At 46.2% G+C, this 56262-nt stretch carries 59 protein-coding genes and 1 tRNA gene (2 of these 60 only partly in view); 27 read left to right on the top strand and 33 right to left on the bottom strand.

Annotated features, from left to right (window positions below; all coding sequences use genetic code 11):
- The 3 genes in view from CR164_RS02165 to CR164_RS02155 are tightly spaced (at most 7 nt apart) and all read left to right on the top strand, a layout consistent with a single transcriptional unit that may run on beyond the window.
- Positions 1-1561, top strand: the 3' portion of a protein-coding gene (locus CR164_RS02165) for a PAS domain S-box protein (RefSeq protein ID WP_110022261.1). 656 nt of this gene lie to the left of the window's left edge; 1561 of the gene's 2217 nt are visible here — the last part of the coding sequence; its start codon lies beyond the left edge, outside the window; its stop codon occupies positions 1559-1561.
- 7 nt (positions 1562-1568) lie between these two features.
- Complete coding sequence (locus CR164_RS02160) at positions 1569-1943, top strand: response regulator (protein ID WP_110022260.1); 375 nt, start codon at positions 1569-1571, stop codon at positions 1941-1943.
- Positions 1940-2308, top strand: coding sequence for a response regulator transcription factor (locus CR164_RS02155; protein ID WP_110022259.1), 369 nt, complete (start codon positions 1940-1942; stop codon positions 2306-2308). The genes CR164_RS02160 and CR164_RS02155 overlap by 4 nt, the downstream gene beginning before the upstream one ends.
- Positions 2309-2329: 21 nt before the next feature.
- On the opposite strand, the gene CR164_RS02150 is transcribed toward CR164_RS02155, so the two are convergent.
- From CR164_RS02150 to chlG, 4 genes are all read right to left on the bottom strand, one after another.
- Positions 2330-2866, bottom strand: a complete 537-nt coding sequence (locus CR164_RS02150) for an LOG family protein (protein ID WP_110022258.1) — start codon at positions 2864-2866, stop codon at positions 2330-2332.
- Positions 2867-2994: 128 nt separating this feature from the next.
- Positions 2995-3624, bottom strand: a complete 630-nt coding sequence (locus tag CR164_RS02145; protein ID WP_110022257.1) for a glycosyltransferase family 2 protein — start codon at positions 3622-3624, stop codon at positions 2995-2997.
- Positions 3625-3640: 16 nt separating this feature from the next.
- Positions 3641-4060: a secondary thiamine-phosphate synthase enzyme YjbQ gene (locus CR164_RS02140; RefSeq protein ID WP_110022256.1), complete on the bottom strand. Its 420-nt coding sequence runs from the start codon at positions 4058-4060 to the stop codon at positions 3641-3643.
- On the bottom strand, positions 4057-5058 hold the full coding sequence (chlG, locus tag CR164_RS02135) for a chlorophyll synthase ChlG (protein WP_110022255.1): 1002 nt from the start codon (positions 5056-5058) through the stop codon (positions 4057-4059). The genes CR164_RS02140 and chlG overlap by 4 nt, the downstream gene beginning before the upstream one ends.
- Before the next feature lie 240 nt (positions 5059-5298).
- Between chlG and CR164_RS12980 the strand changes: the two genes are divergently transcribed.
- The gene (locus CR164_RS12980) at positions 5299-5460 is read left to right on the top strand and encodes a hypothetical protein (RefSeq protein WP_153303683.1); all 162 of its coding nucleotides are present in this window, start codon (positions 5299-5301) and stop codon (positions 5458-5460) included.
- Between the two features lie 66 nt (positions 5461-5526).
- On the opposite strand, the gene CR164_RS02130 is transcribed toward CR164_RS12980, so the two are convergent.
- The 5 genes from CR164_RS02130 to CR164_RS02110 all read right to left on the bottom strand — a co-directional run bounded on the left by CR164_RS02130 (position 5527) and on the right by CR164_RS02110 (position 8725).
- Positions 5527-5712 carry a 4Fe-4S binding protein gene (locus CR164_RS02130; protein ID WP_110022254.1) on the bottom strand — a complete coding sequence of 62 codons (186 nt, stop codon included), beginning with the start codon at positions 5710-5712 and terminating at the stop codon, positions 5527-5529.
- A 186-nt stretch (positions 5713-5898) separates the two neighbouring features.
- Positions 5899-6087 (bottom strand): 4Fe-4S binding protein, encoded by a 189-nt coding sequence (locus CR164_RS02125; RefSeq protein ID WP_110022253.1) that lies wholly within the window; start codon positions 6085-6087, stop codon positions 5899-5901.
- Between the two features lie 137 nt (positions 6088-6224).
- On the bottom strand, positions 6225-7184 hold the full coding sequence (locus tag CR164_RS02120) for a PhoH family protein (RefSeq protein WP_110022252.1): 960 nt from the start codon (positions 7182-7184) through the stop codon (positions 6225-6227).
- A gap of 18 nt (positions 7185-7202) precedes the next feature.
- Entirely contained in the window at positions 7203-8192 is a 990-nt protein-coding gene (rfaD, locus tag CR164_RS02115; RefSeq protein ID WP_110022251.1) for an ADP-glyceromanno-heptose 6-epimerase, read from the bottom strand.
- A 110-nt stretch (positions 8193-8302) separates the two neighbouring features.
- Positions 8303-8725 (bottom strand): RNA polymerase sigma factor, encoded by a 423-nt coding sequence (locus tag CR164_RS02110; protein WP_110022250.1) that lies wholly within the window; start codon positions 8723-8725, stop codon positions 8303-8305.
- A gap of 185 nt (positions 8726-8910) precedes the next feature.
- Between CR164_RS02110 and hisC the strand changes: the two genes are divergently transcribed.
- The 3 genes from hisC to CR164_RS02095 are packed head-to-tail and all read left to right on the top strand — an operon-like array spanning position 8911 to position 11378.
- A complete protein-coding gene (gene hisC, locus CR164_RS02105) occupies positions 8911-9981 on the top strand; it encodes a histidinol-phosphate transaminase (protein WP_110022249.1) in 1071 nt (356 codons plus the stop codon).
- Positions 9978-10550, top strand: a complete 573-nt coding sequence (locus CR164_RS02100; RefSeq protein ID WP_110022248.1) for an RNA methyltransferase — start codon at positions 9978-9980, stop codon at positions 10548-10550. The genes hisC and CR164_RS02100 overlap by 4 nt, the downstream gene beginning before the upstream one ends.
- Positions 10551-10562: 12 nt before the next feature.
- Positions 10563-11378 carry an alpha/beta fold hydrolase gene (locus CR164_RS02095; protein ID WP_110022247.1) on the top strand — a complete coding sequence of 272 codons (816 nt, stop codon included), beginning with the start codon at positions 10563-10565 and terminating at the stop codon, positions 11376-11378.
- Here CR164_RS02095 and pth read toward each other — a convergent pair.
- The gene (gene pth, locus CR164_RS02090; protein ID WP_110022246.1) at positions 11375-11944 is read right to left on the bottom strand and encodes an aminoacyl-tRNA hydrolase; all 570 of its coding nucleotides are present in this window, start codon (positions 11942-11944) and stop codon (positions 11375-11377) included. The two genes, CR164_RS02095 and pth, sit on opposite strands and share 4 nt — an antisense overlap.
- 250 nt (positions 11945-12194) lie before the next feature.
- Here pth and CR164_RS02085 point away from each other — a divergent pair, with 250 nt between their 5' ends.
- Entirely contained in the window at positions 12195-13337 is a 1143-nt protein-coding gene (locus CR164_RS02085) for an aminotransferase-like domain-containing protein (protein ID WP_338053112.1), read from the top strand.
- Here the strand turns inward: CR164_RS02085 and CR164_RS02080 are convergent.
- The 6 genes from CR164_RS02080 to CR164_RS02055 form a co-directional block, all read right to left on the bottom strand.
- A complete protein-coding gene (locus tag CR164_RS02080) occupies positions 13321-13758 on the bottom strand; it encodes an ACT domain-containing protein (RefSeq protein WP_110022244.1) in 438 nt (145 codons plus the stop codon). The two genes, CR164_RS02085 and CR164_RS02080, sit on opposite strands and share 17 nt — an antisense overlap.
- Positions 13759-13770: 12 nt before the next feature.
- Positions 13771-15069 carry a phenylacetate--CoA ligase family protein gene (locus tag CR164_RS02075; RefSeq protein ID WP_110022243.1) on the bottom strand — a complete coding sequence of 433 codons (1299 nt, stop codon included), beginning with the start codon at positions 15067-15069 and terminating at the stop codon, positions 13771-13773.
- 22 nt (positions 15070-15091) lie between these two features.
- Positions 15092-15682 (bottom strand): indolepyruvate oxidoreductase subunit beta, encoded by a 591-nt coding sequence (locus CR164_RS02070; RefSeq protein WP_110022242.1) that lies wholly within the window; start codon positions 15680-15682, stop codon positions 15092-15094.
- Positions 15683-15695: 13 nt separating this feature from the next.
- A complete protein-coding gene (locus CR164_RS02065; RefSeq protein ID WP_110022241.1) occupies positions 15696-17300 on the bottom strand; it encodes a thiamine pyrophosphate-dependent enzyme in 1605 nt (534 codons plus the stop codon).
- Between the two features lie 158 nt (positions 17301-17458).
- Positions 17459-19534, bottom strand: a complete 2076-nt coding sequence (locus tag CR164_RS02060) for a sodium-translocating pyrophosphatase (protein WP_110022240.1) — start codon at positions 19532-19534, stop codon at positions 17459-17461.
- Positions 19535-19773: 239 nt separating this feature from the next.
- A complete protein-coding gene (locus CR164_RS02055) occupies positions 19774-20793 on the bottom strand; it encodes an endonuclease/exonuclease/phosphatase family protein (RefSeq protein WP_239994428.1) in 1020 nt (339 codons plus the stop codon).
- A 193-nt stretch (positions 20794-20986) separates the two neighbouring features.
- Here CR164_RS02055 and CR164_RS02050 point away from each other — a divergent pair, with 193 nt between their 5' ends.
- Both CR164_RS02050 and CR164_RS02045 read left to right on the top strand, forming a co-directional pair.
- Positions 20987-21751, top strand: coding sequence for a hypothetical protein (locus tag CR164_RS02050; RefSeq protein ID WP_146204127.1), 765 nt, complete (start codon positions 20987-20989; stop codon positions 21749-21751).
- A gap of 190 nt (positions 21752-21941) precedes the next feature.
- Positions 21942-22340, top strand: a complete 399-nt coding sequence (locus CR164_RS02045) for a hypothetical protein (RefSeq protein WP_110022238.1) — start codon at positions 21942-21944, stop codon at positions 22338-22340.
- 20 nt (positions 22341-22360) lie between these two features.
- On the opposite strand, the gene CR164_RS02040 is transcribed toward CR164_RS02045, so the two are convergent.
- Entirely contained in the window at positions 22361-22789 is a 429-nt protein-coding gene (locus tag CR164_RS02040; RefSeq protein WP_110022237.1) for an EamA family transporter, read from the bottom strand.
- 112 nt (positions 22790-22901) lie between these two features.
- On the opposite strand from CR164_RS02040, the gene purC reads away from it, so the two are divergent.
- From purC to CR164_RS01985, 11 genes are all read left to right on the top strand, one after another.
- A complete protein-coding gene (purC, locus tag CR164_RS02035; RefSeq protein WP_110022236.1) occupies positions 22902-23612 on the top strand; it encodes a phosphoribosylaminoimidazolesuccinocarboxamide synthase in 711 nt (236 codons plus the stop codon).
- 26 nt (positions 23613-23638) lie between these two features.
- On the top strand, positions 23639-24286 hold the full coding sequence (locus tag CR164_RS02030; protein ID WP_110022235.1) for a DedA family protein: 648 nt from the start codon (positions 23639-23641) through the stop codon (positions 24284-24286).
- An 84-nt stretch (positions 24287-24370) separates the two neighbouring features.
- Complete coding sequence (locus CR164_RS02025) at positions 24371-25282, top strand: transketolase (RefSeq protein ID WP_110022234.1); 912 nt, start codon at positions 24371-24373, stop codon at positions 25280-25282.
- A 9-nt stretch (positions 25283-25291) separates the two neighbouring features.
- On the top strand, positions 25292-25825 hold the full coding sequence (rsmD, locus tag CR164_RS02020; RefSeq protein WP_110022233.1) for a 16S rRNA (guanine(966)-N(2))-methyltransferase RsmD: 534 nt from the start codon (positions 25292-25294) through the stop codon (positions 25823-25825).
- 59 nt (positions 25826-25884) lie between these two features.
- Entirely contained in the window at positions 25885-26379 is a 495-nt protein-coding gene (gene coaD, locus CR164_RS02015; RefSeq protein WP_110022232.1) for a pantetheine-phosphate adenylyltransferase, read from the top strand.
- A 53-nt stretch (positions 26380-26432) separates the two neighbouring features.
- Positions 26433-27641 carry a pyridoxal phosphate-dependent aminotransferase gene (locus CR164_RS02010; RefSeq protein ID WP_110022231.1) on the top strand — a complete coding sequence of 403 codons (1209 nt, stop codon included), beginning with the start codon at positions 26433-26435 and terminating at the stop codon, positions 27639-27641.
- 6 nt (positions 27642-27647) lie between these two features.
- Positions 27648-28409 carry a lysophospholipid acyltransferase family protein gene (locus tag CR164_RS02005; RefSeq protein ID WP_110022230.1) on the top strand — a complete coding sequence of 254 codons (762 nt, stop codon included), beginning with the start codon at positions 27648-27650 and terminating at the stop codon, positions 28407-28409.
- 140 nt (positions 28410-28549) lie between these two features.
- A complete protein-coding gene (locus tag CR164_RS02000; protein WP_110022229.1) occupies positions 28550-29518 on the top strand; it encodes a PSP1 domain-containing protein in 969 nt (322 codons plus the stop codon).
- Positions 29519-29539: 21 nt separating this feature from the next.
- Positions 29540-31648 (top strand): methionine--tRNA ligase, encoded by a 2109-nt coding sequence (gene metG / locus CR164_RS01995; RefSeq protein ID WP_110022228.1) that lies wholly within the window; start codon positions 29540-29542, stop codon positions 31646-31648.
- A 47-nt stretch (positions 31649-31695) separates the two neighbouring features.
- Positions 31696-31768: transfer RNA gene (locus CR164_RS01990), tRNA-Met, on the top strand.
- Between the two features lie 154 nt (positions 31769-31922).
- A complete protein-coding gene (locus tag CR164_RS01985; protein ID WP_110022227.1) occupies positions 31923-33146 on the top strand; it encodes an exo-beta-N-acetylmuramidase NamZ family protein in 1224 nt (407 codons plus the stop codon).
- Positions 33147-33342: 196 nt separating this feature from the next.
- Here the strand turns inward: CR164_RS01985 and cfa are convergent, their stop codons facing one another.
- The 8 genes from cfa to CR164_RS01945 all read right to left on the bottom strand — a co-directional run bounded on the left by cfa (position 33343) and on the right by CR164_RS01945 (position 42626).
- A complete protein-coding gene (gene cfa / locus CR164_RS01980; RefSeq protein WP_110022226.1) occupies positions 33343-34461 on the bottom strand; it encodes a cyclopropane fatty acyl phospholipid synthase in 1119 nt (372 codons plus the stop codon).
- A gap of 104 nt (positions 34462-34565) precedes the next feature.
- Entirely contained in the window at positions 34566-35336 is a 771-nt protein-coding gene (locus CR164_RS01975) for a sterol desaturase family protein (RefSeq protein WP_110022225.1), read from the bottom strand.
- Positions 35337-35471: 135 nt separating this feature from the next.
- Positions 35472-36050: an STAS domain-containing protein gene (locus tag CR164_RS01970; RefSeq protein WP_110022224.1), complete on the bottom strand. Its 579-nt coding sequence runs from the start codon at positions 36048-36050 to the stop codon at positions 35472-35474.
- Positions 36051-36311: 261 nt separating this feature from the next.
- Positions 36312-37280, bottom strand: coding sequence for a tRNA (adenosine(37)-N6)-dimethylallyltransferase MiaA (gene miaA, locus CR164_RS01965; RefSeq protein WP_110022223.1), 969 nt, complete (start codon positions 37278-37280; stop codon positions 36312-36314).
- Positions 37280-37864, bottom strand: coding sequence for a Maf family protein (locus tag CR164_RS01960; RefSeq protein ID WP_110022222.1), 585 nt, complete (start codon positions 37862-37864; stop codon positions 37280-37282). Before CR164_RS01960 ends, miaA begins: the two co-directional genes overlap by 1 nt.
- A gap of 33 nt (positions 37865-37897) precedes the next feature.
- Positions 37898-39661, bottom strand: a complete 1764-nt coding sequence (locus CR164_RS01955; protein ID WP_110022221.1) for a sodium:solute symporter family protein — start codon at positions 39659-39661, stop codon at positions 37898-37900.
- Between the two features lie 73 nt (positions 39662-39734).
- On the bottom strand, positions 39735-40646 hold the full coding sequence (locus tag CR164_RS01950) for a carbohydrate kinase family protein (protein WP_110022220.1): 912 nt from the start codon (positions 40644-40646) through the stop codon (positions 39735-39737).
- Between the two features lie 54 nt (positions 40647-40700).
- Positions 40701-42626 carry an alpha-amylase family protein gene (locus CR164_RS01945; protein ID WP_110022304.1) on the bottom strand — a complete coding sequence of 642 codons (1926 nt, stop codon included), beginning with the start codon at positions 42624-42626 and terminating at the stop codon, positions 40701-40703.
- 196 nt (positions 42627-42822) lie between these two features.
- Here CR164_RS01945 and truA point away from each other — a divergent pair, with 196 nt between their 5' ends.
- The 3 genes from truA to CR164_RS01930 all read left to right on the top strand — a co-directional run bounded on the left by truA (position 42823) and on the right by CR164_RS01930 (position 46935).
- Positions 42823-43524 (top strand): tRNA pseudouridine(38-40) synthase TruA, encoded by a 702-nt coding sequence (truA, locus tag CR164_RS01940; RefSeq protein ID WP_110022303.1) that lies wholly within the window; start codon positions 42823-42825, stop codon positions 43522-43524.
- 166 nt (positions 43525-43690) lie between these two features.
- The gene (locus CR164_RS01935; RefSeq protein WP_239994427.1) at positions 43691-45523 is read left to right on the top strand and encodes a LysM peptidoglycan-binding domain-containing protein; all 1833 of its coding nucleotides are present in this window, start codon (positions 43691-43693) and stop codon (positions 45521-45523) included.
- A 206-nt stretch (positions 45524-45729) separates the two neighbouring features.
- Entirely contained in the window at positions 45730-46935 is a 1206-nt protein-coding gene (locus CR164_RS01930; RefSeq protein WP_110022219.1) for an ArsA family ATPase, read from the top strand.
- A gap of 119 nt (positions 46936-47054) precedes the next feature.
- Here CR164_RS01930 and CR164_RS01925 read toward each other — a convergent pair whose 3' ends face one another.
- From CR164_RS01925 to CR164_RS01910, 4 genes are all read right to left on the bottom strand, one after another.
- Complete coding sequence (locus CR164_RS01925; protein WP_110022218.1) at positions 47055-47699, bottom strand: ABC transporter permease; 645 nt, start codon at positions 47697-47699, stop codon at positions 47055-47057.
- Between the two features lie 186 nt (positions 47700-47885).
- Positions 47886-48323 carry an EF-hand domain-containing protein gene (locus CR164_RS01920; RefSeq protein WP_110022217.1) on the bottom strand — a complete coding sequence of 146 codons (438 nt, stop codon included), beginning with the start codon at positions 48321-48323 and terminating at the stop codon, positions 47886-47888.
- A 326-nt stretch (positions 48324-48649) separates the two neighbouring features.
- Positions 48650-49990 (bottom strand): sigma-54-dependent transcriptional regulator, encoded by a 1341-nt coding sequence (locus tag CR164_RS01915; protein ID WP_110022216.1) that lies wholly within the window; start codon positions 49988-49990, stop codon positions 48650-48652.
- Complete coding sequence (locus CR164_RS01910) at positions 49987-51312, bottom strand: sensor histidine kinase (RefSeq protein ID WP_110022215.1); 1326 nt, start codon at positions 51310-51312, stop codon at positions 49987-49989. Before CR164_RS01910 ends, CR164_RS01915 begins: the two co-directional genes overlap by 4 nt.
- Positions 51313-51755: 443 nt before the next feature.
- Between CR164_RS01910 and CR164_RS01905 the strand changes: the two genes are divergently transcribed.
- From CR164_RS01905 to CR164_RS01895, 3 genes are all read left to right on the top strand, one after another.
- Entirely contained in the window at positions 51756-52823 is a 1068-nt protein-coding gene (locus CR164_RS01905) for a 3-deoxy-7-phosphoheptulonate synthase (RefSeq protein ID WP_110022214.1), read from the top strand.
- Positions 52824-52873: 50 nt separating this feature from the next.
- Positions 52874-53077, top strand: coding sequence for a YgaP family membrane protein (locus CR164_RS01900; RefSeq protein WP_110022213.1), 204 nt, complete (start codon positions 52874-52876; stop codon positions 53075-53077).
- Between the two features lie 92 nt (positions 53078-53169).
- Positions 53170-54303 carry a GNAT family N-acetyltransferase gene (locus tag CR164_RS01895; RefSeq protein WP_110022212.1) on the top strand — a complete coding sequence of 378 codons (1134 nt, stop codon included), beginning with the start codon at positions 53170-53172 and terminating at the stop codon, positions 54301-54303.
- 57 nt (positions 54304-54360) lie between these two features.
- Here the strand turns inward: CR164_RS01895 and CR164_RS01890 are convergent, their stop codons facing one another.
- The 4 genes in view from CR164_RS01890 to cbiM are tightly spaced (each overlapping or abutting the next) and all read right to left on the bottom strand, a layout consistent with a single transcriptional unit that may run on beyond the window.
- Positions 54361-55011, bottom strand: a complete 651-nt coding sequence (locus CR164_RS01890) for an energy-coupling factor ABC transporter ATP-binding protein (RefSeq protein ID WP_110022211.1) — start codon at positions 55009-55011, stop codon at positions 54361-54363.
- Positions 55008-55748 (bottom strand): cobalt ECF transporter T component CbiQ, encoded by a 741-nt coding sequence (gene cbiQ / locus CR164_RS01885; protein WP_110022210.1) that lies wholly within the window; start codon positions 55746-55748, stop codon positions 55008-55010. The genes CR164_RS01890 and cbiQ overlap by 4 nt, the downstream gene beginning before the upstream one ends.
- Complete coding sequence (locus CR164_RS01880; RefSeq protein ID WP_110022209.1) at positions 55738-56223, bottom strand: hypothetical protein; 486 nt, start codon at positions 56221-56223, stop codon at positions 55738-55740. The genes cbiQ and CR164_RS01880 overlap by 11 nt, the downstream gene beginning before the upstream one ends.
- Positions 56220-56262 carry the 3' portion of a cobalt transporter CbiM gene (cbiM, locus tag CR164_RS01875; protein ID WP_110022208.1) on the bottom strand. Its footprint extends 554 nt past the window's final position, so 43 of the gene's 597 nt are visible here — the last part of the coding sequence; its start codon lies off the right edge, out of view — the gene reads right to left on this strand; it ends in the stop codon at positions 56220-56222. Before cbiM ends, CR164_RS01880 begins: the two co-directional genes overlap by 4 nt.

Genomic DNA, 56262 nt, shown 5'->3' with positions numbered 1-56262 from the left:
GGAGCAGGCTGTCATTAGCCCTATTAAAAATAACATGCATGATATTTCCCACTTCCTTGCCCTTAAAGAAGACATTACAGAAAAGAAGAAGAGCAGGGAAGCACTCGCTGAAAGTGAACAGAGGTTCAGAGAGCTTTCGGACCTTTTGCCTCAACCCGTATTTGAAACCAATAAAGACGGTTATATCACCTATTTCAACCGCGCCGGTTATTCTGTGTTTGGCTATAAGCAAAGTGACCTCCGTGATGGTCTGGAGGTTATGCGTATGTATGCTCCGGGAGAGAGGGCGAAAGTCAGAAAGAATATCAAGGTGAGGCTGGAGGGGAGGAAAGTTGAAAACCATGAATACACAGCCCAAAGAAAGAATGGCACCATATTTCCTGCTCTGGTATACTATGCTCCCATTTTTAAAAAGGAAAGCTTTGAAGGATTGAGGGGGATAGTCCTCGATATTACCAGACGAAAACAGGCTGAGAAAACTCTTCTGGATAACCAGAAAAAGTACAGGAACCTTTTTCATGCAATTCCTGATCCTGTCATCGTCGCCGATGCCGATACCGGTGCTATTGTTCAATGGAACAGGAGGGCGTTGTCTTTTTTTGGTTACAAGTCTGTAGAGCTTTCATCTATGATGATGGCTTCGCTCTATCCTGAAAATGTTCGTGATAAGCCCCCTGCTTTTTTTCGAAAACAAGGTCAAATTAAAGGGGGATCGGTTGAGACGAAAATTCTGACGAAAAACGGTTTTCTCGTTGATGTTGCTGTTAACAGCGCTTTTTTTGAAACGGCAGGGCAAAAAAAGGTTTTCGGTATATTCCGAGATATTTCCGAACAGAAAAAATCCGAGCAGCTTATCAGGGAAAACATTCGGCTGAAAAATGATTTCATTGCGAACGTCTCTCATGAACTCAGATCACCCCTGTTCTCAATTCTTGGATTTACCTCGACCCTGCTTCGGGACAGAGATGAGCTGGATCATGAGACAATAGGTGAGTTTCTCGGGATTATTCACGAGGAAAGCCGGAGACTTTCTTCGCTTATTGAAGATGTGCTTACCATTTCCAGGATAGATTCCGGAAAAGTCGCTTATAAGAAAAGTGCTCTCGACCCGGCAGCGATCATCGATAGTGCCTGTAAAAGCCTGAAAATCCGGGCGGATGAGAGACATATCGAGCTTTTTCTTGACCTTTACGGGAGCAATTTGCTGGTATATGCCGATCCTGATGCTTTGAAGCAGGTGGCGGTTAATCTTATCAGTAATGCGATAAAGTTTACCAGTGAAGGAGGAAAAGTCAGTGTAACCCTTTCGAAAAATCACGATACCATGGTTCTCGCGGTTGATGATAACGGTTCCGGTATTCCTGAGAAAGACCTCGATAGGATATTTGAAAAGTTCTATCGCGTCGAAAGGCCCGGTGAAGAAATCGAGGGGACTGGACTTGGATTGCCGATTGTCAAAGAAATAATTCTTGCGCATAACGGAAGTATTGATGTGAAAAGCCGAAACGGTTTTGGATCGACCTTCTTTGTCCGTTTACCGCTGTACCGTCCTGAAAATTGATAGTACTATGAAGCATAACGGACAATCAATACTTGTGGTTGATGATCAATCAAGTACGAGAAGACTGATCAGTTATTCTTTGCAGAAAGCAGGCTATAGGGTTATCGAAGCCGTGAACGGTAAAGAGGCCTTGGAACAGTGTTTCCGGTCAGTGCCGGATCTTATTCTCTGCGATATCATGATGCCTGAAATGAATGGTTTTGAGTTCCGTGAAAAATTGCTTCAAAACGAACGGTTCCGCTCCGTCCCTTTTGTGTTTCTTTCGGCAAGGGCGCAGACTGAAGAGCTGTCCGAGGCTAAAAGGCTTTATCCTCAGGGGTATATTACCAAACCGGTTGAACCGGAGATTATTGTTGAAACTGTAAAGAACCATTTGAAATGAAACAATCTCGTATTCTTGTCGTCGATGATTCTCCAAGTATCCGGCGCCTTCTTTCTCACAACCTTGGAAAAAAGTTCAAGGTGCTGCTTGCTGAAAATGCGCAGGATGCTCTGAACCTGCTGGATCAGGGTCAGATGCCCGACCTGATGATTGTTGACGTGGCAATGCCGGGAATGGACGGTTTTTCTTTCGTTGACCGGATCAGGCAGGATTCTGTCTATAATGCTATTCCTCTTATCATGCTCACGGCAAGGGACAAGAGCGGCGACAAAGAAAAAGGATTGAAGCTCGGGGCAGATGATTACCTTACCAAACCTTTCGATATCGATGAACTCGGTGAAAGAATAGAACGTTTGCTTGCATGAACTCTTTTGCACAGAGGGCGCTTAACCAAGATTTTCGATGATTTCTTCAACTGTGTTGCATACCCGGTAAAGCTTGCTATGATCCGGTTTCACAAGGTTTTGTGCAGCAAGTACATCAAAGAATTGCAGCAGAGGGTTCCAGAAACCATCTATGTTGAAGAGTGAGATGGGTTTATCGTGATGGCCCAGATTGCGCCATGTAATAACTTCGACAAGTTCATCGAGTGTGCCGAATCCTCCAGGTAAAACAATGAAAGCGTCAGCCCATTCTGCAAGCTTCATTTTTCTTTCATGCATTGTTTCGACGATGTGGAGTTCGGTGATGTCATAATGGGCGATTTCTTTTTCTTCGAGGAAACGCGGAATAATCCCCCGGACAGTTCCACCATTCTGCATAACGGCATTTGCAATGCATCCCATCAGTCCGACATTTCCTCCTCCGAAAACAAGAGAGATATCTCGCTCGGCAAGACTTCTTCCGAGTTCCGATGCGGCTTCGAAGTACTGCTTCGGTGAATGGTTGCTTGAACTGCAGTATACGGTAACGGATTTTGGCATAAGACGTGGCTATTGAATACTGTGTGTTGTTTCTATGCTTCTTTCTCTCTTTTCTTCGATTCGTGGCTTTTTGGTTGCAAGTATGCTGGCGTGATGGCCTTATTGAGCAACTCAGCGTTCAGCACTGTCTAACGGTTTCGTGTAATGCTGTCGTCAGAGCGTTCATAGACATAGGTTTTCGGTTCGACCAGTTTCTTTACGGAAAACCGCTCCGAAGCACGTTTCCAGAAATCGGTATCCTCGGCATAGTCGAGATTTTCGAACCCGCCAAGAGAGAAAAAAAGATTTCTTTTTCCAAAAAGAGTTGCCCCTAAAATGCATTTCTGAATATGAATGGTTCTTTCCGGATGATAACAATCGGTTACATAAACGTCATCATCTCCACAAAATCCTCCTGAAATCAGGTCTGTGTCAGGGTGTTTTTCAAGATATATAAAGCGTGATTCAAGGTGTTCCGGCAAGTAGTGATCATCACTGTCGAGAAAAGTTATATAGCGGCCGAATGATGCCTGAATACCGGCATTTCTTGAAATGGCCGGTTTACGGTTCGAGTGTTTCATGTAACGAATGGTCTGATATTGCTTCATGAACTCGGAAATGCGTTCAAAGGTCTTATCTGTACTGCCGTCATCGACGACTATGAGCTCCCAGTTTGTGAATGTCTGGGCTATGACGCTCTGAACCGCGCGTACAAGGCGTGTTTCTCGGTTGTAGGTTGGCAATATAACCGAAATGGTGGGGTAGAGAGTGAAGTTCATGTTTTCTTGTTTGGAATTATTGTTCCCCCATGATCTGTATAAACACTTCGCGATCCCTAGGGCGGTTGTCGTGATCGATATAAACAACCTGTTGCCATGTTCCCCGTACAAGTTTTCCTTTACTGACAGGCATGGTTATTCCCGGTCCCATAAGCGATGCTCTCATGTGCGAAAAACCATTGTCGTCTCCCCATGTTTCAGAGTGGCGACTGCGTTCTCTACTGGAAACAAGTTGCTCAAGTTTTTCTTTGAAGTCTTCAACGAGGGCCGGTTCGAATTCCATGGTGGTTATCGACGCGGTCGAGCCTATTGCCGAGATGTTGGCAATCCCTTCCCTGATACCGGATTCGTCGATAACATTTTCAACGTTATTCGTCAGATCGATGATGTCAGAGAAGCCTTTTGTCGTGATGTGTATGGTTTTTGAACAGATCATAACCTGAAATTTTTGATTGCAAGAGCGCATACAAGCATTCCTGCAACCAGAAAATTCTGGGCGATCGCATTGTAGCGCACATCCATTGTTTTCGGTGATCTTACAAGGCTGAACTGCAGATAAAACTGGGGGATGATGAGCAGGGTTACAATCAGTGCAAAAGAAGGCTGATCCAGCATGAGCATATAGGCTGCTGCCATCAATTGTCCAATATTGATAAGGATTGCGGCAATTATTGCGGCTTTCCTGTCCCCAAATGCAACAGGTAGAGTCCTGATTCCTATTTGGCGGTCGCCTTCAGCTGATTTGAAATCATTGATTGTCATGGTTCCGGTACTCGATATGGTGAAAAGAGTTGCGACAATCAGTGAGGGAGAAAGGGACTGTAACGTGAATTCAGGATTGTAAGCTATCTCTCCGGCAATCCATGGTATAACGAGGTATGAGACTGCAACGATAATGTTGCCGGCCCAGAGCCTTTTTTTGAGCTTGATGGGATTTGCACTGTAGAGGTGTGCATTGACGATTCCTATAACGACATACAGAGCGATAAGCGGGTGTATCAGATAGCCGACAACAACGGAGAGAATCGACCACGTCGCTATGAGTATCGTTGCGTTTCTGAGTGATATTTCTCCACCTGGGATAGGGCGCCATGGTTCGTTGATTTCATCGAGGTCACGATCGAAATAATCATTGAGCATCTGGCAGGTTCCACTGGCGAGCGGACCGGTAAGCAGCATGCCCAACAGGAACTTGATTCCTATAATATCTTGCCAGCCGAAAGCGCCGCTGGCTACTGCACCACATAAAAAGCTCCAGATTACCGGAATCCAGGTGACAGGTTTCAGAAACCGGATAAGAAGAACGATGTTGGGTAGGTGTTCAGCCGATCTTTTTCCAGGGGCAACTACCTTACGGACATTAAGGGATGGTTCCTGCCGTGCGTCGTTTCCTTGCGGATTGGTTGAACTTTTTTTGAGGAAAGAATCGCTCACCCCGGCGTTGTTTTTTTGTTGTCGGTAAAGAAGCCCGGAAAAATAACACGTAAAGCTACAGAACCAAACTGCATATCACAAATTCTGCCTGTATTTTCTGAAAAGGATGACGCTGTTTTTTTGAACACGGTGTTTTTGCGGGTGGATTACAACAGCAAAGAACAAGGGTATAATTTTGAACAGGGAGAGTGAGGTGTAATTATTTGTCGCAGTTATAATTACAGGAATTTTACTGAAGCGATGAGTGCCGTTGTTTTTGGCGCGACTATTCGGCTCGATTCTGCACAAGAGAGTGGGCGTGTTCTGGAAAACGGTCCTATGGGGCCGGTACCAAATTCAGGGGACGGTATTCCTGATGGTAGTGGTATTGATGCTCCGAATGGGCCGAATAAAAGGAGGTAAACAAAAAAAGCGGCATGCAAGTTGACGTGCCGCTTTTTGTCTATGAGCAAAACGTAATAATAATACTTATCCCTGTACGATGCATTCCGCAGGGCAAACAGCTACACAAGACTGCTCGTCAAGACCTTCACATTCATTACATAGGTTCGGGTCGATAATATAAATATCGTCGCCGGCTGAGATAGCATTTACCGGGCATTCCGGCTCACAGGCTGCACAATAGGTGCATTCTTCGGTAATGTAAAGTGCCATGTTACTTCCTCGCTTAAGAGTTACAAGAAAAGATTAATTGAAAAAAAGAACTCTATCAGTAAAACAGGAAGTTAATATAAAACTTTTTTCCTCCTGACAAAACCTGTTAACGGTCTATCGGAAAGAGGCTGATTTCTTTTCCGGAAAACGGTTTAGGTAGTGTATTTCTTTGTTATGGAAAGTGTTTTATACCTTGAAGATACAGTCGACTGGACAAACCACGACGCAGGCTGCTTCGTCGAAATAACCTTCACAGTCAACGCATACGCTTTCATCGATGATATAGATGTCGTCGCCGGCAGAAATAGCGTTGACCGGGCATTCCGGCTCACAAGCTGCACAATAGGTGCACTCTTCAGTAATTCGATGTGCCATGATGGTATGTTTTTTTGTTGTAAAAGCAGTGTTACCAGAGGGGATCACCAATCCTTCCACGCCCTTGAAAGCTTAACAGTGATAGGTCGGACATAGTTCCGCAATTGTCATTTCGGACGTTGAAGCGTTCACCGGTCCTATTTTTCCTCATCCTGTTCGTAGGCTTCGATAATATTGCGAACGAGGCGGTGGCGGACAACGTCTGATTTGTCGAGAAACACGAAACTTATTCCGGAAATTCCCTGAAGTATTGTCCGGGCATTTGTGAGACCCGATTCGACCTTGTTTGGAAGATCTATCTGGGTTACATCTCCCGTGATGATGGCTCTCGAGTTGATGCCGAGCCTTGTCAGACACATTTTCATCTGCTTGTTTGACGCGTTCTGCGCTTCGTCAAGGATAATGAAAGAGTTGTTAAGCGTCCGGCCTCTCATATACGCAAGTGGAACGATTTCGATAATTCTCTGCTCTGTTAACGCTCTGAGTTTTTCTGCGGTCAGCATATCCTGCAGGGCATCATAGAGGGGACGCAGGTAAGGATCGATTTTCTGTGCAAGGTCTCCCGGCAAGAACCCAAGGCTCTCACCGGCTTCAACGGCCGGTCTTGCAAGAACGATTCTTTTGACCTGTTTTTTTTTCCAGGCTGAAACGGCTATTGCTACCGCTGTATAGGTTTTGCCTGTTCCTGCAGGACCGATAGCGAACACAATATCGTTTTGTTTTGCTTCGGAAACCATTCTGCGCTGCCCGTTCGTTTTTGCTTTTACTACATAATCCTTTGTAGCGACAATTGTATCACTGTCGGTGGATAGAGAATTTTTGCTCGAGGGAGGAGGAGTGAATGCGAGACTGAGCAGGGCATTGAGGTCATTTTCCTGTATTTCTCCATGCTGGTCGGCCAGAAATTTCATTTCACCGAAAATCTGTTCCAGAAGTTTTACTTCATTTTCTTCTCCTTTGATCAGCAGCTTGTTTCCACGAGCCGTCAGTTTTGTCTCTGGAAATTCTTCCCGGATCTTTTTGAGCCAAGTATCATGGGGTCCAAAGACAATGACGGGTTCGATGCCCTTGAACTCTATGGATTTTTCTTTAAGCAAGAGGTTTTGGTTTTGTCATTAGGGATTTTGATTGTCGAAATAGGGGGAATCACTATCAAGATAGTTGTTTACATAATCTTTGACACCCTCTTCAAGGCTGGTCAATGGCTGTGTGTAGCCGTATGATCTCAGTTTGCTGATTTCTGCCTGAGTGAAGTACTGGTACTTGTCACGAAGTGTTTCGGGCATGGGTGTGTACTGAATTTTCGATTCAAGTCCTAAAGCAGAAAAGGTCGCTTTTACAAGGTCGTTGAAGCTTCTTGCCTGTCCGGTTCCCACGTTGAAAACGCCATGTATCGTTTGGTTTTCAATAAGCCACGATATAAGGGCAGTACAGTCTTTTACATAGATAAAATCTCTCATCTGCTCTCCATGAGGGTAATCGTCCCGGTGGGATTCGAAAAGCTGAACAGTGCCGGTTTCCTTTATCTGTTGAAAAGCTTTGAAAACGACACTGCACATGTCGGTTTTATGGTATTCATTCGGGCCGAACACATTGAAAAATTTCAAGCCTACAGCTTGCTTGAGAATACCTGTTTTCAAAGCCCAGAGATCGAACAACTGTTTCGAGTAGCCGTACATATTAAGCGGTCTGAGACGCTTGAGATTCTCTTCTTCGTCATTATAGCCTCTGCGACCGTCTCCGTAAGTGGCCGCGCTCGACGCGTAGATAAAACGGATCTTTCGTGAAGCGCAAAGCATGGCAAGTTCTTTCGAGTAATTGTAGTTGTTTGCCATGAGAAGCGATGCATCCGTTTCCGTCGTGGCACTGATTGCTCCCATGTGGATAACAGTACTGATTTCTGGAAGCCTGTTATCGGCAAGCCATGAAATAAACTCGTTTTTATGTATGAAGTCGGTGAAAGAAAGGCCGGAAAGGTTTTTCCATTTTCCGGTAGCGGTTGAACCGAGATCATCGACAACGATGATGTCAGTTGTGCCATGTTTGTTGAGTTCCCAGAGCATTGCGCTGCCTATGAATCCAGCTCCTCCGGTAATAACTATCATGTAGGGATTGTGTGGGTTTTGTATTTATTCTTAGTAATAAATATAAATCCATGGTTTGGAAAACAAAAGGCCGTTACTGTTCAAACGGCCTTTTGCGAGATGAGAGCAGGTTATGCCGAAGCTTTCAGCAAGCAGTCTTTAACGAGAAATTTGCGCCCCCAGAAGAGCCAATGCCGTATAGTCTCGACAGGGCGGTCCATGATTTCGGATATCTGTCGGTGTTTCAAGCCCGATATTTCATATAACAGGACGGAAAGCTTAACATCTGCAGCCCTTCGTCTCAGCTTTCCAAGAACAGATTTTGTTGTTCCGTTTCCGTTTTCGTCTATGCCGAGTTCCGTATCCTGCCCATAACGATCGATGTAGCAACTTCTGAACACTTTCAGGAGATCGGTTTCGCGAGTACTGATGTCAGCATTGAGATACGTTCTGTTCACGAGTTCGTCCGAAGCTTTTTCACTGCCTGTCATCCAATAGGCAAGGCTATATATATCGTTCAGTATGTCTAAAGGTGTTTTGTTTATCCTGATCATTGTTGCCTCCTTTAAATAGGATTAATTTTATCCTTTTTTAAGTTATGAAAAAAAAACAATAAGTCAACCTTTTTTTGGATCAGGTCGGGAAAAAAAGGATATTCACGAACATAAGGCTGGACAAAAAACAGTATTTTATCGTTTAGCACGAGGTGCTAAGCTGCATATAAATTGCTTGAGTGTTTATGGATAAAGATCTATCTCGACTGCTGAACCCTGCATTGCAGCATATCGGGGCATACAAGGTTGAAGGCGGACAGCAGGCCGATGTCAAATTGAATCAGAATGAAAGCCCCTTCGATCTGCCGGTACTGATGAAGGAGGCTATACTCGATGAATTCAAGCAGGAGGCTTGGAACCGCTATCCGGATATTCTGCCATTCAGGGGAATTCAGGCTTATGCGAACTTTGTGGGTGTTCCTTCCGAATCTGTGATGATGAGTAACGGGTCCAACGAAATGCTGTATACCATTTTTCTTGCTTGTCTTTCCAAAGGCAGAAAAGTGGTGATTCCCATACCGTCTTTTTCTCTTTATGAAAAACTTGCAATTTTGCTTCAGTCACAGGTTGTCGCTGTTCCGATGCATGAAGATCTTGCTTTCGACGTTCCTGAAATCATTCGCAGAGCAAGGGACGAAAAAGCGGGCTTTGTCGTCCTTTCCACCCCCAACAATCCAACCAGCAGGTCTTTGTCGCTTGAAGAAATACGTATGATAGCCAGTGAGGTTGACGCCATTGTGCTTGTTGACGAGGCCTATGTTGAATTTTCGCGGGAAGAATCAGCCATTGCATTGCTGGAAGAAACGCCCAATCTTATTGTTTTGAGGACAATGTCCAAGGCTCTTGCTCTTGCAGGAATGAGGATAGGTTTTGCGATGGCAAATCCTGAGCTGATGGCTCAGATAGCAAAGCCGAAAATACCGTTTACTTCGAGTCGTCTGGCTGAAATTACCCTTACCCATGTGCTTGATAATTATCATCTCGTCGAAGAGGCGGTAAGCTATATTCTCAATGAACGTGTTCGTATGTCTGAAGCCTTGAGAAAAATAAATGGAATAAGAGTGTTCGAAAGTGACGCAAACTTTATTATTATAAGAGTTTCAGATGCACAAAAGGTTTTTTCCTACCTTGCAGGGCAAGGTATCCTTGTACGAAATGTTTCGGGCTATCCACTGATGGAAAACTGTCTTCGTTTCAATATAGGACTGAGGCAGGAAAACGATCTTCTTCTTGAAAAACTTCTGGCGCTTCAATGACGACATTGTTCAGAAAATTGCGAAGTGACGAAATGGCTCGCCTCGGTGTCGATGAGTATGCCAGAGTGGAAAAACATCCTGTTACTGTTTTGCTTCACAACATACGCAGTATGTATAATGTAGGTTCGGTTTTTCGTACCGCTGATGCTGCGGGTATAGCAAAGGTTATCATAACAGGTTACACTGCGACACCGCCCAGAAAAGAGATCGATAAAACTGCCTTGGGGGCTCAAGAAAGTGTGCCTTGGGAATATTTCTCTCATCCGAAAGAGATTCTGGAAAAATTGAAGAATCAGGGCGTAACGATATGCGGGCTTGAAATTACCGAGAACAGTATGCGTTATACCGACATCTGCAAGCAAGATTTCCCGTTGTGCCTGATTCTCGGCAATGAGGTTGATGGTATTGACAGTGATGTTCTGCAATTTTGCGACCATGTGCTAGAAATTCCCCAGTATGGGACAAAACATTCTCTTAACGTTTCAGTTGCTGCGGGAATCGCTCTTTATGAAATGGTAAGGATATTCCGTCAAGAAACAATCGTCTCCGGCATTCATGGAAATTTTTAAGTTTTAGCGTTAATGTTGCATTACAGGACGTACAGGCTGTCGGAAACGGATCCATGGGTGGTATTTGTTCACGGGGCGGGAGGAAGCTCTTCAATATGGTTTCTTCAGGTCAAGGAATTCAGGAAACATTTCAACATTTTGATGGTCGACCTGCGAGGGCATGGAAAGTCGAAGGGGGCGCCGGTTTCGCAGAAAAGGAAGTATAGTTTTGAAGATATCACCCTCGACATCTTTGAAGTGCTTGACTACCTCAAAATAGAAAGAGCGCACTTTATCGGAGTTTCACTCGGTACCATATTGATTCGCCAGATCAGCGAATTGGCTCCTGAAAGGGTATGTTCAATGGTGATGGCTGGAGCGATCATACGGCTTAATGTCAGGGCAAGGTTTTTGGTGGGTCTCGGCAATACTTTCAAACGTTTTGTGCCCTATATGTGGCTGTACAGTTTTTTTGCCTGGATCATCATGCCGAGGGCAAGGCACAAGAAGTCGAGATTGCTGTTTGTCAGCGAGGCAAAAAAAGTCGCGCAGAAAGAGTTTATGCGGTGGTTCAAGCTGACCTATGAGCTGAATCCACTGCTTAAATATTTCGAAGAAAAGGATACGAGAATTCCTACGCTTTATCTGAGCGGAGAAGAGGATTACATGTTTCTGCCGGCTGTCGAGTATATTGTACAGAGGCACGATAATTCCTCTCTCGGGATTATCAGGAATTCAGGTCATGTATGCAATGTCGATCAGCCTAAAGATTTCAATGCAAGAGCGATAGCTTTTATGCAGAGCAATTCGGCGTGTTCGCGGTTCATCGAAGCAAGTGTCGCTGTTTAGATACTTTTTCTGTTGAAATGGGTCATGGCATGTTCTATACCGTGCTGCACGAAATCAAGGGCGGCATCAGCACTTGCAGGGATTATTTTGTCGATGATTTTTCGATCTTCCTCACTGAATCTCCCAAGCACGAATGACGAATAGGAGCCTGTCGGTCGGTCCATGCCTATGCCGACGCGTAGACGGGCGAAATCTTCTCTTCCAAGGCACTGGATAATGTGTTTGAGTCCGTTCTGGCCTCCTGCGGAGCCTTTTGCCCTCAACCGTATCGAACCGAGAGGAATATTGAGGTCGTCACAGATAACGAGAACATCCCCGATACCGATTTTATAGAAGTTCATTGCGGCAACTACAGCGTGGCCCGAAAGGTTCATGTATGTCATCGGTTTGAGCAGGAGCACCGGTTCGCCCCGATGGGATATTTTTGCATAGTGAAAATTACCCTTTCCGGAAGTAAAGCCGGTCTGAAGTGTTCGGGCCATTTCATCAATGATTTCGAACCCTATGTTGTGGCGGGTGTTTTCATGCCTTTTTTCGGGATTTCCCAGTCCGGCGATAAGCTTCATGACAATGTTTTTATTGATGTTGCGGATCTGTCATGAACATAAGTGATAAGGATTATAATAGCAAAAACCATGTACCGCATGGTGCAGGCGGAGCGTTACTGTGCTTGTGGCAAAGCACTGAAGGTTTATTTTTTGTATTTGTGGATAGACCTGTACCTTCCTGTTCTTTTCAAACCTGTAACTTTTTTTATTGATGCCACGTTTTTCTTCTTCGATATCTTCGCTGCGTTCGTCAGAAATCCGCGATTTGATGAAACTGGTGACCCGGCCGGGAATTATTTCTTTTGCCGGGGGCATGCCCGATAACGATTTGTTTCCCATCTCTGAGGTTGACGAGTTGTTTGGTCGGCTCGATGTTTTGAAAAAACAACAGGCGTTTCAGTACGGTCCAACGCCCGGGCTGCCCTCACTTTTGGAATCTCTCGGTGAATTTCTTGCTGCCAGGGGGTTGCCGACCGAGCGTGAACGGCTCATGATTACCACGGGATCGCAGCAGGCGATCAGTATTCTTGCTCGTGCTTTTCTCGATCCGGGAGACCGGGTGCTGGTTGAAAATCCATGTTTTATCGGAGCACTTTCGGCATTCAAGTCATGCCAGGCCGAGTTGACCGGACTTTCAGTTGATAAGGAGGGGATCAGTATCGGAGACCTTGACGTAGAAGCGAACAGTACAGATCCCGCAAAGTTGTTGTATATCACTCCGTATTTTCACAATCCCGGGGGAATACTATATTCCATGGAGCGCAAGCGTCGTCTTGTTGAAACTCTCGCCTGGAAGGATATTGTGCTGATCGAAGACGACGCTTATGGTGAGCTGTATTTTTATGAAGAAGATAAACCGCATCTGAAACCGATCAAGGCGGAAAATCCCGAAGGCCTCGATGTGTGTTACACCGGTTCATTTTCGAAAATACTGGGACCAGGTCTGCGTTTGGGCTGGTTGCTCGCTTCGGAGGAGATTTATGAGCGTTGTGAATTGATCAAACAATCATACGATGCTTGTTCTCCGAGTTTTACACAGGTTATTGCCGATGAATTTATCCGCTCCGGGCAGATTTTCCCTTACATGGAACGAGTTCGCACGGAGTACCGGAAACGGGCATTGCTGATGGGAGATATTCTTGAGGCGACGTTGCCGACCGATGTTGCCTGGACAAGACCCCGGGGAGGGTTTTATATCTGGCTTGCACTGCCGGAGCATATCGATGCATCAGAAGTTCTGGAGTTGTCTCTTGAGGATGGAGTGGTTTTTGTGATCGGAAAGACTTTCGATCCACAAGGACGCCGGAACAATACACTTCGTTTGTCTTATTGTAACACAGACGCCAGTCAGATTGAACGTGGAATACCGATTATAGCCAGTGCGATCAAAAAGGTTATGAATCGTTATTGAGGTTTTGGTTTGTTCCGGGTTGCAGGAATTGGTGTTCGTGTTGTTGGAGAACGTTTATAATTTTTTCAAGAGAATCTGCTCTGATGACGACAACAGCACTATTGCCTGTAGCGTAGGCGTACATGTAGTCGATGGCGACACCATTATCGGAAAGAATACGGAGCGCTTTATGAAGTCCTCCCGGATTGTGAGGAACAATGAGGCATACGACATCGGTGATTTTGACGGCGAAGCCATTTGCCTTCAGCACGTTTTCGGCAAGGTCAGGATCGCTCGTTATCATGCGAAGTATCCCGAAATCGGTTGAATCCGCGATGCTGAATGCGCTGATATTGATGTTGTGTTCGGCTAATATGCCGGTGATTTCGGTTAACCGTCCGATCTTGTTTTCGAGAAATACGGAGAGTTGTTTGATGATCATGAGTGATGTCGATTAAAGTTTTCGATTGTCGATGACCCGCTGTGCCTTCCCGGCGCTGCGCTCGATGGTACGTGGTTCAACGAGCTTGATGCGGGCACTGATGCCAAGGGTGCTCTGGATGTTGTGAAGGATACGCTTCTGCAAGTCTTCGAGTTCTCCGATTTCGTCACTGAAAAACTGGTCTTCAACCTCCACCTGTATTTCAAGCGTATCGAGATTGTTTACCCGGTCGACGATAAGAATATAGTGCGGCTTTGTTTCATTCATTTCCAGCAGGACAGATTCAACTTGTGAGGGAAAGACGTTGACGCCGCGGATGATGAGCATATCGTCGGAACGGCCAACACATTTTTCCATGCGCACGAGTGTTCTGCCACAGCTGCAGGTGTCAACATGCAGCCTGGTGAGGTCACGGGTTCGATAACGCAAGAGCGGCAGGGCTTCTTTCGTGACAGGGGTGAACACGAGTTCTCCAAGCTCACCATATGGTAGGATTTCTCCAGTGTCGGGATTGATGATTTCGGGTATGAAATGGTCTTCAAAGATATGCATGCCATGGTGGGCGGAGCACTCCATTGAAACTCCGGGGCCGATGATCTCGCTGAGACCGTAAATATCGAAAGCCTTGATTCCCAAAAGATCCTCGATTTCCTTACGCATTTCTTCTGTCCAGGGTTCGGCTCCGAAAATTCCTGCCGTGAGGCGGAAGTTTTTGCGGTCTATTTCGGCCTCGTTGATAGCTTCGCCGAGAAAGGAGGCATAGGACGGCGTACAGGCAAGTACAGTAGAACCGAAATCCTGCATGAGCTGAAGCTGTTTTTTTGTGTTTCCACCGGAAATCGGGATCACCGAAGCTCCGACTTTTTCCGCTCCGTAATGGAGCCCGAGTCCGCCGGTAAAAAGTCCGTAACCATAGGCTACCTGAATAATGTCATCCCGGGTCACTCCTGCCATGCTCAGTGAGCGGGCAACGACTTCACTCCATGTCTGAATATCACGATGAGTATAGCCGACAACAGTGGGTTTGCCTGTTGTACCGCTGGACGCGTGCAGCCGTACGATATCCTGTTGCGGAACGCTGAAGAGTCCGAAAGGGTAGTTATCGCGAAGGTCCTGTTTCGTAGTGAACGGCAGATGCTTCAGGTCGTCTATCGTTCTGATTGCTCCCGGTTCGATACCGGCATTCTGCAGTTTCTGGCGGTAAAACGGGACATTGTGGTAGACCAGTTCCACCATGTTCTGTAGCCGTTCGCCTTGCAGCGACCGCATTTCCTCACGGTCCATGCATTCTATGTGCTTGTTCCAAATCATGTATCCAGTTCTATACGTTTTTTTACTTCAGTACCTTGCTTTTCTCAGACAGTGAACGCCCTTTTCTGAATGCTTTAACGTTCAGGTCGGCGACTTCTTTTCCTTTTGGCTCGAAAAGTAGTCTGACTCCTTCCTCAATCAGATTCTCTTCGATGCATGTCCATGGTGAGGCTGCGCCAAGCACGATCATGTTGGCTGTTTTGGGATTTCCGATTTCGGCGGCAAGCGCAGCCGCATTGACCAGAAGATGCTGGCCGGTTTTTCGGATCTGTTCGGTGATTTTCTCCATATCCGGGTAATTCGGTATGTTTTTAACCGGATCGATCGAGGAAACGATCATGCCATTCTCCGAGAGCCATGGCAGGTGACGAAGCGCTTCCATTGGTTCGACCGAGAGAATGAGGTCTGCCTGTCCCAGTGGAATGAGGTCTGAATAGATGGCGGTATCGGAGATTCTAAGATGTGACTGTACTGCACCACCCCGTTGACTCATGCCGTGTACTTCTGCCTGCTTGATATTGAGTTCGCTTTTTACGGCGGCAAGATCGATGACGGTGGCTATGCTGAGAATCCCCTGACCTCCCACGCCTGCGAGGATAATGTTTTTCTTCATGACTATCCTGGTTCTAATGCTGCTCTTTTTGTCGGTCGCTGCGTCTTTTGCGTGCCGCTGTTTCGATACATTCGCGGTGGAAAATGACAATGGACACGCCATTGTAGGCCAGTTCCGCTTCAAGGGCAGCGATGTTTTCTTCGAGATTTTTTTTCAGAGGTACAAGTATTCGAATGTGTTGTTCTTCAACGCCGATACCTTTGCAAATGGCGTGCAGCCGTCCGGTGGCCGAAGAATCCTGGCCTCCGGTCATGGCGGTGGTGTCATTATCGGCAATGATGATGGTGATGCCATTGCGATCATTGACTGCATCGAGAAGGCCGGTGATGCCTGAGTGAGTGAATGTCGAATCGCCGATTACCGCAACGGCGGGCAGCATTCCTGCATCGGCAGCGCCTTTTGCCATGGTTATCGCAGCACCCATATCGACACAGGTATGAATGGCGTTGAACGGTGGTAATGCTCCAAGCGTATAGCAGCCGATATCGGAGAAAACCTGATGATATGGCTGTTTCTGCATGGCCGCATTTATAGCGTCGAACATGTCCCGATGACCGCAGCCTTTGCAGAGTTCAGGGGGCCGTTCGGTAACGACTGCAGGGATGTCGAACGTTTTTTTATGAGCAATGCCGAGTGCACTGGCAATGAGGGACGCATCGAGCTCTCCGGATCGGGGTAAAGCACCGTCAAGGCGTCCGCTGAGTTTGGGATTGCCGGAAAGACCGCGAAGATATTCTTCTGCAAACGGGTAGCCTTCTTCTGCGATGAGGACGCTCTCGCAGTGATTGATAAAGACTTTCAGCATTTCTTCAGGCAGAGGATATTGCCCGATTTTGAGTACCGGTATCGAGAGATCATGGGTTTCACGAACTTCCATTACATAGTTGAAGGCTATCCCAAAAGCTATGACGCCTTTTTTCCCAGGGCCTTCGATGAGTTTGTTGAGAGAGGAATGTTCAGAGCGATGTTTTAACGCTGGTTGTATGTCAAGAAGCTTCTGATACTGGATACGTGCATTTGAAGGAATCAGAACGAAACGGTTGGGATCGGTTTCCGGTTGCAAAACGTTTTGCGGGCTGGAACGGCGTCGGACGATATTGGAGCGGGAGTGTGACAGGCGTGTCGTCAAACGCAGAAGAACCGGGAGGCCGAGTTCTTCTGAAAGTTGAAATGCATCGGCTGTGGTGTCGTATAGTTCCTGTTGGGATGCCGGTTCGAGAACCGGGATCATGGCGAATTTGCCATAAATTCTGCTGTCCTGTTCATTCTGTGATGAATGCATCGACGGATCATCCGCAACAGCGATGACCAGTCCGCCGTTCACACCGGTCAAGGCTGCATTGATAAAAGGGTCTGCCGCTACGTTGAGCCCTACATGCTTCATGCAGCAAAGGGATCGTTTTCCGGCGAATGACATACCGAGTGCCGCTTCGAGTGCGGTTTTTTCGTTCGCAGACCATGACGACCGGACAGTGTGTTTTTTTGCTTCAGGGGAGCGCTGAATGAATTCGGTGATTTCCGTCGAGGGAGTGCCAGGGTAAGCGTAAACTCCGGAGATGCCTGCATCAAGAGCTGCTGCACCGATTGCTTCCGCTCCAAGCAAAAGATTGTTTTTCATGGATGTTTCTACATTCTCTGATTACATGCTAAAAGCTGAATGTAATAAATGTGATATAAAGTGCGAGAGGTTAAAGGCAAGGAGTGGTATTGTGTTTCATAAAAAAGGAAGGCCCCGATTCTTCGAGGCCTCCTCTGTTTTTTGTTACTTGCGACCACCTAAATAAGCGGGGCTATAACCAGTGCGACAACTGCGATGAGCTTCATGAGAATATTGAGGCTCGGTCCACTTGTATCCTTGAACGGATCACCAACGGTATCTCCGACAACTGCGGCTTTGTGAGCTTCGGTGCCTTTGCCGTAGGTTACACCGTCAAACTCGATATTGCCTTCAATGCGTTTTTTGGCGTTATCCCACGCGCCTCCGGCGTTGGACTGGAATATGGCAAGCAGCACACCTGAAGATGTTACCCCTGCAAGCAGTCCGCCAAGCATATCCTTTGAAACGAAACCAACGACAACAGGTACAAGGACACCGAGAGTTCCGGGAAGAATCATTTCGCGAATAGCCGCTTTTGTAGAGATATCGACACAGTGAGCGAACTCGGCCGGGGTGGTTCCTTCTCTCAGGCCGGGAATTTCGTTGAACTGACGACCGACTTCGGTGATCATATCCCGGGCAGCACGGCCTACAGCTCCCATGGCAAGGGCGCTGAACACAAACGGAAGCATGGCTCCAAGAAGCAGACCTGCCATGATGACCGGTTTCGATATGTCGATAGACTCAACGCCTGCCTGTTGGCGGAATGCTGCAAAAAGAGCAAGAGCGGTAAGGGCTGCACTGCCGATAGCGAATCCTTTTCCGATAGCTGCGGTTGTGTTGCCGACAGCGTCGAGTTTATCGGTTCTTTCGCGTACTTCCGGCGGAAGTTTGGACATTTCGGCAATACCACCGGCATTGTCCGAAATCGGACCGTAAGCATCGACAGCGAGCTGGATACCGGTGACGGAAAGCATGCCAAGCGCCGCGATGGCTATGCCATAGAGGCCGGCAAAGTAGTGAGATCCGATAATTGCGGCTGAAAGAACGATAATCGGAAGACCGGTTGACATCATACCCGTACCGAGACCGGCAATAATGTTTGTTGCTGAACCGGTAACGCTTTGATAGGCGATGTTTACGACAGGTTTATGGTGTGTCGAACAGTAATATTCGGTAATAAGACCGATAAGAACACCGGCGGCAAGGCCTATGATAACCGCGAAAAACACATTGAGAGAGGTATACGTGACACCGCTGACCGTCCATGTCGATGGCAGGATGTTCGTGATAATGAAATAACTCAGTACAGCCATGATAAAAGAGGCGCCGAATTCGCCGGTATTAAGACCGGTTTGAGGATTTCCTCCCTCTTTAACCTTCACAAAAAACGAGCCGAGAATCGATACGATGATACCAACAGCGGCTATGACAAGCGGAAGGATCACTCCGGCGATCGGTGAGATCCCCATGCTGTCGAAGACCGGAACAAATGCTGCACCGAGAACCATGGTTCCGATGATCGAACCGACATAGCTTTCAAAAAGATCGGCTCCCATACCGGCTACATCACCAACGTTATCGCCGACGTTATCGGCAATGGTTGCCGGATTTCTCGGATCGTCTTCAGGGATTCCCTCGTAGACTTTACCCGCAAGATCGGCACCGACGTCAGCCGCCTTGGTATAGATTCCTCCTCCTACACGTGCAAAGAGTGCGATCGACGAGGCGCCCAGGGAAAAGCCTGAAATGAGATTGATTACCTGATTGATTTCGGAAAACTGGTTGTTGTAGATAATGAAGAGAGTAGAGAGTCCGAGTATGCCCAGGCCGACAACTGAAAGCCCCATGACAAGGCCTCCTGAGAATGCAACGTTCAGCGCCCTTGACAATCCTTCCCGTGCGGCATGGGTTGTTCTGACGTTTGCCTTGGTTGCGACTTTCATGCCGAAGTAGCCGGCAAGTCCTGAGCAGATAGCGCCAACGATGAAGCTTACCGCTATAATCGGGGAAGAGTCAGGTCTGCCGCTGTTGGCAAAGCCCAGCAGGACCGCAACGGAAATAACAAAAATCACCAGAACCTTGTACTCTCGTTTAAGAAAAGCAACCGCTCCGTCGGCGATGTGCCCGGCAATCGTTGCCATTTCCTGGGTTCCGCTGTCCTGTTTTGATACCCATCCGGCTTTGAACAAAGCATACAGTAATGCGATGATGCCGGAAAGGGGTACTGCATAAAGAATCAATTGGTTGTCCATTTTATGATTTTGCGTTAGAATTGCGTGAGTTGAGATGCAACCGTAAAATGAGTCGCTGAACATCGTTCAGGCTTGTCGGCAAGCAGACACAGGTTAGTCACGTATACCCGTGAAAGAAAGTGACTGAGTGTATGTGGAGTATAATCGCAAAGATCATAACGAGGGTGAATTTACAATTTCTGCGGAGTTCTTCAAAGAAAGGATCTCTGTGGCGGCAAAATTTTATTTCACGTTTTATATCACCGTGTTATGGCTTCGAAAAGCATGGGGAAGTGGTCCGAATATCCGCCCAAGTACTTCGGCCCCTTGTAGGTTGCATTGGGGCGTGCGCTTCTCCCGGTTTGCATATGCGGGATGTGAAAGCAGGAAAATGCATTTTCTGAAAGTGACAGTCCTTTCTCATCGAAAAGCCCGGATGAAACCATGACCTGATCGAATTTCAACCATCGTCCCCCGAAATGGCAGCTGCCTTTTTCGTCCAGTTCTCCCCAGCAGTTAAGCAACTTTTTTTCCGGGTTTTCCATGAAGGCTTTTTTATCGGTAGTTGCCCCCAGGATTTCGCGTATCGATCTGTCATGGGGTTCGTCGTTGAAATCTCCCATAACGACGATATCGGCATGAGTTGATGTGCTCATGAGGCTGTCGATGATCGACCTTGCTGCTTCGGCAGCGAGCAGCCTCTTTGGTTCCGACCATGCTGTGTCAAGCGCTCTCGACGGCCAGTGGTTGACCAGCAGGAAAAAAGGATTGCTGTTTGCCGAAAAACTGTACAGGGTAATGTCTCTTGTGTTTTTGCCTTTGAGGTCGATTTTCCGGGAAAAGGTGCTGTCAAGAGCGACGCTTGTAGAATCATAGGCGAGCGCAATATCGATCCCCCTTGGATCATCCGAGTCATGATAGGCTGTTTTGTAACGATTTTTCGGGAGGAACGAGAGCAGCCGGTTGAAAACCTGCTGATTTTCAACTTCACAGAGAACAAGGATGTCAGGATAAGAGCCTTTTTGATGTTGCACAACCTTTATGATGTGCGAGAGCCGCATGCATTTCAACAGGAGCTTTTTTTTAGTCCATCGTTTTTTACCTCCGGGCGTGAAGTCGCTGTCCTCGGTCACAGGATCGTCATCGGTGTCGAACAGGTTTTCCACGTTCCACCACATGATTGATAGTCTGTTATCATCAGCATAGGCAAGGGGGACTGGCAATAACAGGGAAAGCAGGAACCCTGATACCATGGTTATGAGTGCTACTTGTTTTTGCATTTTATTCTATCTGTTTTGATTTAAATCATTAATTTATTAACGGATGTAATAAAAAAGTGTGAAAAAGTATCTGGTACTCGATTGTTGTAAAAGGAGAAAAGGCGGTGCTGGTTTGCTGACAGTCGGTTTCAAATATGGCGGGAGAAAGCCTGAGGGTAGAATTAGCGGGTTAAAACGGAGGCACAAGGTGTTCATGTCGCTCCCGAGGACAATTCTCTTATCGTTTGTATTTTATTTGAATATCGGATGCGGCTCTTCCCGGCAAATATCTCTTGATATACAGCCTGATCAGGCTGAGTATTATGCCAAAGGAAACCATATCGTCGGTTCGATGAAGGACAATACAGTTATTGCCATGTATTCTCTTTCGAAAAAGGTGTGGATCAATAGTTCAGCCGGGTTTAATGTTTTGCTGAAAAACATCGGTGACGAACCGATGGTTTTCTCGATCGAAAATATAACAGTTCAGGTGCTCAACGATGCCGACGAGGACCCTTTGCATGTTAGGATCTATTCTTATGACGAGTTGGTGGAGAAAGCCGAAAGATCTGCAGCGGTTGGTGCCGTATTTGCAGGATTGGAGTATTGGGGGAACATCTCTCAGGCGTCCAAGGCAGGTTATTCCCATACTGAAGGCTCTTTTTCGGGGCCTGAGGGATATGGTACCTATACCCAAACTACATATGATCCGGCAGCCGAGCAGGCAGCACGAGATGCAGCCGATGACGAGCTGAAATCTGATCTTGCAAAAATAGAATATGATAAACAAGAGCGTATTTCTTCGTTGTCGTCAATCTTGAGGAAATCAACCGTTTTTCCCGGAATGATGCTTGCTGGCGAAATCAGGGTAGCTATACCAAGACAGGTTGATGAATCAGCAAGTCTTTCGTTCCTTATCGATGCTGCCGGTGATGAGCACACGGTTATCTTTCGCCTCGATGACGTCCCCGGACGTTGAGGATTGTAAGTTGCATGGTCCTCGCGTGACGATACTTTTTGGGGAGGTTTTATCGTCGTTTTACGGTCCGAAACGCTTTCGTGTTGCAGAAAAGGGCAAAATTTTTTCTTTACAATAATGATATGTAACTTGTCCGGGATTTTACCGTAAGCGTACCGAAGCATAATAACATCCAACGGTCGACAGCAGTATGGCTAAAAAGATCGATGTTACACAAAAGGCAAAGGATATTCTCGAGGAAGCACTTGACAGGGAAGCGGTAGATGTTCTTGCGAAAATATCCCGTGAGATGCAACAGATTTTCAATGACAATCCTGAACCTTCCCGCCCTGATGTTGTGCGAATCGTTAGTGAATATTTTACTAACGACGGCAAATCGGAGCAGTTTGTGACAAACTGGATCAATACGGCCGAGGAGCACTGCAGATCTCGTGGTCTTCGTGAAGAAGATCAGCCGAAAGCCATGCTTTCCGATCTCGGTGTGTTCAGGTTCATGAATTTCCTTATGGAAAAAGGTTTGACTGATGATCAGGTGAATATTGTGCTTCGTGGTGCTGTCCAGCAGGCGAACGACGAGGAAAACGGATAGAGGATTGTTTCCATTCCGTATCACTTGCTGTGAAGAATCAATATTATACCTCCAATAACCAGAATTACTCCCGACAATCGAATGATATTGAATGGCTCGTTGAGAACAACGATTGCCAGTATGTAGGTTATTAGGGGGGAAGCAGCGATGAGTGGGTATACAAAAGAAACATCGGTTGTTTTAATTGCCGAAAAGTAGAAGAACAACATAATTGTGATGGCGACTCCCTGTAGAAGCGCATATACGGTATATTTTATCGGGATACCGCTTGATAGTGAGGAACCGCAGAACCAGACGACAACACCCAGAATAAGCGTTTGCGAGAGGCTTCGATAGAAAATCATTTGCGTGATATTCATCTTTGCCAGAGTTATTTTCTCAAGAATCGGCAGTGATCCTACTATCGACACGGTTATGATGAGCGAAAGATAAAGGTGAAATGTTTTCATAATCGGTATGTTGTTACGATAAGTGATTCGGGGCTTCGTCAGGGAAAAACAGGTAACGTTTTGTAAGTGCAAATCAAATCAAACTAAACCAAACCAAAGAGAGAGCTGAACCATGAATAAAACCAAGCTTCTTCACGAAGGAAAAGCAAAGAAAGTTTTTCTGACCGATAGTAATGACCTTGTTATTCAGGAATTCAAAGATGACGCCACTGCTTTCAATAACAAGAAAAAAGGTACGATCAGCAACAAGGGGGTTGTCAACAACGCAGTTTCCTGTAAACTTTTTACCTATCTCTCTGAAAACGGGATATCGACCCATTTTGTAGAGAAGCTCTCGGACAGGGATATGCTTTGCAAATATCTTGAAATTATAATGGTAGAGGTAGTTGTGAGGAATGTCGCTGCCGGGTCTCTTGTAAGGCGTTATGGTTTCGAGGAAGGGACCAAACTTGAAAACCCGATTATCGAGCTTTATTTGAAAGATGATGATCTCGATGATCCCTTGATGAACGACAGTCATGCTGTTGCACTCGGGTTGGCTACCTATGAGGAGCTTGATATACTCAAAGAGCAGGCAGCAAAGATCAACACGCTTATGAAAAGTTTTTTTGCCGAGAGAAAGCTCAATCTGGTTGATTTCAAGCTTGAGTTTGGTCGGCATAAGGGTGAGATTCTTCTTGGTGACGAGATAAGTCCTGATACATGCCGTTTCTGGGATCTCGATACAGGTGAAAAAATGGACAAAGACCGGTTTCGGTTTGATCTTGGAGGAGTGGAGGATGCCTATTCGGAGGTTGAAAAAAGAGTTCTTGACCTGAAATAGTTTCCGGTCAGGAACCTTGGAACCAAATGCTCGAAAGTATTGTAGAATATCTTCGGTCCGCAGATCCTGTTGCGATATACATTTTCCTGTTTTTCATATCTTTTCTGGAGAACGTCGTGCCCCCGATTCCGGGGGATGTGCCCGTAGCGTTTGTCGGTTATCTTACGTTCTCCAGTGATATTGATTTCTGGTTGTCCGTTGCTTTTGCATCGGCCGGGTCAACCCTGGGTTTCATGCTGATGTTTCTTGTCAGCCGAAAGATCGGACTCAGGATATATGCTCCGGGGGAGAGCAGGGTCAGGCATGGCCTGGTAAAAGCAATTCACAAAATGTTTCCTCCTGATCAGATGGAAGCAGCTCGACAGCGCTTTTCGACGCACGGTTATTTTGCCGTTTTGATCAACCGGTTCCTTTTCGGTTACCGTGCGGTCATATCGGTGATGTCGGGGTTCCTGCATCTTAACGTGACGGGGGTTTGTGCAGCAGCCCTCGCAAGTTCAATCGTTTGGTACGTACTTCTGCTCCGTGGAGGATATCTTTTGGGTGAAAACTGGCAGTGGATCGGAGCGTATATGGCGGTGTACAGCATACCCCTCACCCTTGTTTTTCTTGTTGTTGTGTTTGTTGCTCTTTTCAGGTATCTGAAAGGGCGGGGAAAAAAGGGGCGCATATAGGTTGTTGGATTTTTATACCTTTGCACGTACCTTTACATTTCGCATCGTAAACCATAACTATTCAAGAAGTACGGAACCACAGTAATGGCAAAAAATATCAAGCCTTATCCTGCAGATAAAAAAGGACAGGTTGTCACGCTGGAATCAATTGGGGAACTGAAGGAAATGGCCTGTCAGGTGCGGCGGGACGTCGTGCGTATGCTCACCAAGGCGGCATCGGGTCATACAGGGGGCTCGTTGGGCATGGCGGATGTTTTTACCTCTCTGTATTTCAAAATCATGCGGTATGACCCGCATGATTCCGGCAAAACCGCTGACATGGATATGCTTTTTCTTTCAAACGGCCATATTGTTCCTGTATGGTATAGTGTTCTCGCCAGGAGTGGTTATTTTCAGCTTGAAGAACTTCATTCGTTACGTCAGATCAACAGCTATCTTCAGGGGCATCCTGCTTCAGAAGCAGGCTTGCCGGGAATACATATGGCTTCAGGTTCTCTTGGACAGGGGCTTTCAGCTGCTGTCGGCGCGGCTCTGGGAAAGCGTATGGACGGGTGTTCCGGGGATGTGTTCTGCCTCATGGGGGATGGTGAGTGTCAGGAAGGCCAGATATGGGAGGCTGCGATGAGTGCTGCGCATTACGGGCTTGGTAATCTTGTCGGTATTGTCGATTACAATAATCAGCAAATCGATGGAGAGGTTAGCGATGTTATGAATATCGAGCCTTTTACCGAAAAATGGAGATCCTTTGGCTGGGATGTTCATCAGTGTGACGGCAATGATATCGAGGATATTGTTGCTGTAACAAAAAAAGTCCGGGAAAAAAAAGAGAGGGTAAAACCAGCGGTTATTCTTGCCGTTACGGTTATGGGTAAAGGTGTTCCTTTTTTTGAAGGCACTATGCCGGATAATACGAATTGGCATGGTAAACCTCCTTCTCCGGAGCAGTGTGAGCAAGCTCTTGAAATATTGGGAGAAACGTCTTTCGGTGATTTTTAAACCCCAAGGGTGCAGATACAGTCAGGCAGATACAAGGGGAAAAAACTGCAGCGTAGCACAACCGGTTCTATCCGTCCCTGCAGCAGCAGGGTGAAAAAATCTCTGTTCGATATACTTTCCGTACGGATGGATCTTGCAGGGATTAAGGTCCTCGATCTTTTTGCCGGTTTTGGTTCACTTGGTTATGAAGCATTGAGCCGTGGTGCCGGAGAGGTTTGTTTTGTTGATAGCAGTGTTCAGTCTTTGACGTCATTGCGGGAAACTGCGAGTGAACTGGGGATAGCATCAGAGGTGAGGATCGTCAAAAAAGAGGTTGTTCGGTTCGTTAAGACCGAAAAAAACACTTATGATCTTGTTTTTTGTGACCCACCTTACAACTGGAAAGATTACAGAGGCCTGATTCGGGAGATTTTCAACCGTGGCCTGGTTACGGAAAACGGCGTTCTGCTTGTTGAACACAGTAATCGTCACAGTTTTGAAGATGAACCACAGTATGCTTTTCATAAAGATTACGGGATGACGAGAGTTTCTTTTTTTTCCTAATTCCTAAGTCTATCGCCCCGGACTGAATGACTGGCCGGGCACATCCAGGAGAACATTTTATGAAAAAGCTTGCTATTTACCCAGGTACTTTCGACCCTTTTACGAATGGTCATCTGGACGTGCTTGAGCGGGCGCTGACGATTTTCGAGCAGGTTATCGTTGTTATTGCGGAAAACAGTTCGAAAAAAACTCTTTTTTCGGTCGAAGAGCGCTCTGAGATGATTGAAACTGTCACGGAAACTCTTCCCGGAACAACAGTGGAAGTGTTGCATGGTGGCCTTCTTGCTGAATATGCACATGCAGCCGGTGCAGCCGCGATAGTCCGCGGTGTACGTCAGGTAAAGGACTTTGAGTACGAGTTTCAGATGTCGCTTCTCAACAGGCATTTGAATCCCGAAGTTACTACGGTTTTTCTTATGCCTAATGTCAACTATACGTATGTGGCTTCTTCAATTATCAGAGAGGTTTCCTTACTTGGAGGGGATGTAAGCAAATTCGTTCATCCTCACGTATTGACGATGCTACAGAAAAAATTTGAGGAACATAATACCTGATACAGGATTTTGCTGGTGTTTTTCGAACTTTCAAATGTATAATCTTTCATGTTATGAGTATAAACAGTTTGCCTGAAGAACGATATCTCACCCGTCGGGTTTTGAGTATGCAGGAATCGCAAACCATGAAAATAAGCGGACTTGCAAAACAAATGAAGGCTGAAGGCAAAGATATTATCAGCTTGTCTGCTGGTGAGCCCGATTTTCCTACGCCTGATTTTGTGGCAGAGGCGGGTATCGATGCTATAAAAGCCGGATTTACGCGTTATACGGCCAATGCCGGTATTCCCGAACTTAAAAAGGCTATCGTTGAGAAGTTCAAACGGGACAACGGTCTCGACGTTACTCCGGATCAGATTATAGTCAGCAATGGGGGTAAGCAGACCTTGGCGAACACACTTCTTGCATTGTGTGAAGAGGGGGATGAGGTTATCATTCCTGCACCTTTCTGGGTGAGTTTTCCCGAGATGGTCAGGCTTTCTGGGGCTGAGCCGGTTATTGTCCCCACTACGATCGATTCCGGTTACAAAATGAAGCCGGAGCAACTCGAAGCTGCTATTACCGAACGAACGAAAGTGCTGATACTTAATTCTCCTTCGAATCCGTCAGGTGCCGTGTATTCGGAAAATGAGGTCAGGGCGTTGATGGCGGTACTGGAAGGTCGTGAGATTTTTGTGATTTCCGACGAAATGTATGACCAGATTGTTTACGGGCCGGTCACGCCGTTTTCTCCTGCAAGGGTTTCCGGAATGCGTGATTGGGTTATAATCAGCAACGGTGTGTCGAAGACCTATTCAATGACCGGGTGGCGCATCGGTTTTCTTGCAGGGCCGAAATGGTTGATCGATGCTTGTGGAAAAATACAGTCCCAAACCACTTCGAATGCCAATTCGATTGCACAGAAAGCAGCCGTTGCCGCGCTTACCGGCGACCAGCGGATTATTGAAGAACGGAGGCTGGAGTTTGAGAAGCGCCGGGATTATATGTATAAAGCCCTCAATGAGATTCCGGGAATAACCGCAACACTTCCGGATGGGGCTTTTTATATTTTTCCTTCAATCGCAGGTTTGCTGGGAAAATCGTTCGGTGGAAAAGAGATGAACAGTTCGGCAGACGTGGCGGAATATCTTCTTGTTGATCATTATGTCGCAACAGTGCCTGGTGAGGCTTTCGGGGCTCCTGAAAACCTTCGGTTATCGTATGCAGCTTCGATCGGTGAGCTCGAAGAGGCTGTTGGCAGGATCAGCAAAGCGTTTGAGTAACACTTCATGTTGACAGTCCGTCGAAGCAGAGCGTATACCAAATGGTTTGGCTGGTACTCCCGGCGGCAGTTCAAAAGGCATTTTCATGCTGTGAGGGTTTCGGTTCCGCCAGAAACCCTCGGCATGCAGGCTCATTATCCGGTTATTTTTTACTGCAATCATGCTTACTGGTGGGACGGGTTTTGGTCACAGCTTTGTACTGAAGAGTTTTTCAGTCAGAATCTCTATATCATTATCGAATATCAACAGCTCGTCAAACATCGTTTTTTTACCCGCCTGGGTGCTTTTTCCATCGATCGCTCCAACCCGAGAAGCGCCGTTTATACTCTTGATTATGCTGCGGAACGTCTTACGCAGAAAAGTAACAGGCAGAACGCCTTGTGGGTTTTTCCGCAGGGACTGATCGAACATGTTGACAAGCGACCCGTTCTTTTTTTTAACGGTACCTCTTCGATTGCTTCGCGTGTACTTCAGAAAACCAAAAAAATATATCTGGTTTCAGTTGTTAGCCGGATTGAATATCTTGAGGACCAGAGACCCGATTTATTCCTTTCATTTAATACGCCGGAACTTATCGGGCCGAATGATTATTTCGGTCATAAGGCTTTGACAGATCATATGCAGGATAGTACCGCCAGGCATCTTTCATTGCTGAAAGAGAAAATAATTGCCGGAGATATCGATGATTTGCCGATTTTAGTTAAAGGAACTGAATCTATAAACATAAAAGTAGATCGATTAAGGAGACTTGTCGGATTGAGAGGGTAATGGTAAATGGCGATCGGTTGGCTGTGTTTCCAGTTGGCAACAGCTACATAAGGAGTACACGGGACAGGAAGGTATTGGGTTGTCAAATGGCATATTAACAGGAGAATGGGCAAACAACCCGGAAAAAAAGTTGAACTACTATGAGTAATGTAATATGCAGCTGTACGTTAGGTGACTATGCCAGGGTGCGGTTACATCTTTCTCGGATGTTGCATCGTGAGATCGAGCAGCTATACAACGATGTCGATGAGGAGGGTGGCAACATATGTGAAGTTGAACTCAAATGTTGCCGTCGTGAATTTTATGTAAACCCTACTGACGAGAAGCCGGAAGTCGGCAAAGCGGTTATAGTAGAGGCGGATGGAGGACATGACTATGGGATTGTTTATTCGACAGGGGTCATTGCAGCCAAAAAAATGAAGCTGAAAGGCTTCGATGAAAAAAAAGACAAGCTGGATACGATCATCCGTTTTGCGGAGGAGAGTGATACCGAGCAATTCCGCCTGGTTCGAAAGCGGGAACCTGAGATTCGTGATGTGTGTTTGTCGAAAATCAAGGGACACGGGCTTGATATGAAGCTGGTTGACGTAGAGTTACGACTGGATCAGCAAAAAGTGACGGTTTTTTATACGGCGACACACAGGGTTGATTTCCGTGCTCTTGTAAGAGATCTTGCCAGTGAATTCAAGGCAAGGATTCAAATGGTTCAGATCACTACACGAGAGGAAGCCCGCAGAGCTAACAGCTTTGGTGCCTGTGGCTGTGTTTTGTGCTGTTCCAGCTGGATACAGAAAATTCATGCAAATCCTTTTGCCGAAAAACAGCAGGCTTCCGAATATTCCCACGGTGACAACCATGCCCATAATGTTATCGGCCAGTGTAACCGTCCGAAGTGTTGTCTGGGTTATTCGAAAAATGAAAAATGCTCGAAGAACAGAAGTTCTGACAATTATCCTCCGCTGGGAAGTAGGGTCACAACAGCTGACGGTACGGCAATCATTGAAAGTATCAATCCAGCAAAAAAGGAAATTATCCTTCGCTATCCTGCAGACGGAAAAGAGGTGCTGATATCGTTGAAGGAGTTTACATCGATGTTTGTCAAGAAGTAAGTTTGAATCCAAGTTTTTTTTATGAACAACCATTTAAAGCGAACGCTTGTCACGACGGCTCTTCCATATGCAAACGGTCCTGTGCATCTTGGTCATTTGGCGGGCGTTTATCTGCCTGCAGATATTTATGTTCGTTTCAAGCGGCTGCAGGGTGAAGATATCGTCCATATAGGTGGCTCTGACGAGCATGGCGTGCCCATTACCATTACTGCGGATAAAGAAGGCATTTCTCCTCAGGATGTTGTTGACCGTTACCATAGCATGAATCTCGATGCCTTCGAACGATGCGGTATTTCCTTTGACTTTTATGGCAGAACATCATCCGAGGGGCATTTGCGGACAGCGCAGGAGTTTTTTCGGGAGATCAACTCAAAGGAAATTTTTGTCAAGAAGAAAGAGCGGCATTTCTTTGATCCACAAACAAAGAGGTTTCTTTCCGACCGTTATGTAACCGGAACCTGTCCGATCTGTGGCTATCCGGAGGCAAACGGTGACCAGTGTGAGCAATGTGGTACTCATTTAAGTCCACGGGAACTGATTGATCCCAGAAGCAAGCTCTCGGATGAGGTTCCCGAGTTGCGTGAAACATTGCACTGGTATTTTCCGCTCGGAAGGTTTCAGGGGCAGCTTGAGGACTATGTAAACAGCCATACAGCGGATTGGCGCACCAATGTGCTGAACTATACCGCTACTTGGTTGAAACAAGGGCTGGCTGACAGAGCGATCACAAGGGATCTTCACTGGGGGGTTCCTGTTCCTGTCGACAATGACGAGGCCAGGGGTAAAGTGCTGTATGTCTGGTTCGATGCAGTACTCGGGTATATTTCATTTACCCGTGAATGGTCTGAAAAACGCGGAACACCTGAGTTGTGGCGTGAATACTGGCAAAATCCCGATTGCCGGATCGTTCACTTTATCGGGAAGGACAATGTTGTTTTTCATACTCTTATGTTCCCGGCCATTCTTATGGCATGGAATGAAGGGAGGGATAAAGATGTGTATTCTCTTGCCGATAACGTTCCGGCATCTGAATTTATGAACTTCGAAGGGCGCAAGTTCTCCAAGTCGAGAAACTACGCGGTATATCTCGGAGAATTTCTCGACAAGTTTCCGGCCGATACGTTGCGTTATACCATTGCAATGAATTATCCCGAAAACAAGGACAGTGACTTCAGTTGGCAGGACTTTCAAAACAGGACCAACGGAGAGCTTGCCGATACGCTTGGAAATTTCATCAAACGTTCTATTGATTTTACCAATACCAAGTTCAATGGTGAAGTTCCGTACGAATGTGCAATGGAAGACTGGTTGGCACTCGGTATTGACTGGGAAGACTGTTTTGGCAGGCTTGAAAAAGCCTACGAGGAGTTTCGCTTCAGAGATGTTGCAACACTTACCATGCAGATAGCCCGTGCTGCAAACCGTTTTCTGACCGATTCCGAGCCCTGGAAAGTATTGAAAACAAACCCGGATGCAGCTGCCCGGACAATGTCGCTCTCGGTAAATCTCTGCTATACTCTTTCGATTGCGTGGTATCCTGTTATTCCTCATACCGCAAACCGAATCTATACCATGCTTGGTTTTTCGGAAACGCTCGATGATGCGTTGAAGAACGGCAATGCTTCCTGGGATATGGCAAAATCACCACAGTTGAAACGAGGTCACCGTTTGTCGGAACAGTCTGAAATTCTTTTTAGAAAGATAGAGGACAAAGATATTGCACCTGAGCTTGAAAAGATTGAGCATCTGCTTGCCGAAGTCGAGAGAAAAGAGGAGGCTGCGAAAAAGAGTATGTGTTTCAAGCCGGAAATCAGTTTCGATGATTTTCTCGGTGTCGATCTTCGTGTTGCCACGGTTACAGCATGTGAAAAAGTGAAAAAAGCCGATAAGCTTCTCAAATTGCAGTTGAAGGTCGGTTCACAAAATCGCCAGGTTCTTGCAGGTGTCGCGCAATCATATTCTCCTGAATCCATTATCGGGAAAAATGTCGTACTCGTTGCTAATCTTGCTGAAAGAAAGATCAGGGGTGAACTATCTCAGGGGATGATTCTCGCTGTTGAAGGCAACGATGGCAAATTGAACCTTGTTGAAGTGAGCGGATCGGGAATAAATGGGAAAAATGTACAATAATGTTTTGAATTGAATAGAGAGTTCTGTACATTAAGGTACTAAAACATCGTGGGGTGGAGCAATTGGTAGCTCGTCGGGCTCATAACCCGAAGGTTGCAGGTTCAAGTCCTGTCCCCACCACAAGAAAAAGCCGCGCCATGTTGCGCGGCTTTTTTTATGACCTGTTTTTCTTTCAACTCTTTCAGCCGGATGGTATTTTTCCCGTTACTCGGCAGTGTGTTCCGACTATACAGAGGTTTTTTCTGCAAACGAACGGTATTGGGGGACTGTTTTCATGAGTTTGAGAGATGTTTACATCGCTTTCCTGTTTTTTTTCTGTACGCTTTGCGTGTCGCAGACGCTTCATGCCCAGTCTTTGCAGTATGGCATCGATGTGCTCGATGCCGACCGTTGCCGTGATCTACAGGGAAAAAGAGTTGCTCTCATTACCAACAAGGCTGGAATAACTGTTGACGGGGAACCTGACTACAGGGTTTTTCTGCGTCATGGCCTGGACCTTAAATATCTTATGGCGCCGGAGCATGGCTTTCATAATGTTGTTGCTGCAGGCATGAGAGTGAAAGATGAAAAGCTCGATAACGAGCTCGAGGTCTATTCACTGTACGGTTCCCAAAAAAAGCCTGATGTAGAGCTGTTGAAAAGTAGCGTCGATGTGCTTGTTTTCAATCTCCAGGATGTCGGGGCCCGCTGCTATACCTATATTTCAACAATGCGTTATGCCATGGAAGCCTGTCAGGAGGCCGGAGTTTCCTTTATGGTTCTTGATCGTCCCAACCCTCTTGGACCGGTTCCGGCCGGTGGTTTCATGCTCGATTCGGACTATGTCTCTTTCGTCGGTATGGTTCCAGTCCCTTTTATTCATGCTATGACGGTCGGTGAGATTGCTCTTTTCCTGAAAAAGCGGTTCTATCCAGACCTTCGCCTTCAGGTGGTTGCAATGGAAGGGTATGACCGTCGACGTTTTCTGGATGATTATCCCGAAGTGCGCTTTGTATCCCCTTCACCAAATATACGTGGTCTTGAAACAGTGCTTGTTTATCCTGCTACGGTATTTCTCGAAGGCACCAATGTCAGTGAAGGAAGAGGTACGCAGTTTCCGTTCAGGCAGTTCGGGGCTCCTTTCATTAATGCAGATTTTCTCAAAAAAGAGCTTCAACGTTTCAAACTGCCGGGAGTTTCGTTTCAGGCGGTGCAGTTTATTCCTTCATCAGGAAAGTTTCAAGGGCTACGCTGCAGTGGTGTTCGGCTGGAGGTAACCGATCGACTTGTTTTTGAGCCTTTCAGGACCGGTATAGCAATTGTATTGTCTCTGCAGAAACTCTATCCAGGGCTGTTTGATCTGAATACGAACGGTCAGTTTTTCGATAAGCTTGCAGGAGGGCCGCTTTTCCGCAAGATGGTTCTTTCCGGTCGCTCCCTTGAAGAGATTCTTGCTGCGTCAAGGTTGCAGGTGCATGTGTTTGAGGAAGCCTATCCCGACCGGCATATTTATGAATAGGAATTGGGGAAAAAGTCAAAGGGCTAAAGGCAAAAATGAAGAGGAAGAGGGGATATTTCGAGCGAGGAAAATAGGGGTAATAGTTGCATGGATGCCGGATTACGTCCGGCATGACTCTACGGCGCGGAATAGATAAATAGAGGTGTCCTTTATTGTTTTTGACTTTTGAATTTTGACCTTTGACCTCGGCTTCCGGCTACCGCGGGACGCGGTAGAGGCCTTTTATGCCCTGCGGCGAGAGCAAAATTTGCCATATCTGAAGCTTCCGTGCTCGGAATGCTCCTGCGCAACTGAGGAGATAATACTTCCACATTCTGAAAAACCTTTCGCTATACTGTTGATTCAGTTTTTCAAGGTTTTTTTGTACGTTTTGATGCCATGATTTCAATGTAAGGTAGTAATCATGAGCAAATACATGCCAGTCTTCCAGAACGAATATTCCCTCATATGCGCCAGTTATCTGACTGGCGGCCGGAATCATCGAGTTAGGAAAAATATACTTGCTTATCCAGGGGTCCGTTGAGGTAGACTGTTCGTTCCCTCCTATAGTATGAATCAGACAAAGCCCATCCTTTGCAAGGCATCGGTCAATAACTTCGAAATAGTGACGATAATTTTTATAGCCAACATGTTCGAACATGCCGATTGAATAAATCCGATCGTATTTGTCGTTAAGGGAACGATAATCACAGAGTTTGATTGAAACCGACGGGTCATTGCAAAACTGCTGTGCAAACTGTGCCTGTTTGTTCGAGACGGTGATTCCGGTTACGTTGACCCCATAATGTTTTGCTGCATAAAGCGCTGCACCACCCCAGCCGCATCCTATGTCGAGAACCTTCATACCGGGCTTGAGCCTCAGTTTATCGAATATCAGTTGCAGTTTTTTCTGTTGGGCTTGTTCGAGGTTGTTACAGTTTCCCCAGTAAGCACAGCTGTAATTCATGCCGGTATCCAGCATAAGGGAAAAAAGGTCGTTGCCGGTATTGTAATGTCGCTCGCCTACGGTAAATGCTCTGGAGGGAACTTGAAGGTTGAAAATGCGCCCTGCAAGTGAGCTGGCAAAAATCCCGAAAGTGGCGATTTTTTTGTTGATTCGATTGTGCAGGATTCTGAAAAACAATTCATCAATAGCATCACAATCCCACCAGGCGTCCATATATGCCTCACCGAAACCAAGGTTTCCATGGGCAAGAATGCGCTGGAAGAGCCTGCTATCATGAACCCTGATATCCCAGGCATTTGTTCCGTTGATAGAAATGCCTGCAGGCTCGAGAAGATTTTCTACCTGTCGTTTGAACTGTGTGTCAAACATCTTCCGAGGAGGTTTTAAACGTTGCTATTCGACAATGCCGGATGATGTTTTGAGTACATGGAAAAGTTAAAAAACTTTCTAATAACTGACCATACTTCGAGTTATCAATTGTGAAAAGGTCTTGCCAGTAAAGCAAAAAGACGTTGTTGTTCAGGGGCGCTTTCGTTATCGAGACCGATTGTCATGCTTTTTACGTCCTTTTTCAATCTGAAACTTCCAAACAGTCTATCCCAGAGAGAGAGCATGCTTCCGTAGTTTGAATCGTGTTCCGAGCGTGTAACCGAATGGTGTACGCGATGCATCAAGGGGGTAGGTATAATAATCCGTAATAATCTGTCAACTGAAGAGGGAATACTGACGTTACTGTGATGAAATTCAATCACAGGTGTCATCAACATCGAGTAAAGAATAAGATCCTCGATGCCCGCACCGATAAGGATGAAAACAGGAAAACGAAGCAACTCCGACAACACTATTTCAACGTAATGAAACCGCCATGCGGTTGTGACATCCATAGACGGGTCACTGTGGTGGATCGAGTGAAACCGCCAGAAAAAATCGATTTCATGATTGATTCTGTGCCAGAAATACATCCAGAGATCGATAAGCAGAATGACCAACAGGGTTTCAAGAAAAAATGGAAGTTCCAGAGCTTTAACTCCCGACCATACGGCTTTTGACTGTTCAAGAGCAAAAGCCATCATGATACCGCTTGGAAGAAGAATTAAAAGGTTGAGGCCTGCAATGGATAGATTTAACCCGGCATGTTTGCCTCGGGATTCTCTACCGCTGAAAAACGGGATAAAGCCTTCGAGAAACCAGAGTAAAAGACCGCCGGCAGCGGTGGTTAAGTAAGAAAGTGTTACGGTATCCATTGACTAAAAAAAGTCGTGACAAGAGATAAAGGGGGCAGTTGTAAGTAAATGGGAAATTACCTAAAAGGTTCCTTGTACGTACTGATAAAAACGGAGCTTGGGGGGGACTGTGCGTTTTCAGGTGACGATTATTTTTTACTCTTGATTCCGAATGGAGGGAGGAAGATGCTTTTTAGGGCGTCCTCTTTTTGGGGAGGGGATAGCCTGTTGGGATGTTTTTTCTTCGATTTTTACAGGTTTCTCCATGATTTCTTCTTCATTGTTGAAGCCAGACGAAGAGATCAACTCCATATCACACTCCTCACAGTTTGCCGGTAGAGCCGGTGCTTTGGTACGGGTTGTTTTTTTAGGGCTTTTTTTGCCTTTCCCTGACGAGTCGATCAAAGTCATGACCTCGTTGAGAGAGGTGAAAATGTAAAGTTGCTTGTCCAGTCCGGAAAGCTTCAGGAGATCTTTTATCTGTTGACAGAGTGAGACGAAAATTGCAAGTCCCTCAGACTGGTTTGCTTTTCGGTGGGCAAGAAGCATCGAACTGATACCGCATGAATCGATTGCTTTGACAAAGGAAAAATCGATAATCATATTTTTTTTCCCTTTGCTCTCAAGAACCTTGTCAATTGATTGACCGAAAGCTCGTGCATGCCGAACGTCAAAGACTGTTTCTTCAATTTTAAGAATAATCAGATCTTTGCGTTTTGATACTGAATGTTTCATCTTTACAGCCTTGGTAATAAGGCTTAACACCTATGTTTACAACAAATTACAAGCTCATTAAGTATGGTTTGAGGATGGACTTTCCAAGCGTATGCTACAACGCCTTTGTTGAAATGTTTTTTTACTTTTGCCTTCTGTTTGAAGTTTCAGGAAAAAGAGGAAATTTTCCAAGAAAAAAGCCTTGTATCGGTTATTATCTTTAGAGTCTTAAACACCAAAAAAGAGTGATCGACTTAGAGTTTTCAAAGAAAGAGAGAGTGTTTAGTGGCAAAAAAAATGGTGAACCAATTCATGCGCCAGTTGGTGTAGACTTTCTTTATCCCGCGGTGCGGCTATCCATTTGACGTCGAGCCTGTTTCTAAAAAAAGTCAGCTGTCGTTTGGCGTAGTTGCGAGTATGCTGTTTGATGAGTTCAACAGCTGTTTCCAGAGAGTGCTTTCCTTCGAAATATTGGAAAAGTTCCTTGTAGCCAACGGTCTCCAGAGCATTGAAAGTGTGACCGGTTTTATCTTTTCTATAAAGATTGTGGAGCTTTTCTGCTTCAGCGAGCAGCCCCGATGCCATCATTTCATCAGTACGCTTGTTAATTCGTTCATAGAGTTCTTTTCTTGGCAATGAGAGGGCAAGCGGAACGAATGTGATGGAATGGAAACGTTTTTTTGCTGCAGTTTGGAGTTCGGTAACGGTTTTTCCGGTTATAGTTATGATTTCAAGGCTCCTGACGAGGCGTTGAGTTTTCGATGGATCGAGGGTTGCCGCTTGTTCAGGATCGATTGATTGCAAGCGTTGATAGAGAGCATTCTTTCCCGATGTTTTCAGCTCTTTCTCGAGTTCACGTCTGATTTGTGGATTTTTTGCCGGAAGATCGGCGAAGCCACAAAGAAGGCCTTCGATATAGAGTGTCGAACCGCCGACAACTATGGCATTATTTCCTTTTTCAAGGATAGATCGGATGCGTCGGGTTGCATCGGAAGCGAAGTCGCCGGCATTATATTCTTCGTCGATCTCTTTTTCGTTGATAAAATGATAGGGTATTTCTTCGAGCATGATTGCCGAAGGTTTGGCTGTGCCGATATCCATTCCGCGGAAAATCTGTCGTGAGTCCGCTGATATGATTTCGGCTTTGAGATTTTTGGCTGCAGTATGGGCCAGAGCGGATTTTCCAGAAGCTGTCGGCCCGGTGATCACTAAAACCGGTTTGTTTTCTGACGATGTATTGCAGCTGGTCATTATACCAATCCCATTGTGCGCATGACAGAATAAATGTGTGATAAGGGTAGACCTACCACATTATAATAACAGCCTTCTATACGCCGGATAAAGCAAGACATGAAGGGGTCCTGGATCCCGTACGCACCTGCTTTGTCGAATGGTTGTTGCGTGTCAATGTAATGGTTTATCTCTTTTCCGGTCATCGGGGAGAACTCGACAAGGGTCGTTGCGTAATCGGTATGACAAAGCGTTCCCTGAAGCAAAGCGAAGCCTGTCATGACCTTGTGGGAGGTTCCCTGAAGCTCTGCAAGCATTGCATATGCCTCTTCGCGCCCAGAAGGTTTGCCCAGAGGTTTGTTGCCAAAAACTACTGTTGTATCGGCTCCGAGTATGACGGTGTCTGCAGTGCTCTTTGTGAGTTTTTTTATTACGGCGCGTGCTTTTTTTTCTGCGATGTCCATGATATTCCGGGTAACCGGGAGATCAGGATTAAAGGTTTCGTCGATGTCTGCCGCTATGGCAGTGAACGGTATTTGCATCAACTCGAGAAGTTCCCGGCGGCGTGGTGACTGAGAGGCGAGGACAATATTCAGCTTGGACATGTTTATATCTTAATCGATAGTAGGAAGGTTTATTTACTTCAGATTGTTCCATCCTTTACGGCTTAGATCAATATAGATGAATGTTCCGGCAAGCAGGGCAATAGCATAATAAACGATGGCTTGCTGATGTTCACCGAAAATAAATTTTCCCGTTGCGAACAGAGTGGAATAAACCAGAACGACCCCTCCTATCCAGTCTGCAAACAGCCTCAAAAATCCTTTATCCGATTCTACATGCGGCAGTTTCTCGGATACTTTTTTCCAGAGCACTCCTCCGACTCTTGTTTTTGAGTAGAATGCCAGGAGTTGCTTTTCTTCAGTAGCTTGAGTGGCATAGGTGGCGATCAGGGTTGCGGCAATCGTGAACACCACGATAATGTAGATCGAGCTCGGAAACTCGAGGTCGGTAAACAGCATGATCCAGGTATACACTACAAACGGAGTGATCATGGAAACTATCTCCGACCAGGCATTCAGTCTCCACCAGTACCAGCGAAGAATCAGCACGAACCCGGTTCCGGCCCCACACTGGATGATGAATTCCCAGGCTCCTGTGATGGTTTCAAGTACGAAAAACGTTATGAAAAGCGCAAAAATAGCGATACCTGCGGTAAAAATCCTCGCAATGAAGACATAATGCTTCGAGGATGCGCTGGTGTTGATGAAACGTTTATAGAAATCGTTGACCAAATAGCTGGTTCCCCAGTTAAGGTGTGTTGAGAGGGTGGACATGTAAGCTGCAAGAAAAGTGGCTATCAGCAATCCCTTCAGCCCTGGAGGGAGAATAGACTGCATGACATAGACAAAACCGTCTTCTTTCTGTTCAAGAGGCAGGTCAGGAAACAGCACAAGACTTGCAAGTCCGACAATAATCCAGGGCCAGGGCCTAAGGCAGTAGTGTGCGATGATGAACCACAGGGTGGCGAGAAGTGAATGCTTTTCATCCTTGGCGCTCATCATTCTCTGGGCGATGTAACCGCCGCCTCCCGGTTCGGCACCGGGATACCACGAGGCCCACCATTGGACAAATGCCATAGCTGCAAATGACGCGAAAGTGAGTTCATATGCGGAGCCGAAACTGCCGGATGAGGTTTTGTCGGTTATCACAGGGAAAAAGTCGAACATCCATTCCGGTAGTGCTTTTGTCAGGCCTCCGGCTTGCGTGATTTCCGGCGCATCGAGGACCAATACGGCAAGGACAATGCATCCAGCCATCGAAATGACGAACTGCAATGTGTCGGTAATGGTGACCCCCCAGAGACCCGAAAGGCCGGAATACAGTGTGGTCAACAGGACACAGGCTACGATCACCATTTCGGGATTGAGTTCCGGCAGCATTATCTTGATGATTTTGTACATCGCGAGATTAACCCAGCCGATAATCACTGCATTGATGAACAAGCCGAAATAAACAGCCTTGAAACCACGGAGAAATTGTGCGGGTTTACCGCTGTAGCGCAGTTCGATGAATTCCAGATCGGTCAGGATGTTCGCGCGTCTCCATAACCGTGCGAAGAAAAAAACAGTGAGCATTCCTCCGGATACGAACGTCCACCAAAGCCAATTGCCTGCAATGCCGTGTTTGGCTACCAGTCCTGTTACGGCAAGTGGTGTATCGGCAGCAAAAGTGGTTGCAACCATACCGGTTCCGGCTATCCACCAGGGAAGCTGTCGTCCTGAGAGAAAAAACTCACTGACATTTTGAGAGGCCCTTTTCGAGAAATAAAGGCCTATTAGCAAGGTGAGTGCCAAATATCCGGCAATGATGCTGAAATCGAGGTTGGTGAGCTGCTCCATGTCTTTTCAGGGCTGGGTTGCAGTTAGGCAGGATAACCGAGTTTATGAGCCGGTTATCCTGCTGCAGGTTTTCTTATTCCTCGATTTTAGAGAGGTCGAGGAAGCTCTGGTAACGGTCTTCAATTTCGAGCAGTTCGAGATTTGCTAATTTTTCAGTCCCGAACTTTTCAACGCAGAAGCTTGCCATGGCGCTTCCGTAAAGGACTGCTTTACGGAGTTCCGTGTCGTTGATTTCTCCTGCTCTTGCCAGGTGTCCGAGGAACCCTCCGGCGAATGTATCTCCTGCACCGGTTGGATCATAGATTGATTCCAGAGGATATGCAGGCGCTGCAAAGATGCCGTTATCGGTAAAGAGAAGCGCACCATGCTCTCCTTTTTTTATGATCAATGTTTTCGGTCCCATATTTCTGATGATTCTTGCCGATTTGACAAGGTTCGGATCGCCGCTGAGGAGTCGGGCTTCACTGTCGTTGAGAATGAAAATATCAACCCTCTCGAGCGTTTTTTTCAACTCTTCGGGTTTTCCTTCTATCCAGAAGTTCATGGTATCGAGGATCACGAGTTCGGGATTCGAAACCTGGTCGAGTACCTTCATTTGCAGTTCCGGATCGATGTTGCCGAGGCAGACGTATTTTGCTTCGCGGTACTGCAAAGGGATATGCGGGTTGAAATCTGCGAATACATTGAGCTGGGTGTCGAGGGTGTCCCGCGTGTTCATGTCATAATGGTACCGGCAGCTCCAGCGGAAAGTTTTGCCGTTGTCAATGACCTGAAGTCCCTTGGTATCGATACCGTTGTTGTGCAGGAGACGGAAATGATTATCCTCAAAATCATTGCCAACTACACCGACAAGTTTGATTTCATCAGAGAAGTAGCTGCTCGAAAGGGCGATATAGGTGGATGAACCGCCCAGGGTGTTGTCCGACCGGCCAAAAGGAGTTTCGATATCATCAAAAGCCAGAGAACCAACGACAAGAATAGACATAATGTGTAGTGATTAAAGATTTTTGAGTAGTGATAAAAAATTCTGTGTTTGAAATTAAACGGGAATTTCGAAAAGCAAACACTGCCCGGGTCCGGTTTCGAGTTCCAGCCTGTAATCGGATACCTGGTAAACAGTTCCTGAAACCATATCGGTTATCGTAAAACTTTTCCGATGAAATTCCATATAGCCTGCGGCGTTATTTTCCGAGTTGCTGTTTCCGATGAAAAGAAGGTTGATTCCTTCGCCTCTGCGCATGACCGCAAACAGATCCGGGGAAGAGACGAAAGGCAGCGAAAGGAACCCCGGTTTGCCGTTTTGAATAATATCGGCATATCTTTTGTGTAAAGATAACATGGTCGCGACAAAATCCGTGAGGGGTTCCTGGCCGTTGCAGTCTGCCCAGTCGTAGCAGCCTGTACTGAAAAGAGGCAGCTTTTCAGAGGGCCATCGCTTTCTGTCCGCATCGGTAAAGTTCAACCCGAGGTTTATCGGTTTCGACTCACAGATTTCCATACCGGAATGAATGAACGGTACGGCAGGGAGAACCGTTGCGAGGCCGAATATGAATCTTGATCGGTTCCTGCAGGCCGCTTTCCCGGCAAGGTTGTGGCATACCCTCGGAGTGTTGTGATTTTCGCCGGTTCCGAAAAAAGGTACGACCACACCTATTTTGTTCAGGTAATTAAGCAGCCCTCTGATATAGATCGGATCTTGAATCACAAACGGTAAGGAGCCAAAGACAGCATTGAACCCCTGATCCTTGATAGAGGGAGAGGGGTCGAAGTTTTCGTCCCAGAACGCAAAATCAGGATTTTTCTCTCGTGCTTTTTCAACAATGGTGGTTTTCAGCTTGGAGGGAAGAGCGTGTCCCATATCGATCATTGCCCCGTTGATCAGAAAGTGCTTCTGAAAATAGGGGATAATATCTGCAATGGTATTCCAGAGTTCTTCATTCATATATTCCGGACGGTCGAGCGCAGTATCGTACATTCGTATCGTATTGTAAGCGATGTAGTTGAACGACTCGTGCCGGTGCAATTTCAGATAAGCGACATCTGTCCAAGGGGGCTGTTTGTCATCAGGGGGCCAGTCACAGAACCCGCTGGCCACGACACAGGAAGTTCCGTCGGCAGTCTCGCCTCGAGCTCCTTTTTCAGAGAGTTTTACGGTTTCGGGCGTTTGGGTGAATTGTCGCTTGAACGATTCAGACGGTTCCGGTAGTTTGGAAAGGTCGTTTTTATCTACTTTTTCATAGATGGTGTTGAGTGTTTCCGGATCAAAAACAGGAGGGGCATATGATTCCGGGGCGAAACCGTTTTCCGGATTTGCTTCGAGCCAGTAATACCAATCGGGATGATGCCTTACCCAATCGCCGTCAACAGAAGTTGTTCTGAATACAAATTCAAGTACGACCCGCATGCCCATGTGGTGAGCGGCTTGTGTGAAGGCGGCGAACTCTGTTTCAGCGGAAAGATCGAGGGCGGGTTCCGCCAGCAAAGGGTCGATTCGGTACGGATTCTTTACGGCATAGGGAGAGCCAAGGTTGCCTTTTTTATTTGCATTGCCCGGTATTGTTACCGGAAGAAGGTAAATCGTGTTGATCCCGAGGCGTTCGAGATAAGGTAATAAGGCTATTGATTTAAGGAATGTACCGGTTTCACGAAAACCACAAGGGAGCGGATCGGTTGCTATAGCTCCGTCACTGTCGTGATCGAATGCTGTGGTAAGACGAACGAACAGGTTGTAAACAAAGCTGTTGCGTGTCCAATCGTCTGCAGTTGAGCCGGGCTTCGAAAACGCAGCGGGTTTGCGCGATAAAAGTTTTTCAAGGATTTTTCCGTAATGATCGGCCGGACAGACCTGCTGTTTCCCTTTGGAGTTGTTCGCCCAAATATTCGGAACACAATATGATGAGGATGCACCGTTTTTCCTTACATGGTCAAGTGCGTTGAGGACTATTTCAAGATGATGTGAGCTCAAATTTTCCTGATTGCTGTTGTTAAGCTGAATTTGCAATATTGTTTGGCGTTTGGCCGGACATGAGAACTCGTTTGTTCAGGTACTGATCACAACTGATAAAATGGTTGCGGAACGGAACTCTGAAGTGCTCAAGTCAGGTACACTTAGGTAACTAATGTACATAAAGCTATTTTACTCCCCAATGAGGAATATTCGTATGACCATAGAGTACGACGGTACAGATTATGCAGGCTGGCAAAAGCAGCCTGAGGGAGTGAGTACCGTTCAGGGAGTGCTTGAAGAAGCTTTGGGGCGCATTGTTCAGGAACATGTTTTGCTTACAGCGGCCGGAAGAACAGACAGGGGCGTTCATGCAAGAGGACAGGTCGCGAATTTCAGGGTCTCGTCGGCCTTGAAGCTTCATCGTTTATCCTATGCCGTAAACTCTCTTTTGCCCCCTGCAGTCCGTGTGATGGAAATGGAGGAAGTTCCCGATAATTTTCATGCTCGTTACAGTGCACTTGTAAGGGAGTACCGGTATTTTCTGCTTGAAAAACCTTCGGCAATCAATCGAAGATATGCCGGTTGCATTTCAAAGCCGTTGAACCTCGAGCAATTGAACCTCTGTGCAGGAGAGCTTGTCGGTAAACATGACTTTTCAGTCTATTCCAGAGATAACGGTGCAGCAGACAATACATTCTGTACGGTCTACAGTGCGGCGTGGGAACGCCAGGGTGATATGGTTGTTTTCAGAATTTCGGCAAGCAGGTTTCTCAGAACCATGGTTCGTTTTCTGGTTTCAGCACAACTCGAGGCCTCTCCAGGTGAACTTGAAGAGGCGCTTCGAACCGGTAAGCGTGTGAAAAAACTGGTGCCGGCTGATCCGGCAGGCCTTTTTCTCTGGCGTGTGGTGTATTAAATCAAGAAAAAACCGGCTGTTGCAGCCGAGAGGGCCGGCATGACTTGAAGGAGAAGACAGGCGAAACGGTCACCGGTTCTGTAGGGCAGATCGTAATGGTTCAAACAAGCTGGTTGTAATAATGAAGAGGGGTGTTTATGTTTAAAACGTATGCTTGTGTTGTACTGTGTCAGGAATTGTTGCAAACCTTCTTAACGATACGGTGTTCGTGAGAGTCGCTCATTTCTATATTTTTCCGGCTGTCCTGCTGCTTTTGCAAACGGCTGTTTTTTCCGACAGTTTTGCGGGCAAGAAAGGTAATGTTGCTGATGACTCGGCGGTGGCTGAAATGCTGGACAGCTATGTGACGACAACATATTTCAGCGACAGGAAATTCAAAAAGTGGAAAGACGGTGGTATTGACGGGTATCATGCTACATTTATTCCGCAGTTTGACGATGAAACCTATTCGGAAAGAATTGCCCGGTTGAATCGTCAAACACCACTCAGGCTTGCTTATAACAGCCATGTCAAAGGCTTTATCAAGCTGTATTCAGTTGATAAGCGCAAGCTGACCGCAAAGGTTCTCGGTTTGGCCGATATGTATTTTCCTCTTTTCGAAAAAAAGCTCCGGCAGTACAATATCCCTCTCGAGCTGAAGTATCTGGCAATCGTAGAGTCGGCACTCAACCCGACTGCGGTTTCACGGGCAAATGCGAAAGGGCTCTGGCAATTCATTTATGGAACCGGAAAGATGTATGGTCTCGAGTCGTCAGCCTTTGTCGAGGACCGTTTCGATCCGGAGAAAGCAACCATCGCCGCATGCAGGCACATGCGAGATCTTTATAATATATATGGGGACTGGTTTCTTGTGCTTGCCGCCTACAACTCCGGAGCCGGAAATGTGAACAAGGCGATTCGGCGATCGGGCGGTGCCAGGGATTACTGGTCCATCTGGCCGCATCTTCCTTCGGAAACCAGGGGATATGTGCCTGCTTTTATTGCAGTTACCTATATCATGAACTATTACCGTGAGCACAATATCAGTTCTCTTGAACCAGTGTACTCGTATGACGATATCGGGGCGGTTCGTGTATCGGAGATTGTTGCTTTCGATCAGGTAAGCGAGGTTATCGGTGTTTCTGTCGAGGATCTTCAGCTTCTCAATCCTCAGTTCAAGTTGAATCTTGTTCCAGCAGGTGCCGGTAATCCTTACTATTTGAAACTTCCTAAAGAGTATCTCGGCAAGTTTAACCGGAAAGAAAAGAAAATCTACGCGCACAAGACCCGTCAGGGACTTGACGGAGCGGCTTTGCTGGCAAAAGCTCGAGAAGTGAAGGCGGTTTCTCCCAAAGCTGTTTCTCCCAAAAAGCAGAAAAAAAACATACATGTCGTAAGGCGCGGTCAGACGCTGGCCTCGATAGCCAGAACCTACCGCTGCTATGTCAGTGAGCTTATACGGTGGAATAACCTGAAAAGTTCGAAGATTTATCCGGGACAGAAGCTCAAGGTGTTCGGAACACCGGGAACCGGGAGTCCGGCAAAATCTTCCGTCGTGTATCACAAGGTGAAGCGCGGTGAAAGTCTTGGTCTTATAGCCGGAAAGTACGGCGTCAGTGTGAGTAAGCTCGCTTCCTGGAACAATCTTGGGCGGAAACGCACGATATATCCCGGTCAGAGGCTCAAGATTTATGGCGTTTCCACCCGGACATCATCGAAAAAACCAAGTTATCACAAGGTGAAACGCGGTGAAAGTCTTGGTCTTATAGCCGGAAAGTACGGTGTCAGTGTGAGCAAACTCGCTTCCTGGAACAATCTTGGACGGAAGCGCACGATATATCCCGGTCAGAAACTTAAACTTTCTGCTCCGACAAAAATTCACAAAGTCAGGAGGGGAGAAAGCCTTGGCCTTATAGCCAGGAAATATGGGGTGAGTGTCAGTCAACTTGTCTCTTGGAACAAATTAGGCGGAAAACGTACGATATATCCTGGACAACGGCTTACAATCAAGATAAATTGATGGTTTGATTGTTGCGCAGTCTGGTTACATGAATGAGCTGGTTTTTTCGCAGAATCGGTTTTCAAGAGCTTCTGTATGTATGTAAAAAGGATAATTTTATTATCTTTAGCCTTTTTGAAACAGTTTGCTTGAAATATGATAGGACCGGTGGCTTTTGGGATAAGGGAAACTGCTTTTTAATTTCCATTAAAAGAGAATAATAACGTATGCGAAATATTATTTTTACGGGTAAGGGAGGAGTAGGTAAAACTTCTGTTGCCGCTGCAACGGCGTTAAAAGCTGCTGATTTGGGTTTTAAGACGTTGATCATGTCAACGGACCCTGCACACAGCCTCGGTGATTCACTCGATGTAAAACTTGGACCTTCTCCGGTCAAGGTTGCTGAAAATCTCTGGGGACAGGAAGTCAGCGTTTTTGGCGATCTCAATCTTAACTGGGACGTTGTCCGTGAGCATTTCGCCCAGCTTATGGAATCGAGAGGGGTTGAAGGTATATATGCAGAAGAAATGGGTGTGTTACCCGGCATGGAGGAGCTTTTTTCCCTGTCTTATATCAAACGCTATAACGAAGAGCAGGTCGATTACGATCTACTCGTTGTTGACTGTGCGCCGACGGGTGAAACACTTCGCCTTTTGTCTTTGCCTGAAACATTCGGCTGGTTTATAAAATTTATCCGCAACGTCGAAAAATATATGGTAAGTCCGGTGATCAGGCCATTGTCCAAAAAAGTGAAGAAAATAGACAACATGGTTGCTCCTAAAGAAGTGTATGAAAAGGTGGACAACCTGTTTTCTTCTACCGAGGGGATTATCGAGCTTCTCGCTGATGGCTCAAAATCAACGGTTCGCCTTGTGATGAACCCTGAAAAGATGGTTATCAAAGAGTCCATGAGAGCTCTTACGTATCTCAATCTGTATGGAATTACTGTAGACAGTATCACCATCAACAGGGTCATGCCTGATCAGACTCAGGATCCTTATTTCAAGAAATGGCGAAACATTCAGCAGAACTACATCCAGCAGATTAATAACGCGTTTTCTCCGATTCCGATCGGTCAGGTTCCCCTGTTTGATCAGGAAGTCGTAGGGCTTGATATGCTCCGGCAGGTAGGAGAGAAAATCTACGGTGATAAGAATCCGACGGAGATTTTCTTCAAGGAAGACCCGATCGATATCCAGAAAGTACATGATGGTCACTACAAGGTAAGGGTTAAGCTTCCGTTTATGGAGGATATGGGTTTTGAGCCCAAGATTCTTAAAATGGGTGATGATCTCACCATCAGGATCGGGGATTATCAAAAGATCGTTGCATTGCCGATTTTCATTGCAGGCCTGGAATCAACCGGAGCCAGTTTTGAAGATGGATGGCTTACTGTTGATTTTGCCAAAGAAGAAGAAAAGGCAGAAGCGTAACTTTTCCTACGTTCTTTGATTTATTACCAAAACCTGCCTCGCAAGGCAGGTTTTGGTATTTATGGCGCAATGAGCGCTGTTGAAGCGACAGAGCAAGAAAAGATTGATACGGTTTTCATTTATTCTCGGCACAATGGAGGGCCTGTAGAAGAATCAGGTTCAACTGCTCCGTTACCTGCGCCGATGAGGCGGTTTGCATATCGATCTTTGGTGAATATAAAAATTTTCGTTTTCCCCTCTGTGTTTAGGGTTTGAAACAGCTCTGGAATCTCACCTCTTTCATCGGAAATGACCGTTGTTTTTTGATCATTGTCCATTGAGCCCAGCACTTGATTTTCAGAAAGCAGGGAAGATGTTGTTGTTGTTTTTTTTTCGAGGCCGAGCTGCACTATCAACTCTGTAGCCCTTTTACGCAAAACATCGTCGGGGATGGTTGGCTGCAGCAAGGGCATTAAGAACTTCTCAGGAGAGCTTGCGTTTCGAAGCAAGTGGAATTTGAGAAAGACAAGCATATGGGCTTGTTCTTTGGCCTGATCTCTCTGTTCGTTTGAAAGGACTGAAAAACATTCAGCGCTGAACCAGTGTTGTTCTGAATCGGACTGCACGATACATCCTAAAATACTTATCAGGTTTTTTTGCTGGGAAGCCGAAGCTTCTACGGCTGCATCGGGGTTTGTAATGAATGAGTTGTTTTTGAGTGCGACAACGCAAACATCCCCAATGTTGTACACCTTACGCAGGTCGCGAGTTTTGATGATTTCCATTTGAAAGACCTTTCATTATATAGAATAAAGTCATTAGTGGTAACGAGGTTATACAAGTTTTTCGGCTTGTTTCCGCCGCAATCCGGAATCCCGGATACTGCTGGAATCAATCAAACTGGAATTCCGGATAGGTATAGCTGGAAAAAAATGCGCTTGATTTACGTTTTTCCCGGACGTGTGTTCAATTTATGGTCTGCCTATTTGAAGTTGAGGGGGTGGCTGTGTCGGAATTTCGTTTTCTTCAATATAGCCGTTATTATTTTTGTCAAACTCCCGAAAATGTGCGTCGCTTTCAGGAAATTCTGACATAGATATCTTGCCGTCGTTGTCTGTATCGAATGTTGCCAGGAAAGAAGTGTTTTCAAAAGACGGCGCCGGTTGTGTCGGAACCTCATCTTTGTCGATATAACCGTCCCTGTTTTTGTCAAGTCTATAAAAGTCGGGAAAAGGCTCACTTGTTTCGGGAAACTCCGACATGGATACCTTGCCGTCCTTGTTCGTATCGAATTTTGCTATAAATGCGGGACCGAGAACCCTGTCTTCCTCGCTTTGTTTTTCAGCAGAGGCCGGGGCAACTCTTGAAAATAACAGAAATGCACAGAGTAAGCCGAAAAAATGTTTCATCGTGATCTCCTTTATCGTTAGTGTTTTGTTTTATAGTCAGGTGTGCAAAGACTGTCACTGACCAGTTATTTTTCAGTTCACATGTGTTTGATCAAGTTATGTGCCAGTTTTGACAAAAAGCAGCAGAATTACCGAATAAACGTAAAAAGGCTATACAACGCTACACGCTGCCTGCCGGTTTCTTTCGGTACGTAGGGGTTCACGCTTTGAAAAGAGGGCGGGTGTGAAAAAATTTCACGCGAAAAGGTGTGCCGGTGTGAAAAGATGTTACAGCGGGAGAAAGTAAGAAACACTTCGCGGGGTCAACACGAATTGAAAGATATGCCTCAGGTCATGCCGAAACGTTTGAGTTTGTAGATGAAACCTCTTCGGGTTATTCCCAAGAGCTTTGCTGCACGTGTGCGGTTTCCACCGGAGAGCTCGAGCGCTTGTTTTATGCTTTCGATCTCGATTTCCTCGAGCGTTTTGATGATTTTTTTCTCCGGAACAGCTTTTTGGGTTGTTTCTTCAGTATGGGATGCAATAAAGTTTCGGATTGTCGGGGGGAGATGCTCGGGCACAATAATATCAGTTTGACAAAGAAGCCTGGCATGTTCCATGGCATTTGCAAGCTCCCGCACGTTTCCTGGCCAATGGTAGGAACCGAGAATATTGCTTGCTTCTCTTGATAATCTTTTTGTTTCGGCGTGACCGCGATTGAGGAAAAAGCGGGCGAGGGGGAGAATGTCTTCTTTGCGTTCACGCAGTGGTGGGATTGTAATGGCAATGACATTGAGACGATAGTAAAGGTCTTTCCGGAAACGACCCTGCTTGACATCTTGAACCAGATTCCGGTTTGTCGCGGCAAGAAGGCGAAAATTTACTGCTATTTCTTTATCGCTACCGATAGGTACTATACGTCCGGTTTCTATAGTGCGTAAAAACGCCGGCTGAAGTTCCAGAGGCATATCGCCAATTTCGTCGAGCAGCAAAGTTCCGCCGCTGACTTCACGAAAGCGTCCCTGACGTTTTTTTTCTGCACCGGTGAAAGAACCTTTTTCATGCCCGAACATTTCGCTTGCAAGAAGTGTGCTTGGAATAGCTGCACAGTTTACTGCCACCATCGGTCTGTTGTGTCGAGGGCTGCATTTATGTATGAAATGGGACAGCACTTCTTTGCCAACGCCGCTTTCACCCATAATGAGAACGTTTGCATCACTGGCAGCGATTCGGTAAGCATCATGAAGGATGTTGAGCATCGCTGAGCTGTAAGCTATGACTCCATCGAGTTTTTCTTGAGGAATAATGATTTCCGGCTTTGCAGCTTTGATGCTGAGAGCGTCCTGAACAGCCGTGACGAGTTCATCCAGATCAACCGGTTTGGATAGATAATCGACCGCTCCGAGCTTCATGGCCTTTACGGCTTCGTTGACATCTGCATATGCTGTTACAAGAAGAAACGGAAGAGCGATATGCTTTTCTCTGGTTGTCCGAAGCAACTCGAGGCCGCTTGCATCAGGCATGCGGACATCGGAGATGATGAGCGAAGGAGGTTCGTTTTGAATGATTTCAAGAGCCTCTTTAACACAGGTGGCTTCAAGGGTTGAAAAGCCTACTGACTCGAGGACCTGTCGGTACAGGCCTCGATAACGTGTTTCATCATCGACAACGAGTATCTTATGGGTCATGTATTTTGCCCCTGAACTTTTAAAATCATTATGCCGGAAATGGTTACGGTTGTTCCTTCGTTTATTTCCGACGAGATCGATATTGTCCATCTAAGGTTGTCAGTATATCGTTTAACTATTGCCATTCCCAGGCCATGCCCTTCGGTTCTGCCTGTTACATAGGGTTTGTGAATTTTAGGGAGGAGTTCCGGTGAAATCCCGCACCCATTATCTGTTACGACAAGTTCAGCGTGTTTCCTGTTGCGTTGTAATTTTACGGTGACCATGCCGTTTTTCGATGAGGCTTGAAGACTGTTTAAAAGAAGGTTTACAAGGATCTGCCGCAACATTTCCTCGTCAGCAAGAATCTGAAACGCTGGACATTCTGATTCCAGCGCAACGCCAGCTTCCTCGAACTCTGCTTGAAGCACGGAAATTACCTTGCCAATAATGTTTTGTGCGTCGAGGGCTACAGTTTTCACGTTTTTTTGGCGGGCAAAGTTCAGGAAATGGCCCAAACGTGCGGTGGTCTTGTCCACCTCATTTATAATTTGTTCAAGTTTTTTCCGGCTGTTGTCAGGTATAGCCGGATCACGAATGATCTGTTGGGCAATGCCCGAAATTATTCCGAGTGGATTTTTTGTTTCGTGAGCCAGGCCGGAGGCACCGAATTCCAGATCTTCAATATATGCTAAGCGAATTCTTTCCACTTTGAGTTGTTCTGTGAGCAGCCGGCTTCTGATCATCATGAACCAGACAATAAAGCCGGCGGCAACACAAAGAAATGCAACAAGTTGGGTGAAGTACATTCTGCCCAGAGCCTCTGCATACTCTTGCTTGTCCCTGACAAATTCTCCACCCATGACCAAGGTCCGGTATCTCTGCTCATTCAAGGAATGGCTTTTTTCAATGTCCTCGATTGCCGGTTGAGGTGTCGATGTGAAGGTGGGGTCGTTGAATATTTTTGTTTTGTGCCAGAATAAAAAGTGGTTTTCTTCGAATTGCTCTCCTTCGGTGGAGGGGAGACTCAGGGTTGCTGGTGCTCCGGACGTTTGGAAAACACGTTTACCATCTTGTTCGAGGAAAATGAATGTCAATGGCGAGCCACTGACGAGTTTTTCCAGAGTAACCATCATGTGGTTGTATTGAAAATTATTGTTTCGATCAACTTCATAGATGATGCTTTCCGCAATGTTAAAAAGGCCCGAAACAATCTGATGTTGGCCTTTGCGTCTGATTTCGTCAGCATTTTGGCGTACCCCGAAAGACCACCAGGTTAATCCAAGAAGTGCGAGGATGAAAAAAAACACAGGAACCCTGTAAGGTTTGATTTTCAAGTTCATCGTTCTGCGCTTTCTTGATCTGCCCGGAAAAATGTTCTCAGCAAAACAATGTACGTAAGAAAAAAACTTGTTATGAAATCATTGGACTTCATAACAGCAAAGAGTTCGGCCGGCAGGGAGCGCTTTTTCCCTCTCATCAAACACGTTGCGCGTTTGTATCCTTCGGTAATGTAAAATCTCTATGACATATGCAGGGCAAAAGGATTTTTCTTGAGTTTATTGACAGGGAGCGGGTTCGGAAAAGCATTTGCCTTACCCGACGATAACGACGGTCCAAAGGGTGGAAGGGTCGGAATTTATTATTCTTGTAGATGATTATTTATTACTGAGTTTTTTTATCTTCCTTGCTATCACAGGCAGTTTCATAAAATTGTTGTTGCAAGCCCTGCTTCTAGGTAGCAGGTTGCTTCCATGACACACGTTAGATTTTTTTTGTATAGCCAATGCACAGGTTACAAGATATACGAGTTTCCAATATTGCACGGTTAACGACTCCACGTAATCTCAAAGATAAACTCCAGGTAACCGGAGAGGTTGCCGATACGGTTGTTCAGGGGCGCCAAGAGGTGGAGAGCATTTTAACCGGTAAAGATTCAAGGCTTCTGGTAATCGTGGGGCCCTGTTCTATCCATGATATCAACGCGGCCATGGAATATGCCCGCAGATTGAAGGGGTTGCGTGAAGAGCTGAAAGACGATCTCTGCATTATCATGCGGGTATACTTTGAAAAACCCAGAACAACGATCGGTTGGAAAGGTTTTATCAACGATCCTCACCTTGACGGGTCTTTCGATATCGAGCATGGGCTTTATTATGCCCGGAAACTTTTGTTTGATATCAATGCGCTCGGCTTACCGGCTGCAACCGAATTCCTCGATCCTTTTACGCCTCAGTATGTTGCCGATCTTGTGAGTTGGGCTGCAATCGGTGCAAGAACAATCGAATCACAGACTCATCGTCAAATGGCAAGCGGGCTTTCGATGCCCGTCGGGTTCAAGAATTCAACCGACGGCCGGGTTCAGGTTGCAATAGATGCAATACGTTCGGCGATGCACTCACACAGTTTTCTGGGAATCGATCCTGACGGATACAGCAGTGTTATCACGACGACCGGTAACCCGTTTGGGCACATGGTGCTGCGAGGTGGTTCCGGACGCCCGAATTATGATGCCGATAATATAGCGGATGCTGAACGGCGTCTTGAAAAGGCGGAACTTTCAAAAAATCTTTTGGTTGATTGCAGCCATGCAAATTCGGGTAAAAAACATGAGCAGCAGTCAAAAGTATGGAACAGTATTATCGAGCAACGTGTGAGCGGTACTTTAAGCATTCTGGGGGTTATGATGGAAAGCAACCTGTTCTGCGGTAACCAACCGTTCCCTGACAATCCGGCCGGCTTACAGTACGGCGTTTCAATCACCGACGCCTGTATTTCCTGGGAAGAGACGGTGAAACTCTTGCGGGAAGGCGCAATGAAGCTTCATGCTGTCTCTTCAAATGCAGAAGCCTGATTTCTTTTTAGTACAAATACAAAACGCTTAACTTCAAAAGAAGTAACATTATGAATATAGATCGACTTGTTTTTGCCGTAGCAGGCTTTTTTATCATGGCAAGTGTGCTCTTGTCAGTATATCATAGCCAGTACTGGTTGTGGTTTACCGGATTCGTAGGATTGAACCTGTTTCAAGCTTCTTTTACCGGTTTTTGCCCTTTGGCTAAAATACTCAAGGCTGCCGGTGCCGAACCCGGCAACGCTTTTAAATAAGAGTATAGCCGAAAAAGCTAGTTTCAAGAGCCCCCTCTTTAAGGGGGTTTTTGTTTCATTGCTCTCTTTGTCAAATCCAATTTCACACTATTATGTCGGTTGAAATAAGGCGTGTTCAAAGCAAAAAAGAAAAAAAGAGCTTTATAAAATTTGCCTGGAAAGTCTACAGGAAAGACTCTGAACTCAAAAAATACTGGGTTCCTCCTGTTGTTGCAGATTACATGAAAACGTTGGACAAAGAGAAATATCCCCTCTATGATCATGCTGACATCGCTTTGTTTACCGCATGGAAAAACGGACGTATCGCCGGAACGATTGCAGCAGTTGAAAACAGAAGGCATAACGAGATCCATAAGGATAAAACGGGATTCTGGGGTTTTTTTGAATGTATCAACGATCAGGACGTTGCCAACGCGCTCTTTGACTCTGCTTCGCAGTGGTTGAAGGCAAAAGGGCTCGATGCGATGAGGGGGCCGGTCAGCCCTTCGATGAACGATCAGTGCGGTATGCTGGTCAAAGGTTTTGACAGTTCACCGGTGTTTTTAATGTTGTATAACCCTCCATACTACAACAACCTTGTCACCAATGCCGGCCATAAGATCGGCCAGGAACTGCTCGCGTGGTATATCGATCAAGATCTTATCGACATCAAACGTCTCAGCAGAATAGCCCAGCATGTCATGAAGCGGGAACAGCTTTCGATCAGAACCATAAACATGAAGGATTTTGACAACGAGGCTGCAAAGATAAGGGATATATACAACAGGTCATGGGAAAAGAACTGGGGTTTTGTCCCCATGACCGACAAGGAGTTCGATTTCATGGCTAAAAGCATGAAACAAGTTGCAAAGGAGCACTTCATCTACTTTGTGGAAGATAAAGAAGGCAGGCCCATAGGTTTTTCATTGACGTTACCCGATATGAACATTCCTCTCAAGCATGTAAACGGTAATCCGTTTACACCATGGGGACTTCTGAAATTTTGGTGGTACGGAAGAAATATTTCAGCGTTCAGGACAATCGTTATGGGCGTTTTGCCTGAGTACCGCAACAAGGGAATAGACAGTATCCTCAATGCCCAGATCTCCGAATATGGAGGAAAACATGGGCTTTATTCAAGTGAAATGAGCTGGGTGCTTAAATCCAATGAAGCGATGAGCAAGCTTGCGAAGGTTATCGGTGGAATTCCGTACAAAGAGTATGTTATTTACGAGAAGGAATTGTAAAGGTAAGTCAAAGGTCAAAATTCAAAAGTCAAAAAACGCAAAAGCTGACTGTAATTCTCAGCATTTTTCGAGCCGGTTGTTTGTCAGGAGGTATCGGCTGGTGCATATACGGTCGAGAAAATTTCTATCGTGAGATGAAACAAGCATTGTGCCCCTGAAACCCTCGAGATAGTTGAGTATTGTTTCGATTACTGTATCATCTATACCGGCGGTTGGCTCATCGAGCATCAAAAGGTCCGGTTCAGTTACCAGTGTGCCGGCAAGTGAGACAAGCCGTTTCTGCCCCCAGGAAAGGTGAAAGGGGACTCTTTTTTTTAGATGTGCTATCTGAAATGTATCACAAAGTGCGTCAACTTTTTGGCGAGCATCTTCTCGTGATATTCCCCGGTTCAGAAGTGCAAAGGCTATGTCTTCTTCGACGGTAGGGAGGAAAAGCTGATCATCCGGGTCCTGAAAAAGAAGCCCGATTTTCAACCGTGTTTTTCTGAACTCATCGGGTGTTTGCATTGCTTTTCCCCAGAGCGAAATACTGCCGGATGCCGGCTTGAGCAAGCCCGCTAACAGAAGGAACAAGGTACTTTTTCCTGAGCCGTTCGGAGCGCGTATACCTGCTTTTTCACCATTGACAATGGAAAGGCTCAGGCCATTGAAGACTTCTACATGACCAGGGTAGGAGAAACTCAGGTTTTCGACGGTGATGCAATTCATAGCAACACAATTAGCATGAACAGACAGCTCATGGCAGCCATGAAAATCAGGTCCCGCTGTTTCAACGTGAAGTGGGTGAGAAGTGGAAAATCTCCGTGAAAGTTTCTCATCACAAGCGCGTTGTATACCCTTTCGGAACGCTCATGGCTTTTAATGAAAAGCATGCCGGTAAAGAAAGCGTAAACTTTAATGGTATGGATACTCGTCGATGCGCGGAACCCTCGAGCCTCCAGCATACGAAGCATTTTTGAAAATTCATCAGCAATGACACCAATGTAACGGTAGAAAAAGTAGAACATCGTAACAAGTTTGCCCGGAACCCGAAGATGAAGCATGGCGTGGGAGAGAGCGATGATGGTACTGGTGCCGGGAAGTGCTATGGTATAAAGGGCTATTGCGTTAGTTTTAAGGGTTATCAGCAAAGGCAGTGTTACGCCTTGTCGGGATATATTCAAGGGCCCAATATTCCAGAAATGTTCCCCGGAAATGGTAAAAGGCATGGTGGCCCAAAGAAAAATCATAAACACGTTCACGGTGGCAAGTCTTTGGAGCAGCAGACGGCTGTAAATTCCGGCAACGGCTGCGAGAATGATGCCGCCGGCAAGAGATGCTGTAACCTGGAGGATGTCTTGACTCAATGCAGTCAGCAAAATCAGCGGTAGACAAGCAAGAAGCTTCATCCTTGGGTCGGTACTGTGAAGCGGGCTCCTGCCTTTTGAGAATGCTTCAATCTGCATGGCGTTGTTTCCAGAGATACAAAAAGCTGAAAAAAGCCACTATGGCTACGAGCCCTGCTGCAATGGCCGTAGTCTTGTTTTTCACACCGGGAGTGTGGATGTTTTCCGTCGAGGCAGCCTGTTCATTTTTCTTGTTCCAGGTCCAGCTTGCCCGGTGTCCCTGTCCGGCGTCGAGAACAACCTTTATCGGCACCTTTTTTTCAAGAGATATCGTGAATGTTCCCTTGCGGGATGTAACACATGAAGCGAGAAGATTGCCGTTTTCAAGGTCATAAACCCTTATCGAGCTGTTTTGTGCAGGATTACCTCCGGAAAAATACCCTTCGCCATGAAGTTCAGTACCTTCATACCAGCAGAAAAGATTGACTTTATGGGCAAGAGCATTGGGTGAGGTAAGCAGAAATATTGCCAGAAAGAAAAAAAATAGAGAGCTTCCCGGCAAAACTTGCACAGAGGGTTGCAGTATATTTTTCATGAAGTAAGTATTTCCGGTTTGACCCTTTCGATGAACCGA

This window comes from Prosthecochloris marina, assembly GCF_003182595.1.
Classification (GTDB): Bacteria; Bacteroidota; Chlorobiia; order Chlorobiales; family Chlorobiaceae; genus Prosthecochloris; species Prosthecochloris marina.
This window is presented reverse-complemented; position numbering and strand designations above follow the sequence as displayed.

Coding starts and splice junctions, on each gene's coding strand:
- CR164_RS01900 (WP_110022213.1), top strand. CDS start 52,874: ATGAATATAGATCGACTTGTTTTTGCCGTAGCAGGCTTTTTTATCATG.
- CR164_RS02050 (WP_146204127.1), top strand. CDS start 20,987: ATGTCGCTCCCGAGGACAATTCTCTTATCGTTTGTATTTTATTTGAAT.
- CR164_RS02155 (WP_110022259.1), top strand. CDS start 1,940: ATGAAACAATCTCGTATTCTTGTCGTCGATGATTCTCCAAGTATCCGG.
- CR164_RS02025 (WP_110022234.1), top strand. CDS start 24,371: ATGGCAAAAAATATCAAGCCTTATCCTGCAGATAAAAAAGGACAGGTT.
- CR164_RS01880 (WP_110022209.1), bottom strand. CDS start 56,223: ATGAAAAATATACTGCAACCCTCTGTGCAAGTTTTGCCGGGAAGCTCT.
- CR164_RS01925 (WP_110022218.1), bottom strand. CDS start 47,699: ATGGAAATCATCAAAACTCGCGACCTGCGTAAGGTGTACAACATTGGG.
- CR164_RS01975 (WP_110022225.1), bottom strand. CDS start 35,336: ATGGATACCGTAACACTTTCTTACTTAACCACCGCTGCCGGCGGTCTT.
- CR164_RS02045 (WP_110022238.1), top strand. CDS start 21,942: ATGGCTAAAAAGATCGATGTTACACAAAAGGCAAAGGATATTCTCGAG.
- CR164_RS02055 (WP_239994428.1), bottom strand. CDS start 20,793: ATGCAAAAACAAGTAGCACTCATAACCATGGTATCAGGGTTCCTGCTT.
- pth (WP_110022246.1), bottom strand. CDS start 11,944: ATGAAGCTTATCGCCGGACTGGGAAATCCCGAAAAAAGGCATGAAAAC.
- CR164_RS02145 (WP_110022257.1), bottom strand. CDS start 3,624: ATGAACTTCACTCTCTACCCCACCATTTCGGTTATATTGCCAACCTAC.
- CR164_RS02080 (WP_110022244.1), bottom strand. CDS start 13,758: ATGATCATCAAACAACTCTCCGTATTTCTCGAAAACAAGATCGGACGG.
- CR164_RS01920 (WP_110022217.1), bottom strand. CDS start 48,323: ATGAAACATTTTTTCGGCTTACTCTGTGCATTTCTGTTATTTTCAAGA.
- cfa (WP_110022226.1), bottom strand. CDS start 34,461: ATGTTTGACACACAGTTCAAACGACAGGTAGAAAATCTTCTCGAGCCT.
- rfaD (WP_110022251.1), bottom strand. CDS start 8,192: ATGATAGTTATTACCGGAGGAGCTGGATTCATAGGCAGCGCAATGCTC.
- CR164_RS02130 (WP_110022254.1), bottom strand. CDS start 5,712: ATGGCACTTTACATTACCGAAGAATGCACCTATTGTGCAGCCTGTGAG.
- miaA (WP_110022223.1), bottom strand. CDS start 37,280: ATGACCAGCTGCAATACATCGTCAGAAAACAAACCGGTTTTAGTGATC.
- CR164_RS02075 (WP_110022243.1), bottom strand. CDS start 15,069: ATGATTTGGAACAAGCACATAGAATGCATGGACCGTGAGGAAATGCGG.
- purC (WP_110022236.1), top strand. CDS start 22,902: ATGAATAAAACCAAGCTTCTTCACGAAGGAAAAGCAAAGAAAGTTTTT.
- CR164_RS02010 (WP_110022231.1), top strand. CDS start 26,433: ATGAGTATAAACAGTTTGCCTGAAGAACGATATCTCACCCGTCGGGTT.
- CR164_RS02160 (WP_110022260.1), top strand. CDS start 1,569: ATGAAGCATAACGGACAATCAATACTTGTGGTTGATGATCAATCAAGT.
- CR164_RS02060 (WP_110022240.1), bottom strand. CDS start 19,534: ATGGACAACCAATTGATTCTTTATGCAGTACCCCTTTCCGGCATCATC.
- CR164_RS02140 (WP_110022256.1), bottom strand. CDS start 4,060: ATGATCTGTTCAAAAACCATACACATCACGACAAAAGGCTTCTCTGAC.
- CR164_RS02005 (WP_110022230.1), top strand. CDS start 27,648: ATGTTGACAGTCCGTCGAAGCAGAGCGTATACCAAATGGTTTGGCTGG.
- CR164_RS01970 (WP_110022224.1), bottom strand. CDS start 36,050: ATGAAACATTCAGTATCAAAACGCAAAGATCTGATTATTCTTAAAATT.
- CR164_RS02085 (WP_338053112.1), top strand. CDS start 12,195: ATGAAACTGGTGACCCGGCCGGGAATTATTTCTTTTGCCGGGGGCATG.
- CR164_RS02125 (WP_110022253.1), bottom strand. CDS start 6,087: ATGGCACATCGAATTACTGAAGAGTGCACCTATTGTGCAGCTTGTGAG.
- hisC (WP_110022249.1), top strand. CDS start 8,911: ATGGATAAAGATCTATCTCGACTGCTGAACCCTGCATTGCAGCATATC.
- CR164_RS02040 (WP_110022237.1), bottom strand. CDS start 22,789: ATGAAAACATTTCACCTTTATCTTTCGCTCATCATAACCGTGTCGATA.
- CR164_RS01955 (WP_110022221.1), bottom strand. CDS start 39,661: ATGGAGCAGCTCACCAACCTCGATTTCAGCATCATTGCCGGATATTTG.
- CR164_RS01895 (WP_110022212.1), top strand. CDS start 53,170: ATGTCGGTTGAAATAAGGCGTGTTCAAAGCAAAAAAGAAAAAAAGAGC.
- CR164_RS01905 (WP_110022214.1), top strand. CDS start 51,756: ATGCACAGGTTACAAGATATACGAGTTTCCAATATTGCACGGTTAACG.
- truA (WP_110022303.1), top strand. CDS start 42,823: ATGACCATAGAGTACGACGGTACAGATTATGCAGGCTGGCAAAAGCAG.
- metG (WP_110022228.1), top strand. CDS start 29,540: ATGAACAACCATTTAAAGCGAACGCTTGTCACGACGGCTCTTCCATAT.
- CR164_RS01985 (WP_110022227.1), top strand. CDS start 31,923: ATGAGTTTGAGAGATGTTTACATCGCTTTCCTGTTTTTTTTCTGTACG.
- CR164_RS12980 (WP_153303683.1), top strand. CDS start 5,299: ATGAGTGCCGTTGTTTTTGGCGCGACTATTCGGCTCGATTCTGCACAA.
- CR164_RS02110 (WP_110022250.1), bottom strand. CDS start 8,725: ATGATCAGGATAAACAAAACACCTTTAGACATACTGAACGATATATAT.
- CR164_RS02000 (WP_110022229.1), top strand. CDS start 28,550: ATGAGTAATGTAATATGCAGCTGTACGTTAGGTGACTATGCCAGGGTG.
- CR164_RS02095 (WP_110022247.1), top strand. CDS start 10,563: ATGTTGCATTACAGGACGTACAGGCTGTCGGAAACGGATCCATGGGTG.
- CR164_RS02065 (WP_110022241.1), bottom strand. CDS start 17,300: ATGAAAAACAATCTTTTGCTTGGAGCGGAAGCAATCGGTGCAGCAGCT.
- CR164_RS02070 (WP_110022242.1), bottom strand. CDS start 15,682: ATGAAGAAAAACATTATCCTCGCAGGCGTGGGAGGTCAGGGGATTCTC.
- CR164_RS02150 (WP_110022258.1), bottom strand. CDS start 2,866: ATGCCAAAATCCGTTACCGTATACTGCAGTTCAAGCAACCATTCACCG.
- CR164_RS02030 (WP_110022235.1), top strand. CDS start 23,639: ATGCTCGAAAGTATTGTAGAATATCTTCGGTCCGCAGATCCTGTTGCG.
- cbiQ (WP_110022210.1), bottom strand. CDS start 55,748: ATGCAGATTGAAGCATTCTCAAAAGGCAGGAGCCCGCTTCACAGTACC.
- CR164_RS01960 (WP_110022222.1), bottom strand. CDS start 37,864: ATGTCCAAGCTGAATATTGTCCTCGCCTCTCAGTCACCACGCCGCCGG.
- coaD (WP_110022232.1), top strand. CDS start 25,885: ATGAAAAAGCTTGCTATTTACCCAGGTACTTTCGACCCTTTTACGAAT.
- CR164_RS01910 (WP_110022215.1), bottom strand. CDS start 51,312: ATGAACTTGAAAATCAAACCTTACAGGGTTCCTGTGTTTTTTTTCATC.
- CR164_RS02100 (WP_110022248.1), top strand. CDS start 9,978: ATGACGACATTGTTCAGAAAATTGCGAAGTGACGAAATGGCTCGCCTC.
- CR164_RS01915 (WP_110022216.1), bottom strand. CDS start 49,990: ATGACCCATAAGATACTCGTTGTCGATGATGAAACACGTTATCGAGGC.
- CR164_RS01930 (WP_110022219.1), top strand. CDS start 45,730: ATGCGAAATATTATTTTTACGGGTAAGGGAGGAGTAGGTAAAACTTCT.
- CR164_RS01890 (WP_110022211.1), bottom strand. CDS start 55,011: ATGAATTGCATCACCGTCGAAAACCTGAGTTTCTCCTACCCTGGTCAT.
- CR164_RS01950 (WP_110022220.1), bottom strand. CDS start 40,646: ATGTCTATTCTTGTCGTTGGTTCTCTGGCTTTTGATGATATCGAAACT.